Genomic DNA, 44,092 nt, shown 5'->3' with positions numbered 1-44,092 from the left:
CGCCCCCTGCGAGGGTAGGACGTTGCCATGCACATCGAAGAATCTTCCGTTGGAAGGTTCTTTTTTTGTGTCTAAAAAATTAAGCTACATGGCATATTTTGGTTTTACAGTGTAAATAAATATGATATACTATCTTAGTTGATAAATGCCACTATAGCTCAGCTAGGTAGAGCACTTCCATGGTAAGGAAGGGGTCGTCGGTTCAAGTCCGACTAGTGGCTTAAAAATAAATTTTTAATACGTAGAGGATGACCACGATTATTATCATGGTCATCCTCTTTTTTGTTTTGAAAGTTAAATTTGAACCAATTCATCTTTGATTGTGTACAGTGAATCTAGTATAATTTTTTAAAATGTGTAAAAAATACTAGGAGGAACTGTGCGAATGAATACAAAGTACCAAGTAGAAAGTATTGATAAGAAACATCGACATATGACATATTGGGATATGTTTGCAACCTGGGTTGGTGCTAATGCTAACAATGGAACCTGGTTCATCGGTGGAATTATTGCTGCTTGTGGATTCTGGGGCGGAATTAAAGCCTTAATTTTAGCTTCGAGTATTTCATACATATTCTTAATGTTAGTTGGTTATATGGGCACCAAAACTGGAGTTACAACAATGGCGTTGTCACGTGCTTCTTTTGGAATTAGAGGCAGCATTATTCCTTCGATTGTTAATTTGACACAATTTGTTGGTTGGACAGCGGTTAATACTTTTATTGCTGCGACTTCTGTATCATATATTTTGCACAGCTTCTTGGGATGGCCTGTATATGGTCAACCGGGTGGAAATCTGGGATTGATTATGGGAATTGCAGTGATGAGTATCCTACATTTAATTAGTATTGTTTCAGGACAGAAATCCATTCAAATTATTGAACGAATTGGGATTATCTTAGTTATTATCTTTGTGATTTGGGAATCAATAGTAGTTTTTAAAGATGTATCCTTTAACCAAATCGCTGCTTGGAAAGTTCCAAGCCATCTTAAAATGGGGTTTGGGACGGCCATGGACACGTTAGCCGCCTTTAATTTAGCGTGGGTGACTGCTGGCGCGGATTTTACTAGATTTACTAAGAAATCTGTTACAGCGACCACCGCACCTTTTCTAGGAGCAAACTTAGGTGTTTTCGGATTTGCATTTATTGGATTAAGTGCCACAATAAGTATTGCAATTAGTTCAGGCGTGTACGATCCTAATAATTCTGATCCAAGTACAATTGCTAATAGATTAGGGTTAGGGCTCATTGCAATGATTGTAATTATGCTGACTAGCATGACGGCCAATGCCGTCAATATTCAGGCAGCGGGTTCAGCATTAAACAATATGTTCACTAAGCTAACTTTAAAACAGTCACTACTCATTACCACGGTTATTGCAACCTTAGTAACTTTTATACCGGTTTTCTATGGTAGTTTTTTAGAAACCTTCACCGCTTTCTTGGACTATGTAGGTATGGTTCTAGGACCGATTATTAGTATTATGGTGGTTGATTATTTCCTTATTTCAAAACAGAAATATGATCCTATGGAATTGGGAAATCCAAACGGAAGATACTGGTATAAAAATGGTATCCACTGGACGGCTTTTATTTTATGGTTAGTAGGCGTAATTTTTTACAGCTTATTACAGAAATTGGACTTTGTTCAAACCTATACTGGGGCAACGTTCATTGTAATGATTATTATTGGAATTTTATATTGGCTAATTATGCAGTTTGAAAAGAGGAACAGCAATGTTAATTAAAAACGTTCATATCGAAAATGATCCTGAAGTAAAAGATGTTAGAATCGAAAATGGAATTTTTAAAGCAATTGGTAAAAATCTTGAAGCATCTGATGACGAGGTGATTGATGCCAATGGAAAATTACTTTTACCACCCTTTATTGATTCACATGTGCATTTAGATGCGACCTTAACAGCGGGAGATCCCGAATGGAATGAAACTGGAACTTTATTTGATGGAATTCGTATTTGGTCAGAACGCAAACAAACCTTAACTAAAAAAGAGACTAAAGAACGCGCTATTCAAACGTTGAAAAATCAAGCTAGCCATGGAATTCAATTCGTCCGCAGCCATGTTGATACTACCGATCCTAGTTTTACAGCTCTAGAGGCTTTATTAGAAGTAAAAGATGAAGTAAAAGATTTTATGGAATTGCAATTGGTAGCCTTTCCGCAGGAAGGTATTTTATCGTTTAAAAATGGTAAAAACCTGATTAAACAAGCGGTTGAAATGGGCGTCGATGTTATTGGAGCAATTCCGCATTTTGAATTTAATCGTGACTACGGCGTGGATTCCTTAAAGTATATTGTTGAGCTTGCTGAAAAATATGACAAACTTATCGATGTACATTGTGATGAAATTGATGATCCTAATTCACGTCACCTAGAAGTCTTAGCTACTTTAGCTTATGAAAGTGGTTTAAAAAATAAAGTCACTGCTAGCCATACTACGGCAATGGGCTCATATAACGATGCGTATGTTTATAAGTTAATGCGTCTTTTAGAGATGTCCAATATTAATATGGTATGCAACCCATTAATTAACATGCACCTGGGTGGCCGGTTTGATACGTATCCAAAACGACGCGGGTTAACCCGCGTTAAGGAACTTTTGGAAAATAACGTTAATGTTTCCTTCGGCGAAGATGATATAAAAGACCCTTGGTATCCAATGGGAGACGGAAACATGTTAGATTCGATCCATATGGGAATTCATGCAACTCAATTGATGGGATATTCGCAAATTATGAATTCTTATAATTTAACTACTAATAACGGTGCCAAAACTTTAAATGTTACAGATCATTATGGAATTGAAGTTGGAAAACCAGCTAATTGTTTAATTTTTAACACTGATAATTTTTATAATGAACTTAACGAACGGAAAGAATTATTGTATTCGATTCACAATGGAAAGGTCATCGTTAAAACTGAACCAGCTGAAATAAAAACCAACTTTTAATTAAGTGGTGCCCGCTAACCAGGCTTTTTGTTAGGGACACCATTTTTTTTATGAGATAATTTAAATATTAAATAAGCGTAAAGAAGTTGAGAAGATGAGAGCATTAATACAAACTTTTGCTGAACAAAAAGGTGAGTTAGGACAGGCGCTACTTCAGCATATTGGAATTTCAGTTCTATCATTATTAATTGCGATTTTAATTGCGATGCCATTAGCAATTTGGGCTACCCATCATCGCAAAGTTGCAGAATTATTATTACAAGTCACGGGAGTTTTACAAACAATCCCTTCTTTAGCACTGCTGGGGCTATTGATTCCTTTAGTGGGGATTGGCAGTGTACCCGCCGTAATTGCATTGGTAATTTACGCTTTGTTACCAATTTTTCAAAGCACATATGTGGGAATTACAGAAATTGATCCTTCCTTAGAGGAAGCTGCGGACGCTTTTGGAATGCGTCGTTCACAAAAACTTTTCCGAGTTGAATTACCAACAGCGATGCCAGTCATTATTTCTGGAATTCGAACCGGACTAGTATTGATTATTGGAACGGCAACGCTAGCAGCTTTAATTGGAGCAGGGGGCTTGGGAAATTTCATTCTGCTCGGGATCAACCGGAATGACCCACAACTAATTTTAGTTGGGGCAATTAGTTCAGCCCTTTTAGCGATTATATTAAGTGCACTCATCAGCGTCGTTCAGCGTTTATCAATTAAGAAGATGCTTATCACCTTAGCAGTATTAGTGATCGGGGCAGCTGGGATTTCTATCACGCGATTGGTAATGCCTAAAACTGAAACCATTACGATTGCCGGAAAATTAGGAGCAGAACCGGATATTCTTATTAATATGTATAAGGATTTAATTGAGCAAGAAAGTCCACGAACTAAAGTGGTATTGAAACAAAATTTTGGTGAAACCACCTTTTTATTCAACGCTTTAAAATCAAATAAAATTGATATTTATCCTGAATTTACAGGAACGGTTTTAGAAACATTGGTGAAGAAAGCCCCTACTCAAAAAACGAGTGCGCATCAAACTTACTTAGATGCCCAACGATTATTGAAACAACAGTTCCAAATGGATTACCTGCAACCGATGAAATATCAAAATACGAATGCCCTTGTGGTTAAAAAGGATTTTGCCAAGAAAAATGATTTAAAAACAATCTCAGATTTAAAAAATATTGAAAATCAGTTAAAAGGTGGCATGACCTTAGAGTTTATTCATCGTAAAGATGGTTGGGTAGGAATTAAAAAGGCTTACGAATTAGATTTTCCAGTTCGTTCAATGCAGGCTTCCTTACGCTATTCCGCCATTAAAAACGGACAGATTAATGTTGCTGATGCTTATTCTACCGATAGTCAAATAAAGCAATTGAATTTAACGACTTTAAAAGATGATCAACATGTTTTCCCTCCATATCAAGGGGCGCCCTTAATGAAAACGAGCTTTGCCAATAAACATCCGCAAGTTGTCAAAGCACTTAATCGGTTAGCCGGTAAAATTTCAGAATCGGAAATGCAAGAAATGAATTATGAAGTTAATGTACAAAAGAAATCAGCTGATGTAGTGGCTCATCAATACTTAGTTAAAAAAGGTTTGTTGAAAGGAGACGGAAAATAGTGGCTAAAACAATGATCGAATTTCAACATGTGAAAAAGGATTTTGGAAATCATAGCGTAATTAAAGATATTAGTTTCGAAGTTCAAGAAGGTGAAATTTTTGTCCTAGTGGGAACTTCCGGTAGCGGAAAAACTACGACACTCAAGATGATTAATCAACTTTTCGTTCAAACAGAAGGCGATATCTTGTTCAATGGTAAGAAGATTAAAGATTACAATCTCCGAGAGCTGCGTCTGAATGTAGGATATGTTCTACAACAAATTGCATTGTTTCCCACGATGACCGTTGAACAAAATATTGCGTTAATTCCTGAAATGAAACACTTTAAAAAAGAGGATATAAAAAGACGGGTAGATCAACTCCTTGGTGATGTTGATCTTGATCCTGAAAAGTATCGAAATCGCCACCCCAGTGATCTTTCGGGTGGTGAACAGCAACGCATTGGGATTTTACGGGCGATTGCTTCAGAACCACCAGTCGTCCTGTTTGATGAACCTTTTAGTGCGTTAGATCCATTAGTGCGAAATCAATTACAAGATTTGGTTTTGAAGTTACATCAAAAGTTGAAGAATACGATTATATTTGTTACCCATGATATGGATGAAGCTTTAAAACTAGGAGATCGAATTGGGGTTATGAACGATGGTAAATTATTGCAAGTCGCCACCCCAAAGGAAATTGCACAGAATCCGGAAAATGCTTTTGTGGAGAATTTCTTCTCTGCTACGGTGGGTAAAAATCTATATAAGACACCTATTGAAAAAATTATTCGAACGGGCTTTGAAATTCCAGAACCGCATGAGGCAGAACCAATATCTGAAATTAATGCTAAAGATACTTTAGAAAAAGCTTTTGCAGCAATGGCTGAAGTAGAAATATTAAAAGTAGTAGATGAAGATAAATCAACGGTTAATTGGGTTGACCGAGCATCATTATTTAGGTATTTAAGTGAAACCAAACATTAAGGGAGGTAAATTAAATGAAAAAGTATGACGTTGTGATTATTGGAGCAGGACCTGGTGGATTAGGATTAGCTTATCCTTTAAAAGAAGCGGGGTTGGAAGTGGCAGTTGTTGAAGAAAATCTTTGGGGCGGAACGTGTCCTAATCGAGGATGTGACCCTAAAAAGGTTCTATTAGCAGCGATTGAAGCTAAAAAACAAAATCAATATTTGCTTGGTAATGGAATTAAAAATGAGACTCAAATTGATTGGCCTGCTTTAATGCAATTTGAAAAAACATTTACAGATCCAGTTTCTAGAAGCAGCCGTTCAGGTTTAACGGACGCTCAAATCGATGTTTATGATGGACATGCTGAATTTATTGACCACCACACCTTGAAGATCGATCAAACAACCATCACCAGTGAAAAATTTGTGATTGCAACGGGACAACGCCCTAGTCGATTAACAAATATTGAAAATCAAGAGATGATGCAGACTAGTACAGATTTCTTAAAGATGGATCATCTACCAAATGAACTGGCCTTGGTCGGTGGAGGATATATAGCATTTGAATTGGCGATGATTGCTAGTGGCGCAGGGGCTAAGGTACACATTATTCATCATAATCAACGCCCATTAAAAGCTTTTCCTAAAGCATATGTCGATGACTTAGTCGATCAACTTAAAACTCAAGGAGTTGAAGTTCACTTAGGAATTGATTTAAAGCGGGTAGAACCTAAGGATGAACGGTTTGAGTTGAGTGATGGACAAGGTTTCAAGCAAATCGTTGATCAGGTTTTTGTTACAGCTGGGAGAAAACCCAATGATGATAGTTTAAATCTAGAAAAGATTGGTGTACAAACTGATCGTGGTGGAATCGTAGTTAATGAATATTTGGAAACATCGGTTGATAATATCTATGCGATGGGGGACGTTGTTTCCAAGGCGCTTCCTAAACTGACTCCAGTATCTGGATTTGAAGCCCGTTATTTGGCTAAAAAGCTAACGAATGCAACCCAAGCAGCGATTGATTATCCAGCAATCCCTACCGTAGTATACGGAATGCCTAAATTGGCTAAGGTAGGAGTTGAATTGGATGAGGCGCAGCAACATCCAGAACAATATGAAATAAAGACAGCGGAGATGACAGAGTGGTTTACTTATCGGCGTTTACAAGATCCGTTCGCTAAAATTAGTGTTATTCATGAAAAGTCCAGTGGAAAAATTGTTGGTGCAATTACAATGAGTAGTGAAGCAGAACATCTAATTAATGATTTAACGATGATTATTAATCAAGGGGGATTAGTAGATCAAATCAACAATCAAATCTTAGCTTATCCTACGGAAGCCAGTGATTTAGGCTATATGTAGTATACTTAATTAGTGATTGTTATAATTTAGCTTTATTTTGAAAGGAACGTGGTTTAATGGAGTTCGTGGGCGTACTTGTACTAATTTTAGTACTGACCCTTTTAGCTGGTCATTTTGCTCAACGAATGGGATTTCCTGCAGTTGTAGGACAATTATTGGTCGGAATTATTTTAGGGCCTGGAATTTTAGGGATTATTCATTCAGACGAATTGATATCAGTGTTTTCAGAAATCGGGGTAATTATCCTGATGTTTCTAGCAGGACTAGAAAGTGATCTGAAAATGTTGAAAAAATACATCAAGCCGGCGCTGGTAGTTGCGATATTAGGGGTAGTTTTACCCATTGTATTAGTCGGTGGCGCGAGCCTTCTTTTTGGAGTCCATCCGATGGAAGCACTATTCATCGGGGTCATCTTTTCAGCTACTTCAGTTAGTATTTCTGTGGAAGTCTTAAAGGAATATCACACCCTAAATACTAAAGAGGGGGCCACCATTTTGGGGGCGGCTGTAGCCGATGATATTATTGGAGTTTTATTACTAGGTGTTATGATTGCGTTGACTAGTTCTAAATCGGGATCCAATTCAAACGTGGGGATGGCCATCTTTTATCAAGTGTTATTCTTCATTGGAGTATATGTGATCGGAAAATGGGTGGTTCCGATGCTTATGCGCCTTTCAGACCAACTGTTTATTACGGCTTCGCGCCCAGTGATGTCGATTATTATTTGTTTAGGTTTAGCGTGGCTGGCTGATGTAGCCGGTTTGAGCGGAGCGATCGGCGCATTTTTTGCGGGAGTAGCCGTTTCGTTAACCGATGAAGATGATGAAATCAATGAGAGCATTGAACCAATTGGTTATGCTATCTTTATTCCAGTTTTCTTCGTTAGTGTTGGTTTATCAATGAATTTTGATGGACTTCAAACTGTACTGGGACTAATTGTGGTATTAACTATTTTAGCCACTATTACCAAATTATTTGGTTGTGGATTAGGAGCTCGAATGTCGGGATTTGATTTAACTAGTAGTGGGGTAATTGGAGCTGGAATGATTTCCCGTGGCGAGATGGCGCTAATTACTTTACAAATTGGTTATGGTGAACATTTAATGAGTGAAACTTATTATTCAGCAATTGTATTAGTGATTGTTTTGGTTACCCTCATTGCACCGTTTATTTTGAAGGATGCTATTAAGAAAAATAAAGCAGCTACTCATGCTTAAAAACTAAACTTAGAATTTTCATCAAATTCTAAGTTTAGTTTTTTTATTTAGCAAATTACACAACAAGACCCGTTTAATTTGATACAATGAACATTAAATATTGATTAAATCACGAACAATTTAATTAGGGAGGTCCACTATGCACCGTATTTTAATTGCCAACCGAGGCGAAATTGCGACCCGAATTATTCGGGCAACGCATGAACTCGGAAAAACAGCTGTAGCAATTTATGCTAAAGCGGATGAATTTTCTATGCATCGTTTTAAAGCAGATGAAGCTTACCAAGTTGGTGAAGATAGTGATCCAATTGGAGCATATTTAAATATTGATGACATTATTCGTATTGCAAAAGAAAATAATATTGATGCAATTCACCCCGGCTATGGATTTTTGTCGGAAAATGCTGTATTTGCGCGAGCAGTTGAAGCAGCTGGGATTAAGTTCATTGGACCTCGACCCGAATTACTAGAAATGTTTGGTGATAAATTACAAGCTAAAAATGCAGCCATTAAGGCCGGTGTACCAACTATTCCGGGAACGGAAAAACCAGTTAAAGATGTCGATGACGCGCTAAATTTTGCAGAGCAATTTGGCTATCCTATATTTGTTAAGTCAGCGGCAGGTGGCGGTGGAAAAGGGATGCGGATTGTACATCATCAACAAGAAATGCGCGAAGCATTTAAGATGGCTCAGTCAGAAGCTTCTTCGTCTTTTGGTGACGATGAGATTTACCTAGAACGTTACTTAGTTGATCCGATCCATATTGAGGTTCAAGTAGTCGCGGATGAACACGGTGAGATGGTTCATTTGTATGAACGAAATTCATCGATTCAGCGACGCCATCAAAAAATCATTGAATTTGCTCCAGCGGTGGGAATTTCTGCCACCGTCCGTGATCAAATAAGAAAAGCTGCTTTAAAATTATTGAAGTCGGTCGATTATAGTAACGCTGCAACCATTGAGTTTTTGGTAGAAGGTAATCAATTTTACTTTATGGAAGTGAACCCACGAATTCAGGTTGAACATACAGTTACCGAAGAAGTCACGGGAATTGATATTGTGCAAACCCAAATTAAGGTTGCAGAAGGCCAAAGATTGCACGAAGAAATCGGTGTTCCTCAACAAGCCCAAATTGAAGCTGTGGGAGTGGCAATTCAAGCTCGAATTACCACTGAAGATCCAATGAATAACTTTATTCCAGATGTCGGTAGAATCCAGACGTATCGTTCACCTGGTGGAACAGGTGTGAGATTGGATGCTGGAAATGCCTTTGCTGGCGCCATTGTAACTCCGCATTATGATTCACTTCTGACCAAGGCGATTGTCCATGCGCCAACCTTTGACGAAGCCTTGGTAAAGATGGATCGGGTGCTCAATGAATTTGTAATTGCTGGGGTTAAAACTAATATCCCATTTTTAAAGAAATTAATTCATCATCCTATTTTTAGATCGGAATTAGCTCCGACAAACTTTGTGGATGAGACACCAGAACTCTTTGATTTAAAAGCTGAAACCCCGGTAGTTACTCAACTTTTGAGTTACATTGCTAATACTACCATCAATGGTTATCCAGGCTTAGAAAAGCAGAATCCAGTAGTGTTAACTCGGCCAGTCCGTCCACATTTTGAAGCACAAGTACCGCATGAAAATGCGAAACAGATCTTGGATAGTAAGGGACCTGATGCCATGATCAATTGGCTGTTAAAACAAAAGCAGGTCTTGCTAACCGATACGACCATGCGGGATGCCCACCAATCATTATTTGCTACGCGAATGCGGACCAAAGACATGGTAGAAATTGCCGATCAAGTCCAGAAAGGTCTGCCTAACCTATTTTCAGCTGAAGTTTGGGGCGGTGCGACCTTTGATGTTGCTTATCGGTTCCTAGGTGAGGATCCATGGGTAAGACTCCAACAATTGCGGGCTAAAATGCCAAATACGATGCTCCAAATGCTTTTACGTGGGTCAAATGCAGTAGGGTATCAAAATTATCCAGACAACGCCATTGACGAATTTATTCGATTGGCTGCCAAAAATGGAATTGATGTTTTCCGAATCTTTGATTCCCTTAATTGGGTTCCACAGCTTGAAGAATCTATCCAACGGGTGCGTGATAATGGAAAAGTGGCTGAAGCAGCCATGGCATATACTGGCGATATTTTAGATACTAATCGTACTAAATATAATTTGAAATATTATGTGGATTTGGCTCAAGAACTCCAAGCAGCAGGTGCTCATATTATTGGAATCAAAGATATGTCAGGAATTTTAAAACCACAAGCTGCTTATGCATTAATTTCAGAGTTAAAAAATCATCTGGATGTGCCAATTCATTTGCATACGCACGATACTACAGGCAACGGCATTTTCTTATATTCTGAAGCAATACGAGCTGGAGTTGATGTGGTCGACGTTGCCACTTCTGCGCTAGCGGGAACGACTTCTCAGCCTTCAATGCAGTCTCTTTACTATGCGTTGTCTAATAACCAGCGTCAACCAGATTTAGACATTCAAAAAGCGGAAAAACTAGATGAATATTGGGCTGGAATTCGACCATATTACGAAGGATTTGGCACCCAATTAAATGGACCACAAACTGAAATTTATCGAATTGAAATGCCTGGTGGACAGTATACCAACCTGCGCCAGCAAGCTAATGCAGTTCATTTGGGTAAGCGTTGGGATGAGATTAAGGAAATGTACGCGACCGTCAATCAAATGTTTGGCGATATTCCAAAGGTTACGCCTTCTTCTAAAGTAGTTGGCGATATGGCACTATTCATGGTCCAAAATGATTTGACGCCTGAAATGGTAATGAACGATAAGGGACAATTAAGTTTTCCCGAATCAGTGGTAAACTTTTTCCGTGGTGATTTAGGACAACCGGCGGGTGGTTTTCCAAAACAGCTCCAAAAGATGATTCTAAAAGAGCAAGCCCCATTGACAGTACGACCAGGAGCTTTAGCCGATCCAGTTGATTTTGATCAAGTTCGTAAACAGGCAACTAAGGTTTTAGGTCACCAAGCAAGTGATGAAGAAGTTATGTCGTTTATTATGTATCCAGATGTGATGACCGAATACGTTCAACGTCAAAATGAATATGGTCCAGTACCATTATTAGATACTCCAATCTTTTTCCAAGGCATGCATATTGGTCAACGCATTGATTTACAATTGGGACGCGGAAAATCGGTCATTATTGTCCTTCGAGAAATTAGTGAAGCAGATGAGGCGGGCCAAAGGTCACTTTTCTTTGATATAAATGGACAAAGTGAAGAAGTGATTGTTTATGATGTTAATGCGCAGGTAACGAAAGCAAAGAAGATTAAAGCTGATCCTACTAAAGCCGAACAGATTGGAGCTACTATGGCGGGTTCGGTCATTGAAGTTCAAGTAGAAGCGGGCCAAAAGGTCCAGCAAGGTGATAACTTAATTGTCACTGAGGCGATGAAAATGGAGACCGCGTTAAGAGCACCTTTCGACGCGACCATTAAGAAGATTTATGCTACCCCTGAAATGCAAATCGAGACGGGAGATTTATTGATTGAACTAGAAAAGGAGTAATCTGATGGAATTTTCGAAGCGGGCTAATCAAGTTAGTCCATCAGCAACATTAGCAGTTTCAACTGAGGCAAAAAAAATGCAGGCGGCCGGCATCGACGTTGTTAATTTGAGTACGGGAGAACCGGATTTTGCTACTCCTAAGGCGATTATTAAAGCGGCGATGGAAAGCATGGAATCTGGTAAAGCAAGTTATTACACACCAGTCGGAGGGCTCCCAGAACTTCGCCAAGCAGTTGCTACGCACATTAAAACCGATACAGGTTATGATGCCAAAATGGAACAAGTGGCAGTAACGGTAGGGGCTAAAATGGGGCTGTTCGAAACTTTCCAAGCTTTATTGAATGAAGGCGATGAAGTCATGATCGTTGCCCCATTCTGGGTTAGTTATGAGGAACAGGTGAAATTAGCCGGGGGTTCGGTGATTGCCATCCATCCTCAAGCTAGTGACTTGAAAACTACTCCTTCAGAATTAAGTCGTTTTAAAACAGCCAGCACAAAATTGTTAATTTTAAATACGCCTCAAAATCCCTCGGGATTGGTATATTCAGAAGAAGAAACACGGGCGATTGCACAATGGGCGGTCGATAACAACGTAATATTAGTTGCAGATGAGATTTACGGTAAATTAGTTTACAATGGGGCAAAATTCAGTTCAGTTATGAGTATGGGGAATGAAATTGTTAATAATACCATTTTAATCGATGGGGTTTCAAAAGCGTATGCAATGACTGGATGGCGAATTGGATATGTTGTAGCTGCTCCGCAAATTATTCGAAAAATATTGGCTTTACAAGGTCATATGACATCAAATCCGACAGCGGTAGCGCAGTATGCCGCTCTGGAAGCTTTGCGTGGAGACCAATATCCAGTGGAAGAAATGCGATTGGCATTTGAAAAAAGGTTGAACCAAACTTTTGATTTAATGCAAGTAATCCCTGGTTTTAGTTTTGATTATAAGCCGGAAGGGGCTTTCTATTTATTTCCGGATGTTACTGAAGCTATGAAAATTAAAGGATATGCCACATCTACGGACTTGGCGATGGCTTTACTAAAGGAAGCGCATGTAGCCGTTGTCGCCGGTGAAGCGTTTGGAATGCCGGGACATATTCGACTTTCGTATGCGACGAGCCAAACATTATTGAGTGAAGCAGTTCGTCGGATCCAAAATTTTATGAATTAATTAGAGCTATATAAAAAGCAGATACCTAACCGGTACCTGCTTTTTATATGGTTTTATAACATAGGTAAGATAACGGTCATCCATAGCCACGAAATGGGCATAATGATGACCATTGCTGGAATCATGTCAGCAGTTGGGAACATCTTCAACTGTACCATTCTAAAACCAGTTGCTAGCATTAAAACTCCGCCCGCAGCTTTGAAGTCAAAAATCATAGCTGGATTAGTTAATGGATAAATCGAATGAGCCATAAGAAATAAGATGATAAAAATTATAAATTGTGGAATTGCAATTAGGGAAACAACGTATCCAAGGTTAGCTGCAAAAATTGCTGCCGTGAAAAAATCAAGGATTGATTTCGAGATTAAAATGGTTGCATCTCCATTCATACCTTCAGTTAAGGCGCCATAAATCCCTGTACCACTGGCACAGAACAAAACAATTACTGTAACAAGCGTGGCATCAAAAGTTTTTTGATCTAGACCAGTGGGGCTAGATACAAAGCGGGAAATCAATTGTTGCATTTTTGCAGCTCCGCGATTAATTAAATCTCCTAAATGAATTAAGAGACCAATTCCGGTACCAATGATAACAGCAAATATGACTGCTGCCATGTTTTTCATGGGAGCAATTGCATATATTCCCATGGTCATTGAACAGATTCCAAATGCCATGTTTAATCCATCTTTAAAGTTGTTTGACATTTTTCGACCGCCAATTGCTCCGAAAATTCCTCCTAATAAAACTGAAAGAGCATTAATTATAATTCCAACTGGCATAATAAAAGCCTCCTGTGCTTAATTCATTTATATAGTTTGTTAAACTCACAAGAAAGTAGTTTACAGTTTTGAAAAGCACGGAACAATTCAAGTTTTATGGTAAAATATTCCAAACTAGAATAAGTTAGAAGGAACAAAGATGGATACAAAGAAACTAGTTACATTTGTAGATTTAGCTCAAACGAAAAACTACAGTAAAACTGCGGAACGCATTTTTACAACCCAGGCAACAGTTTCAAAACATATTATGGCTCTTGAAAAAGAGTGGAATGTCGAATTGTTTTCTAGGGCTCATCGAGAAATAAATTTAACGGATGTAGGAAAGCTTTTGTTACCTCAAGTGAAGGAATTATTGAGAGTAGAACAAAAGATACATCAAACGATTAATTTGCAACAAACCCAGAAGGAACAGTCACTGGTAATCAAAGGAGTTCCTTCAATTTCTCAGTATCAAGCCTTTGATATAATTACCAATTTTGCAAAACAAAATCCGGAAATAAAATTGAAGTTTAGTGAATCAGAAACAGAACTTTTAATTGATAGTTTGGAACAAGACGAAGCGGATATTATTTTTACTAGAACTTTCGACAAAGCTAATTCTAAATATGAAACTATCGTTAGTGAACATGATTATTTTGTACTACTAGTTCCCAAAGAGAATCCACTAGCAAAAATCCAGCAAGTTGAAATTAAAATGCTTCAAAATGAGTCTTTATTATTATTAGGTGATTCGACAAAGTTGTATACTCCAGTCATTTCAATGTTAAAAGAAGAAGGTATCAAACCCCATATTCTTTACGAAGGTAGGAGAATTAATCTAATTCTAGAAATGCTAAATCAAGGAATGGGAGTATCAATTATGATGAATAAATCTTTTGATTTAACTGATTATCCAGAAGTTGTTGCAATCCCAATTATTCCTAAAAAGACTAGCGAGTTAATCTTTTTGAAAAAGAAAAGTAATATGACCAATGCAGTAAATTCTTTTTGGAAGTTTGCGATAGCAGAAACTCGATTAGAATAAACTAAAACCCCATATATTCCATAATGGAATGTATGGGGTTTTAGTTTGAATTGTTTCGTCGTCAAATTTAAATGATAATGACCTTGTAAAATAATTTAAGGAGGTTCGTAAGATGACCGAACAACCATATGATTTAAGAAAAGTACTCGAAGAAATGAAAAAATTACCTGGACAATATCACGAAACCGATGTTGAAATTGATCCAGATGCCGATTTAGCTGGTGTATATCGTTATATTGGAGCAGGCGGTACAGTAAAACGTCCAACAGCTGAAGGACCAACGATGATGTTTAATAACGTCAAAGGATTTCCAGATAGCCGGGTTTTGATTGGACTTCAGGCTTCGAGAAAACGAGTGGGAAAAATTCTACACCATGATTATAAAACTTTAGGGCAGATGTTAAATGATGCAGTTTCGAATCCAATTGCTCCGACGGAAGTTACAAGAGCAGAAGCTCCTGCGCAAGAAGTTGTTCATTTGGCATCCGATCCCGACTTCGATATTCGCAAGTTATTAGCAGCGCCAACTAATACACAAGATGATGCAGGTCCATATATTACAATGGGTGTTGTTTACGGTCATAGTATGGATAAAAAACAAAGCGATGTTACCATCCATCGAATGGTTTTAGAAGACAAGGATACCATTGGTATGTACATTATGCCTGGTGGACGCCATATTGGGGCCTTTTTGAAAGAATACGAAGAACAAAATAAACCTATGCCTATCACTATTAATATTGGATTGGATCCGGCTATTACAATTGGAGCTACCTTTGAGCCACCTACAACTCCATTAGGTTATAACGAACTTCAAGTAGCAGGAGCCCTAAGAAATGAACCAGTTCAAGTAGTGCCAGGTGTAGAAGTCGATGCTTTAGGAATCGCTCGTTCAGAATGGATTATCGAAGCTGAAATTATGCCAAATCAATCAATGCAAGAAGACATTAACACAAATTCAGGGTATGCCATGCCTGAATTTCCTGGTTATAATGGGACTGCTAATCCGGCTGTTAATGTTATAAAAATTAAAGCAGTAACTCATCGTAAGGACAAACCTATCGTTCAAACAACTATTGGACCTTCAGAAGAGCACGTTTCAATGGCAGGTATTCCAACAGAAGCCTCTATTTTAAGTTTAGTTGGTCGTGCTATTCCAGGAAAAGTTTTGAATGTGTATAATGCGCCTGCTGGTGGTGGAAAATTAATGACGATTATGCAAATTCATAAAGAAAACGAAGCGGATGAAGGTATCCAACGCCAAGCAGCTTTACTAGCGTTTTCTGCCTTTAAAGAATTAAAGACGGTTATTTTAGTGGACGATGATGTCGATATTTTTGATTGGAACGATGTTATGTGGACCATTAATACTCGTTTCCAGGCTGATCGAGATATCATGGTACTGGAAGGAATGCGTAACCATCCGTTAGATCCATCAGAACTACCGGATTATGATCCAGCCCGAATTCGAGTTCGAGGAATGAGTTCTAAATTAGTGCTTGATGGTACAGTACCTTATGATATGCGAGATAAATTTAAACGTGCGGCTTTTAAAGAAATTGCAGATTGGAAAAAATATTTAGATTAATGTGGTAAGTGGAGGGAATAAATGAAGAAGATTGTTGTTGGAATTTCAGGAGCAAGCGGAACTATTTACGGAATTCGATTATTAGAAGTGTTGCATCGTATGCCAGATGTAGAAACCCATCTTGTTATGAGTCGCTGGGCAAAAGAAAATTTAGCCATTGAAGATACAGGTTATACGGAATCTCAACTTAAAGATTTAGCAGATTTTGTATATTCTGAGAAAAATATGGGTGCCACAGTTGCCAGTGGGAGTTTTATCCATGATGGAATGGTAATTATTCCAGCCAGCATGAAAACAATTGCTTCGGTTGCAACAGGGCTAGGTGAAAATTTAATTGCTAGAGCTGCTGATGTGACCCTGAAAGAACAGCGACAGCTGATTGTCGTTCCTCGGGAATCACCATTCAATCAGATTCATTTAGAAAATATGTTAAAGCTTTCTAAAATGGGGGTAGGAGTTATTCCGCCCATTCCTGCGTTTTATAATAATCCTAAAACGATTGATGATATCGTTAACCATACGGTTATGAAAATCCTAGATCATTTGCATATTCAAAATGATGTTAGTTCGAGATGGGAGGGATTAGCTAATGCCCGAAAAAATAATCAAAAAAAGTAGTCAGAATAAGAATTCGTTCGAAGTTAACGTAACTCAGGCTGATTATACTATGACGGCTATGCTTGAACGCCAAAGTTTAGACTTATTGATTCAAATCATTGGCGGAGACGTTGCACATTATGGTGTTGTAATGACAATTGATAAAACCGGACACGAAGAAACCATTGCACTACCAAGCCGCCCGGGACATGTTCATCAAGAAAATGTTTTGATTGACCAAGTTGCTAAAGCAATCAAACCATTGTTGCAAGGTAATGCTTTTTTTGTATCAGGAATGCATGTGAACGATATAACTCCAGAACAAATGCATGCTGCTATTCCTATGGCCCAAACTTTAGGGGAAGAATTAGCTAAGTGGCTTGAAAAACATCCTGGTAGTAAGCCAATTGTGAGCTATGCTAAGAGCAATAAATAATTAAAATAGAATCCTCAGCATTGTTTGTTTTGCAATGTTGAGGATTTTTTATAAGATTTGGCAATAAATGAGACTTAAATGTAGAACTTACTTTTTATAAGTGATATGCTTAAAAAATATATATTGAATTTATCTAAGTCTAGGGGGAACAAAAATGAAAGCAATTGCGATTAGCGCATATGGTGATGTTGACCAACTTCATGAAGAGGAGTTAGATATTCCTCAAATTGCAAACGATGAGGTCTTGGTAAAAATTAAAGCAACTAGTATCAATCCGATTGACTGGAAGGCTCGAATGGGATTTTTGAAGCAAATGTACGATTGGCAATTCCCAGTTGTTTTAGGATGGGATCTTTCCGGAATAATTACCCAAGTCGGTAAAGATGTTAAGCATTTTAAAGTTGGAGATGAAGTCTTTGCTAGACCCGATATTTATGAAGATGGGACGAAAGGGACATATGCAGAATACGCGGCAGTTAAGGAAGATAAATTAGCATTAAAGCCTAGCAATGTTTCGTTTGAAGCAGCAGCTGCAATTCCATTAGCTGGACTGACTGCATGGCAGGTGATTGTAGATCGGTTAAAGATTAAAAAGGGTGATAAAGTTTTAATTCAAGCAGGAGCTGGCGGAGTCGGGATTTTCGCCATTCAAATTGCTAAACATTTAGGAGCCTATGTAGCCACAACGGCTAGCGCCAAAAATGCAGAATTTTTAACTAATTTAGGGGCAGATGAAGTCATTGACTACCACGAACACCAAATTGGGGAAGTCCTTAATCAGTATGATGCTGTTTTTGATACAGTTGATGATTTAGAAGCGGGACTAGCAATTTTGAAACCAACCGGGAAATTGGTCACCATCGCGGGACGCCCAACCCAAGCCCAACAGGACGCTCAACCTTCAGCAACTTCTTGGTGGCTCCAACCAAATGGCAAACAACTGGCTGAACTAGGTGATTTAGTGGCTGAGGGCGAGGTCAAAGTAATTATTGATAGTACATTTCCACTTACTGAAGATGGGTTACGAGCGGCTCACGAACGCAGTCAAACTAACCATGCTAGAGGAAAAATTGTTATCAATGTGGAATAGAAAATGAAAATGTAAAAAGTCATGACATTGTTGCTTGTGTCATGATTTTTTTAGTTTAAAATAAAGTTATAGTAACGATGGAAACGCTTTAACCGAAACTAGGATAGCGTTGAAAGGAAGCACATAATGGGACTATTGATGTTAGGATTGGTTGCGGGTGCGGTAGTACCCTTTCAAACGGCGGTTAATTCACGATTAAGAACGTATGTTATTTCACCATTCGTATCGTCTTTGATTTCTTTTATGGTGGGAACCATCTTTTTGATAGTAATCATTGTTTTAAGCGGTGGACAGCTCTTATTAACTAATGCGCAATTACATGCCATTCCATGGTGGATGTATCTCGGTGGTGTTTTGGGGATGATTGGATTAACAACTAATATTCTTTTATTCCCCATTTTAGGTAGTGTTCAAACGGTGATCATGCCCGTTTTAGGTCAAATTATGATGAGTATGATAATTGATAACTATGGCATGTTTGGCACCACACGCCATCCACTTTCGTTAATGCGAATGGTCGGAGTTCTACTATTGATTGTGGGGGTATTAATTGTGGTCGCCTTACCAGAATATTTAGCACGGAATTCTATGAAAAGACCCCCTGAACAACGAGTTAAGTGGAAATGGTTATGGCAAATTTTCGGCGTGCTTGTGGGCGGAATGCTCGCAATTCAAGCAGCATTAAATGGACGATTAGGTGGGTTATTACAGGCCCCTATTCACGCTGCTTTAATATCATTTTTTATTGGAACAATAATGTTATTCCTGGTAGCTGTATTCCAAGGAACTTTAAAAAATATCCGGCTAGTTGTTCAACAGAAAACACCTTGGTGGGTTTGGATTGGCGGTTTTTTTGGAGCAGCTTATATCTTTTTAAATGCATATTTGGTACCACAGATTGGAACTGGAACGGTAGTAGTGCTAGTTTTACTGGGACAAATTATCAGTAGTTTAAATATTGATCAGTTTGGCTTATTAGGATCGATGAAATCGAGCATCTCAGTTGCTAAGATTGCGGGCTTAATCATTATGATTGCTGGAGTAGGATTAATTGAAGTAATGTAAACAAAAAACTCGACGGTTATTCGTCGAGTTTTTGTGATTTATGAGGAGTGATGTTAAATGATTTTTGAAAACTAAATTGATCAGGCTTAATTTGGGTAATTAAATTGGATACTTTACCAATACTAATTAAGTGTAGTTGATGCATGGCTCTGGAAGCTATCGTATATAAAGTTCCTCGCCACAAACGACCAGGAAAATTAGCTTCGGAAACATTATAGGCAATTACGGAATCAAACTCTAATCCTTTAGCTAAATAAATGGGTAAAACGACAATACCTTTGGGTAAGGAACGGTCGCCATCGTTTAATAAGCTCGGTTTTAATTCGTGAAGCAAGGTTGCTACGTGCTCACTTTCAGCCATGTTCTTAGTTAAAATAGCGATGGTACCATACTGCTGTAATTCATCCCGGCAAAGATTGGTCATATCGACTACGGCTTGTTGTTCATTATCAGCAATGATTACTTTAGGTAAATCTCCTTCACGACTAAAAGCTTGAATTTTATGACCATCAGGTAGAAGTGCCGCGGCAAAATTAGTGATTTGGGCGGTCGAGCGATAACTACGATTTAAGGTAATTAAATTAGCTCGCTTAACATGAAAAGCCTGCTTTAGTTTTGCTAATAGAATTTGTGGTTCGGTAACATCTTTGAACAGGGTCTGCTCACTATCACCTAGTAAGGTGAATTTAGCGCGAGGAAAAGCATGTTTTAGGTACATTAATTGTGCAACTGAGTAGTCCTGCATTTCATCAACGAATACATATTGGAATTTACGATTAGTACCACTTCCAGTAATCAAATCACGGAGAAGCATCATGGGTGCCGCATCTTCCAAATGAATCTGATGAAGTTCAATTGCATCAGTGAAAGCTTTAGCAACTTTTTGCCAATCGAAGTCACCTAAGTCGATTTGACTCAAAAAGTCCGCGTATTGAGAATAGGAATCGATGAAATAATTATTAAAGATAGCGTCATCGATAATTTGGAATTCTTTATCAACTATTTGGCGACCGATAAAATGATTTTCCTCATCATATGATTTAAAGTGACGCGTCCCCACTAATCCATGATATTTTTCGTCGCTAATTTGGTCGATTTGATTTTGAACCCAATCCTGTTTAATTTCCTGATTAACTCGTTTTTGAAGAAGTTTGATTAGCGCATTTTTAGTTTTTAAAAGACGTTCTTTATTGCTCATACTAAGAGGAAAGGTTTCAAAGATAGCTTGAATTTGTTCTTTAGAAAAGAAAATTTCGCCGCGGTAATTAATATTGGTAAATTTAATTTCTTTAGTAGAAAGTTGTTTTTCATAAGCTTGAATTAATTCAATAAAATCCTGACTTTCTTTAAAGTCAATGAGGTTTTGCTCGTATTCAGTGAGTTGGTGTTGATTTTCAAAACGGTCAAATAACGTTTGGACCTGCATGCCCTCCAAACGGCGGCTGAAAAATTCGGCTAAGGTTAGTTGACGCATGTTTCGTTCCCCTAAACTAGGTAAAACGTCCGAAATATAACGGCTATACAACTTATTAGGAGAAAAAAGTACAATTTCATCAGCATTTAATGAAGTTCGGCTATGATATAAAAGAAAGGCGATACGTTGTAGGATAGCAGAGGTTTTACCACTACCAGCCACGCCCTGAACGACTAGAAGATCACTATAAACATCGCGGATTATGTCGTTTTGTTCCTTTTGGATAGTAGCGACGATATTACGCATGTATTCGTCATTTTGTTCGCCTAAAGCTCGTTGAAGAAGCTCGTCGCCAACCGTTTCGTTAGTGTCGAACATATGTTGAATTTCACCATGATTGATAGTGAATTGACGTTTTTTAATGAGTTCAGTTTCCATCATGCCCGCTGGGGTATCATATTTAACTTTTCCCAGAGTACCATTGTAGTAAATGCTTGAAATAGGAGCACGCCAATCGTAAATTAGGAAATTACCATCCCGATCAGCAAAAGACGAAATTCCAATGTAAAGCGATTCAATATCAGGTTCATCAGCATCTTTAATATCAATTCGTCCAAAGTAGGGTGATTTTTGAAGATCGCTTAATTCATCAATTTGGCGTTTTAAAATTGCTTCATTCTCGACAGCTCGAGCTACCAGCCCTTTTTGCTGTTGGATTTCAGCATGGGTTTCGATGCGGTCATCGGCCTCAATCAAGTTAACCTTTGCATTTTGTGAGTAATTTCTTTCAACCTGGCTAGTTTCTTGATGGGCTTTATGATATAAATCTTCTGTATGTTGTTTTTGTTCGTCGATTTTTTCAATGACTTCCGTAACTCGTTGCTGTTCTTGTTGTTGTTCGTCCAAATCAGCCACCTCCTTGATTTTAATGCTTGAATAATTCTAGGTGGAGGAAGAATGAAAGTCAACCGAAAGACCAGCTTGTGAGATAAAGTTAAACTTATTTTGACAAGGCTAACGTTTCTAATTTAAAATGAAAGTAGTAGTTAACCACTAACAGAGAGAGACAGTTGTTGAGAAGTCTCATGGAAGGCGAAATGGATTGATGTTTAACAGGGCGAAATCCCTTATCTTTCACTAGAGCGGTGGCTTTATAATGGAGTCACAAGTTAGGTGGTACCGCGATTTTTCGTCCTATTATTCATTTTTGAATAGTAGGATTTTTTATATCTGGAGGAAATTATGACATCTAAAAAAATTATTTTAACTGGTGACCGTCCCACAGGAAAACTTCATATCGGACACTATGTTGGTTCACTTAAAAACCGCGTTCAACTTCAAAATACAGGTGATTATGAAACTTTCATCATGATTGCTGATATGCAGGCTTTAACTGATAATGCCCGTGATCCTGAAAAAATCCGTAATAGTCTAATCCAAGTTGCTTTAGACTATTTAGCAGTGGGCATTGATCCAGCTAAATCGACGATCTTTGTGCAGTCACAGATTCCAGCACTAAGTGAATTGACTCAACATTATATGAATTTGGTTAGCGTAGCTCGTTTGGAACGGAATCCAACCGTTAAAACTGAAATTAAACAAAAGGCATTTGGGCAAAGTATTCCAGCTGGTTTCTTTACTTATCCGGTTAGTCAAGCTGCCGATATTACAGCCTTTAAAGCAGATACTGTACCAGTAGGGGATGACCAAGAACCCATGCTAGAACAGACGCGTGAAATTGTACGTTCTTTCAACAATATCTACCAAAAAGAAGTGCTAGTTGAACCAGAAGGATATTTCCCACCTAAAGGAATGGGACGAATTCCTGGATTAGACGGAAATGCAAAGATGTCTAAATCATTGGGTAATGCTATTTATTTGGCAGATGACGAAGAAACTATCCAAAAGAAAGTTATGTCAATGTATACTGATCCTCAACATATTCGGGTAGAAGATCCTGGCCATATTGAAGGTAATACCGTATTTACTTACCTAGACATCTTTGATCCTGATAAGCAAAAAGTCCAAGAACTTAAAGATCAGTATCAAGCTGGTGGATTAGGAGACGTTAAAATTAAACGTTACTTAAATGAAGTTCTCCAAAACGAATTACGCCCAATTCGCGAGCGTCGGGAAAGGTATGAAGCAGATATTGACGCTGTATACCAAATTCTAAAAGACGGTAGTGACAAGGCTAACGCGGTCGCAGAACAGACTTTAAAGGAAGTTCGAGATGCCATTGGAATTAACTATTTTGATCACCGACTTTAATCGTAAAAGCCATGCTTCTAAAAGAAGTGTGGTTTTTTATTAAGGATTAATGTAAACGTTTGTTTTTATTTTAGTTGATAGGCGAGATGAGCTCCTTTTCTAATTTAGGTAATGGTAAAATAAAAAAGGAATATTTCAATTTAAATGAGGACACCAGGATGAAAAATTTGGTAATAGTAGATTTAGGATCAAACTCCGCTCGAATGGCAATTAATTCGATTGCTGATGATGGAACCTTTCGAGAAATTAAGCGAGTTAAAGAAGATTCACGAATTTCAGAAGGAATGGGGCGCGAGCGTCTTTTACGTCCCCAAGCAATGAATCGTACCATTGCAGCCCTACGTCGATTTAAAGAAATTTATGAAGAATATCCTAATACAGAAGTTAGAGGGATTACAACAGCAGCTGTTAGAATGGCGCGAAATCAGAACGATTTTTTAAATCGCGTTAAGCAAGAAACTGGAATTAAATTACACGTCTTGTCTGGCGACGATGAGGCCTATTACGATTATTTAGGTGTAATCAATTCCTTGGAAGTTAAGGATTGTTTGATACTTGATACTGGTGGTGCCAGCTGTGAGCTAATTGACGTCCATAATGGAAAAGCGCGAAATATGATCAGTATTCCGATTGGCGCTGTGTCTTTATCGGAACGGTTCCGCTTAACGGACGTAGTTAGAGCAGATAATTTATTTGCCGCTGAAATTTTTGTGAATAAGCAACTACGAGACGTTTGGTGGATTATGGATGCTTTCAATAAACCCATTGTTCTCTTAGGCGGAGCTAATCGGACACTGGCCCGAATGAATCGTCGTCACCAAAAAATTTCTAGAATTAATAATATCCACGGCTATCGGCTCAAAACTGAATCGGTTAACCGAACCTTCAAATCGTTAATTACGCGGAATTTAGAAGCTCGTAAAAAAATGTCTGGGCTTGAAACTACGCGTGCAGATATTATCGTTGGTGGAATGTTACCATTGGTGATGTTATTACAAATGATTGACGCTGATCGAGTAATTTTTTCTGAAAGTGGCGTTCGGGAAGGAATCATTTCGGAGTACATCAATTTTAGAAAAGAGGAATAGTTTTAATGATAGAAGGCTACCACAAATTAACGCGTCAACAGCAACTCGAGCAATTAGCGCAGGAAACTGACGTTGATTTGTCTGAACTAACTGAATTAGCTATGGACTCAATTCATCAACAACAAATTGAAAATTATCTGACTGATTTTAATTTACCAGAAGGAATCGCAGTTAATTTAGTAGTTAACGGTCAAGCTTATGTAGTTCCCATGGTAACCGAAGAACCGTCAGTAATAGCGGCGGCTAGTTATGGAGCTAAAATGGTCCAGCGAGCCGGAGGATTTTCGGCGAATAGTAGACGGATAATGTTGGGCCAGTTATTAATTAGCAGTGCGCAACCAGCCCCCATAATCGATTATGTAAAAAAACAAAAATCACATTTATTGAAGGTCGCTAATGCAGCCCACCCTTCGATGCAAGCTCGTGGAGGTGGCGCAAAAAATCTACGCATTCGGCAGTTAACCGCCACGAAACTGTCAGTTGATTTAATGGTTGATACGCGCGAAGCCATGGGAGCGAATACGATTAATTCCATGGTAGAGGCTGTTAAGAAAGATTTAGTAACACAACAAATCGATGTTGATATGGCAATATTATCTAATTTAGCTGACCAAGCTCTGACAGAAGTTACGTGTCAAATTCCAGTCAACCAACTGGGAGTAGAAGTGGCTAAAAAGATTAGTTTAGCTAGTGATTATGCACAAATTGACCCATATCGGGCAGCAACGCACAATAAAGGGATTATGAATGGAATTGATGCGGTTGTAATGGCATCTGGTAACGATTGGCGAGCCATTGAGAGCGGAGCCCACGCTTATGCTGCTCAAAATGGTCAATATCAAGGACTTAGTACGTGGGATGTAGTTGGTGATCAACTAGTTGGCAGAATGGAATTACCATTACCAGTGGCAACCGTTGGTGGTTCGATTGGGATTAATACTCAAGCTCAGCTGAACTTAAAATTAATGCAAATTAAGAACGCTAAACAATTGGCGGAAGTAATTGCTGCGATTGGTTTAGCTCAGAATCTGGCCGCTTTGAGAGCTATTGTGTCAGAGGGAATTCAATCAGGACATATGCGACTACAGGCTAAATCACTTTTAATAGAACACGGAGCGACTCAAGCAGAGCTAGGAGATGCGGTTAACCGATTAGTCCAAGCTGAAAGAATTGATGCCAAAAATGCCCAACAAATTATTAAACAGCTAAGAAAGAAGGATAATGATGAGCAAAGTTGAAGTAAATGATACAGTAAAATCGCTTCTTGAAGAAGTTAATGCAAGTTTTCCAGGAGAAGTACGGATTGGTTTTGGTGAAGAACAGGCCGGTTTTGTGCGTCACGACCAAGCCCAGCAATTTGTTGAAGAAGGTAAGATGTTAATCAAGGTCAATGATATTACGGCACCTAATTACACTGCTTCCCATGAGTTAATTCACATGTTAATGATTTTGAAAGGTTTTCCACAACTTTATTTCCAATTATCAACAGGGGAAAAAGATACGGATAATCAATTGATGTTTTTGATTACTGAGCTTTACGATGTAATCGCCCACGAAGTTGTCGTCAAAGAACAACGTCGGCATTATTTAATCGATGATGAGGTGGAAGAAGCTTTCTTTAAAGGGATTGAAGATGCCGTAGAGGCTGAGGATGCTGGTAAAGTTGACGGATTTAGTACTATTCGTCTAATAATGATGATGGATGCCATTACGTTCTATGGAAATGGTTTAGCGAACTTTGAAACGCGGTTGATGGATGCTTTTCCAACAACCTACCAAGCTGCTAAAAAAATTATGCAAGAACTTGACCAACGGACCATCAGTAATCCGTTTGATTTCCGTCGAAAAGTAGTCAAAGCTTTCGAATTAATTGATACTCAATTAAAAGAATGGGATTTACCAGAAATTCATGCGATGGAATTTGCGACATTGGGAAGTGTATTTAGTGAACGTCAACTTCGTTTATCAGTTAAACAATTATTCCAAATCTTCCATTCAGATTTACATGAAAAAGCTCAAGATACACGTGGATTTGTTGGTTTAGGAATTAGCGACCAACAAAACGCCTTTGTGGTACCAACACCTAAAGATATGCCAAGTGACGAATACTTCCGTGAATTATATGCAAAGAATGTTAAAGACTTCTTTGAAGAAATGAAGATGCCTTATACTATTAGATAAAATAAAAATCCTGGACTAAAGTAATTTTAGTTACAGGATTTTTTGTTAGTTATGAAATTGCGATTAATCTTTCTAAACTAGACAGGTTTTCATGAAAGGCATGTTTAGCAATAGGGGCCAAGAGAGTCAACGGTAGTTTTGTTAAAGTCTCGTCCACTAATAAAGTTTGTTCGACCAAGGTTCTGTCGTCTTTGTTAGTTAAATCAAAGTGTAATTCATATTCTAAACGTCCACCAGTGCTAGTGTAAATGATAGAGTTATCCTGACTAGTAACCGAAATTTTTTCAAAATTATTTAATGCAGATGAGGAACGTGAGATTAAAAAATAATCGTCCTTAGGTGATACAGAGTTAATGTCAGGTACCCATTTGGAAAGATTTTGTGGACTTTTTAAAATTGTGGATAATCTTTCTAGATTAGATTGGATGAAGATAGTATTAGTAAATAATTTTTTCAAAGTAAAAACCTCCTTTATTTGGTAACTTAAGCATAGAAGGTTGGATAATTTTTGAAAAATAAGAGTTCTTATATTTTGAAATCCTGATAGGGACGTTCATTAAATAATTCTGTAAAAATTTTAGAACGTTGGGTGGCTTCATTTTGGAGATTAAGGTTGTTGGTTTTAGAAGCTACTTTAGCAAGTAAATAATACAAATTTGCTAACATGTAATGTGAATCATGATTTGTAATAAAACTGAGCCCATTTTCGATTGTATGTGTGCATTCTAAAAAATTCTGTTGATGATAGGCATTAAAAGCTTGTAAATAAAATAAAATATTTAGATTTGGATGGTAAATATTATCTTGAAGATTTTTGAGAGACTGCTGTAAATATACATCACCTGATGAAGAAGTATGTAAATTTAAAATTAAACCCAACGTACCTAAACATAAACGCCTAAGGACGCTTTGTTTAGAAGACTCTGAAGCAAGTGCCAATTTTAAATGTTGAACTGCATGTGTTACATCAAGTTTAAGTTGAAATTCTGAAATTGCTAAATAATAGTAATATGATTGAATTTGTGAAGGAGTGGTTAATGAATTTAAAGTTGAATCTTGGTGGAGTAGTTCAAATAATAGTTGATATTGGTGTTGGTTACATAAAAAATTTAATTTTTGGTTCAGTTTTTTATCATTACTGATTGCATAATTTTCAGCAAGGTTTAGCTGTTCTAAACTGATCGAAAGACGTTGGCAAAGAGCAATTATCAGTTGAGCATTTGGAATGTATTTATTATGCTCTAGAGATGAAAGCATAGCTTGAGAGCAAATACCATCAGCAACCGCTTTTTGAGTTAGTCCTTGTGATTGACGTGTTTGTTTTAAAATATTACCAATTGTGATTTTCATCTTAATAACCCCAATCAAAATAAAAACCAGATGCCAGTTCAATGCATCCAGTTAAAAGTAAGAATTACCTTTCAGGCATTACCATCATGGCTACAATGTAGAGGATTAACCCTGGGAAAAAACCGGTAAAGAGGGTTACGGCAGTGTAAATAATTCGTAAGAGCGTTGTATCAAAATCGTACGCTTCAGCGAATCCACCAATCACACCTGAAAGAACTTTATCGTTTCTGGATTTATACAATTTGTTTCTCATAATTCCCACCCCTTTTCATTTGTTCTCATTATATAACAGTTCGTGGATTAAAGGGAATTATGACGAATCAATCTAGATAGGAGAGCTATTAAATGGTAGAATTGAAATTACTTATGTACTTATACTATGGAGATTTTAAATACTATGAATGAAAAAGGATGGAATCGAACAGCTAATATTGCTGGAATTCTCTCATTAGTTTCAATTGGGTTATTCTTATTTAAATTATTAACAGGTAGCATTAATTTTTGGACAATTTTATTTTTCTCGTTAATTGTGGCAGGAGCGGTTTCCTACGCACTAATCCATATGCTATTAAATGTTCGTAAATTAACGCCTGCTGAAGAATCGGTAGTCAATCAAGTTTCTGATACAAAAGAATTTGTGGGCTTCTTTTTTAGTACTTTGATAATGCTAGCATCAGGTATTGGATTTGAATTTTTTAGTGGAAAACCTTCTGGAAAGGTAGCAGGGACTTTCTTGTTCGTCTATACGGTTACTGCCGCCTTAGTTAAGGTTTATGATATCTATCGTTTGACCATTGCAAAGCAAAAGCATGTCCAATTGGTTAATACTTTTGCATATCGGCGTCTATCCCAGGCTGAAAAAATTGGATTGGTGATATTTTTAATTGGATTACTTGGAATGTTACTAGTACCACCCATGATCTTATTATGTTACTTAGGCTTGATGGTTTTCTTAATCCGTTTAGTATCTAATCGAGTGGAAGGCCGCATCATTGATTTGTTTTTAATGCGTGTTAACATTGCTATGATTATTATTTCAGCAATATTAGTGTTTTTTAAATAAAAATAAATTAGACTGGAATCAAATCAGATGATTTGAATTTCAGTTTTTTTAATTAATGGGGGGATTTTATGATTCAGATTGGACTAAGTACTTGGGCCGATCATCCAGCTTTATCGGTTGAAGGTAAACCTAAATCAACGCTAGAAGAATATGTAGGCCACTTTCCGATTGTGGAAGTGGACAGTTCTTTTTATGCTATTCCATCGTTGTCCAATGTCGTCAATTGGCAACATCAAGTCCCAGATAATTTTAAATTCATCTTTAAAGCTTCTCGGGTTATGACCCTCCACGACGGCGTTGATGGGGATGAATATTTAACACCAGAACGACGAATAGAATTTACTAACTTTAAAAAGGTAATGCAGCCTTTAATCCAAAATGGACAGTTGGAATCTGTATTATTCCAATTTCCACCTTCGTTTCGATGTGATTTGACTAATATCCGCTACTTATTTGAAATTCGCCAAATGATGGATCGAATTCCGATTAGTGTTGAGTTCAGAAATCCCAGTTGGTTCATAGAGGCAGTCGAATCGGACACTTTATCATATTTGGAGCGCCTTAAAATGATAAATGTAATTGTCGATGAGCCGTTTGACGGCAACCAAGGGATGCCTTTGGTACTTCAAGTGACTAGTGCTAAAAAAGCCATGTTTCGTTTGCACGGACGTAATGCTCAGGGATGGTTTACGAGTGGCAAAGAATGGCGGAAAGAACGCACTAATTATCGTTATTCTACGGATGAATTAACGGAGTTAGCACAGTGGGTTAAGGCAGTATCTGAACGAGTTGAAGAAGTAACCATTATTTTCAATAATAATGGAAACCATGATGCTGTCGATAATGCGAAAGAGTTGCAAAAAATCTTAGGAATTCGCTTTGAGGGTCTAGGTCCAGTTCAGATGGATTTGTTTTGATTAATAAATCGTTATTTTCGTTAAAGAGACGGGTTTTTGACGCTATAAAATATGATACAATTACAATTAATTAACTTGACTAGAATAGAGGAACCATAATGGCAGAAAATAACACATACTATATTACTACGCCGATTTATTACCCATCGGGAAAACTTCATATCGGTAATTCTTATACAACAATTGCTTGTGATGCTGAAGCTCGCTTTCAACGTTTAGAAGGAAAGGACGTTTTCTTCTTAACTGGAACAGACGAACACGGTTTAAAAATCGAACAAAAAGCTGAAGCTTTAAACACTACTCCTAAAGCATATGTTGACGGCATGGCAGAGGATATCAAAAAACTTTGGGATTTACTTGAAATTACTAATGATAAGTTCATCCGTACCACAGATGATTATCATGAAAAAGCTGTTCAAAAGATTTTTCAAAAATTATTAGATCAAGGCGATATCTACCTTGGTGAATACGAAGGTTGGTATTCAGTTTCTGATGAAGAATACTTTACTGAATCTCAATTAGCTGAAGTTTACCGTGATGCTGACGGCAACGTAACTGGTGGAAAGGCTCCTTCTGGAAACGAAGTCGAATTAGTTAAGGAAGAATCTTACTTCTTTAAGATGAGCAAATATGCCGATTGGTTATTAGATTACTACCAAACTCATCCTAATTTTATTCAACCGGCAAGCCGAATGAATGAAATGATTAATAACTTTATCAAACCTGGTCTAGAAGATCTTGCGGTTACACGAACTGGTTTTAAGTGGGGAGTTCCAATTAAAAATGACCCTAAACATGTCATTTACGTGTGGATTGATGCGTTGTCTAACTATATTACCGCATTGGGTTATAGCAGTGACGAAGATGGTAACTTTAAGAAATTCTGGCCTGCCAATGTTCATATGGTTGGAAAAGAAATTGTCCGTTTTCATACAATTTACTGGCCAATTATGTTGCACGCCTTAGGCCTCGAACAACCCGACCAAATTTATGGTCACGGTTGGTTATTGATGAAGGACAGTAAAATGTCTAAGTCAAAGGGTAATGTTATTTACCCTGAAACGATTGTTAAAAACTATGGTTTGGATGCTTTACGCTACTACTTATTGAAAGCTATGCCTTACGGAAATGATGGTAACTTTACTCCGGAAGATTTTATTTCAAAAATTAACTTTGATTTAGCCAATGATTTAGGTAATCTTTTGAATCGTACGGTAGCGATGATTAACAAGTATGAAGGCGGCGTTATTCCAACTTTCCAAAGTGGCGTTAATGACGTTGATGTAGATTTGGAAACCACAGCTGCTACGACAATTAAGAACTATGAAGACTTAATGAACAACCTTCATTTTGCAGATGCTTTAGCTGAAATTTGGAAATTAGTTGCGCGTACAAACAAGTATATTGATGAAACTACGCCTTGGATTCTTGCACGAAATGATGACGACGAATCTAAACAAAAATTAGCAAGTGTCATGAATCATTTGGCTGAAAGTTTGCGTGTAATTGCAATCTTGATCCAACCGATGATGACTCAGTCACCAGCTAAAATCTTTGCACAATTGGGCTTGGATGTTAACCAACTTGAACTTCAAGGTTTGAAGTTTGGTGAAATTCCTGCTGATACAAAGGTCGTGGAAAAGGGAACTCCAATTTTCCCTCGTTTGGATGTTGAAAAAGAAGTTGAGTTCCTTAAAAACCAAATGACTCAATCAGACAAGAAAAAAGGGCGAGCTGCAATGGCTGAAGCTAACCAGAAAAAGGCTGAAGCTGTGGCAACAGACCAGAAAAAAGAAATTCGGATCGAAGCTTTTGATAAGGTAGAACTTCGAGTAGCTGAAGTTCTTGAAGCAGGTCCAGTAAAGGGTGCTGACAAGTTATTGAAGTTTAAGTTAGATGCTGGTGATGAAGAACCACGCCAAATTCTTTCGGGAATTGCTCAATCATATCCTGATCCAAGCGTTTTAGTAGGTAAAAAAGTTGTGATTGTTGCTAACTTGAAACCACGTAAGATGCGTGGGGAAATGAGTCAAGGAATGATTTTATCAACTGAACATGACGACCAAGTAAAAGTCGTGATGGTCGACGACCAACACCAAAACGGCGATGTTTTAGGTTAAAAAGATTTAACACAATGGGACTGGTGATGAAACAGGTGTTTTGTCCCAGCCCTTTTTATATTCAAGGAGGCAAAAATGCATATTTTTGATTCACACACGCATTTAAATGATGATGCTTTTTGGGGCAACGAACAAAAGTATATTGAGCATGCCCAAAAACTAGGTGTCATAGCGACTGCTCAAGTTGGTTCCAATACGGTTCTAAATGAACGAGCTATTCAGTTAGCCGAAAAATATCCTCATACCTATGCCATTGTGGGGTGGCATCCAGAGGACGCTAAAGATTTTCACGAAGCTGAACGAATAAAACTATTAGAACAGCTCCAAAACCCGAAAGTGGTAGCCTTGGGTGAAATTGGATTGGATTACCATTGGGATATTTCGCCTCAAAAGGTTCAGCGTCAAGTTTTTGAAGAACAACTTCAAATAGCTATCGAGCAAAATTTACCAATTTCAATTCACAATCGGGATGCTACAGAAGATACTTATGCGATTTTAAAAAATGCTGGTGTGGATAAAATCAAGGGAGTTATGCATAGTTTTAATGGCGATGTGGAATGGATGGAAAAGTTCTTGGATATCGGGCTTAACATTTCATTTAGTGGAGTGGCAAGTTTCAAAAAAACTAAAATAGTCCATGAGGCAGTTCGCCAAGTGCCTTTAGATCGTATTATGGTTGAAACTGACGCTCCATATCTAGCGCCAGAACCACTCCGTGGAAAACAAAATGAACCGGCTTTTTCACTATATGTTCTGGAGGCCTTAGCTCGGCATCGCGATATGGCACCTGATCAATTAGCCGAAATAACTTTTGATAATACTTGTAAATTATATGGGATTAAAAATGAAGAAAATTAAAGAAGTCATTGTAGTAGAAGGAAAAGATGATACTAAAAGAATCAACCTAGCTGTCAACGCTGATACCTTGGAAACTAGGGGATCAGCGTTATCTGATGAAACCATCGAACAAATTCGCCAATTGCAAGAGAGTCGCGGAGTAATTGTGTTTACAGATCCAGATTTCTCTGGCGAAAAGATTCGTAAAACTATTTCAGCCGAAGTTCCTAACGTTAAGCATGCTTTTTTGAAACGAAAAGATGCTGTTCCGGATCATAAGGGAAGCTTAGGAGTCGAACATGCCACTCCGGAGGTAATCCGCCAATCACTTGAGCATCTTTACACGGAAGATGAAGATGCTGCACCGCAAATTACTCAGAGTGATTTGATTGATGCTGGATTAATTGCGGGTTCAGCGGCAAAACAACGGCGAATTCGTTTGGGAGATTTACTAGGGATTGGATACGTAAATGCCAAACAACTACCTAAAAGGTTACAACTGTTCCAAGTTGAAAAATCAGATTTTAATCATGCTGTAGAACAAATTAATGGAGGAATTAATGAATAATCAAATGGATATTGGTAATCCAACTCGAACTCGAGCTATCTTAGAAAAATATGGATTATCAGCTAAGAAAAGTCTAGGACAAAACTTTCTGACTGACCCTAACGTACTTTTAAATATTGTGGATGCTGCGGAAGTATCTCCTGAGGATGACGTGATTGAAGTTGGACCCGGAATTGGTAGTTTAACTGAACAAATTGCCAAACGTGCTCATCATGTCTTAGCATTTGAAATTGATCGTAATCTAATGAACGTCCTAGATGAAACCCTTAGCCCTTACGATAATATCACGGTGGTTAATCAAGACGTTTTAAAAGCAAATGTAAACGAAGAAGTCGAAAATCATTTAGACGGAAAACGTCGTTTGAAATTGGTAGCTAACTTACCATATTACATTACAACCCCCATTTTAAAGACATTTATGGCTAGTACCCTGCCCATCGATAAAATGGTCGTTATGATGCAAAAAGAGGTCGCAGAACGCCTTACAGCCCAACCTGGCGACAAAGAATATGGTTCCTTATCAGTAGTGGTTCAATATCGAATGAATACGCAAATTGAATTTGATGTTTCTTCTAAGGTATTTGTGCCGCGTCCTAAGGTCGATTCAGCCATCGTGAGTCTTACGCCTCGTGCTGGCTGGGAAGTAATGCCAGAAGACGACAAAGACTTCTTTAAGACGGTTCACGGATGCTTTATGCACCGTCGTAAAAATATTTGGAACAATATGCAGGGACTTTATGGTAAAGAACCGGAAATCAAAGCTAAAATCCAAAATGTTTTGGATGATTTAGGTATTGATCCACAAGTGCGACCAGAGCGATTAACCGTGCTGGATTTCATTAAATTGCACAATCGGATTCAAATTGAAGGTCTTAAACGAAAATAATCCGTTTTCATGGGCTTGAAGCATAAAAAAATGAAATGTAAAGCGTTGATATTAAATTGTACGTGTGGTAAAATTGCAAACTTTGTGAAACTATGATAGAATGTTTCACATGGGAAGGTGAAGTTAATGCCAAACACACTAGCTACAATTAAGGATAAACTCGATGGTCGCATCGGGGAAGAATTACTGGTGGTTGCTCAAATCGGACGTAAAAAGATTACTAAGCGTCGTGGCCGCCTGCATATGACATATCCAGCCGTTTTCGTAGTAGATTTGGATCAAGACGAGAACTCCTTCGAACGTGTGTCATACAGTTACACGGATATTTTGACAAGAAACATCGAAGTTAACTTTGATGATGAAATCGACCAAGCTGAGCTGTCAATTGAGCTTGATGATGATGACGTTGAAGAATTTGATGAAGACTAATATCTAATTAAATTGGCGATAGTTGGGGCATTTAAGCTTTTATGACTATTAGCCTTTTTTATTTTTACCATTTTTTAGTATAATTTAGGTTAAAAGCAAACGAAACAGGTGAAGTAGATGGAAATCACCGAGAAAGCTCCAGCCAAGTTAAACCTATTTTTGGATACGCCGTTTAATCATCCTGATGGATTACCAGAATGGAACATGATTATGACCTCGGTCGATTTAGCGGATTATGTAAAAATCGAAAGTATTCCTGGTAAAATGGGAATTAAAGTTCGAACGAATACCGGTTTTTTACCTAACGATAGTCGTAATTTGGCGTATCAAGCTGCCCGGATTTTACAAGAAAAATATCACGTACGTGCCAAAGTAATTATAGAAATACGTAAACACATTCCGGTTGCAGCTGGATTAGGCGGAGGTTCGTCTGATGCTGCTGCCGTTTTACGAGGATTAAATAAACTATGGAATCTTGAGCTTAGCTTAGAAGTATTAGCTAAAATTGGTTTAGAAATTGATTCCGATGTACCATTTTGTGTATATAGTCGCACGGCACATGTTTTGGGAAAAGGTGAAAAAGTAATTCCTTTAAAAAAATTACCTCCTATGTGGGTGGTGATTGCCAAACCGAAACTTAGTGTGTCGACGCCGTATATCCTTAGTAAAATCGAACACAAAGAGCTCCAACATTCTAATATTGAATCAATTTTAGATGCAATTGAGCGTGAAGATTATACAGACATTTGTCGTTATATGGGCAATGTTTTAGAGCAAGTAACCGGAAAAGAACATCCGGAAGTTTTAAAAATTAAAAATCGAATTAAACAATACGGGGCAGATGCAGCTCAAATGAGTGGGACTGGACCAACGGTGTTTGGAGTTGCGTCAAAATCAAGCCGAGCCAAGCACATCGTAAATAGCTTGAAGGGCTTTTGTCATGAAGTATATTTAGTTCGAATTTTGTGAGGTATAATAATGGCTAATCATGAAGCAACAAAACAGAAGATCATCGATGCACTATTTGAGTTGTTAAAAGATAATGACTTAGCCAGTATATCGGTAAGTAATATTTGTCAAACGGCGTCGGTATCTAGAATGTCGTATTACCGAAGCTTTAAAACTAAAGATCAGATTATTGATTATAAAATAGATCAAATTTTTACTGACTTCTTTAACTATCTGATGGTACGTCCTAATCATGATATTGGGACCTTTTTAGAAGCGTTTTTCTCAATCTGTCGGCGGAATGCTTCGTATATTGAAGCCCTAATTCATGCTGATTTAAATGATCGCTTGTATGATAAACTAAACTTTTATTTAACAGATTTAATTGAACAAGGAATCTTTAAACTTCGGACGGATATCCCAGTGATGTGGGTTAATTTTGTGGCTGGAGGACTAAACCAAATGGTTGTACAATGGATAAAAGATGGACTTGTGCAGACTAACCAAGAAATGGTAATGGTGGCTCACCGCTTCTTAAGATAATTTTAAATGAAAAGAGCGGGGACTCGCTTTTTTCTAAGGCATTATTGGTAGCGCTATCTTAAAAAATTTATTATAATGATAACAGAAACGTATAGAGGAGTAATGGATATGCTTGAATATAAGAAGATTTTAGTGCCAGTTGAAGGCTCTCCTAAGGGCGAATTAGCTTTGAAAAAAGCGATTTTTGTGGCGAAGCGTAACCATGCTCACTTAGATATTTTAACTGTAATTCAATCTTCACGGTTTTTAGATGTGTACGGACATATGGGCAGTAACATGGATTATGTTGAAGTATCCCTTCGTAGAGCTAAAGAGTATGTTGAAGATTTGAAGGACCAAATCAAACGTAAATATGATTTTGAAGATGTTGAGGTATATGTGGAAGCTGGCGATCCTAAGGCCATTATCGCTACTGAGATGCCTGAAAAGCTGGGAACAGATTTGATTATGATGGGGGCAACGGGTTTGAACGCTTTCCAACGAGCAATGATTGGTTCGGTAGCGGACTATGTTACAAGAGTTGCATTGATGGATGTTTTATTAGTTCGAACCGAGCTTGATAATCTACCATATTCAAAATGATAATAGGGATTAGCATGGAGGGAAAATCATGAGTTCAAGAGAATTTAATCCGAAAAGATTTAGTAAGATTTTGGTGGGGGTAGACGACTCCCCTGATGCGCAGTTGGCATTCCGTTTTGCAATGAATCGTGCTAAACAGGATGATTCTGAGTTAGATTTGGTTACGGTAATTGAAGAAAATGACATTAATATTTACCAAGCTTTAGATAAAAATTTCATTACGCAAAAGCGAACTGAATTGGAAAAACATCTCCAAAACTATCGAAAAATTGCCTTGGAATTTGGTATTAAAAAAGTACAAACATACATAGCAGAAGGCGAAGCCGGGGAAACTATTGTAAAAAATGTGATTCCTAGTGTTGATCCGGACTTGTTAGTAATTGGTTCATCTTCTAAAACAGGGATGGCCAAATATTTTGGTTCTCAAGCTTCGTATATGGCTAAACATGCCCCAATTTCTGTCTTAGTTGTTAGATAACTTTCAACAGGCATTCTTATCAGAAAGAGACCGTTTACAGAACGGCCTCTTTTTATTTTTCTCAAAAAAATACTTACGAAAATTTTTTCTTTTTGCTATAGTGAACAAGCTATGTTTTTGAAGAAAGAGGTATTTTTTAATGAATAATGAAGAAAAAAGCAACGGCATGACGCAAGCGCGAGTACCAGTTGAACATCCAATGTTGGTAATGGCGAGCATGTTGATTGGGGCCTTTGTGGGAATGTTTAGTGAGACATCTTTAAACATCGCTTTACCACAATTAATGGACAATTTACATGTGACGACGGGTACTATCCAATGGTTAGTTACGGGATACATGCTTGTGATTGGTGTAGTATTGCCCTTTTCTAGTTTAATATCAAAATGGTTTACAACTAGACAGATTATTATTTTTGGTTTATTAGCGTTTATTGTAGGTTCTGTTATTTCAGCTCTATCATCAACCTTTGCATTATTACTGGTTGGTCGAATGATTCAAGGAATCGCTACTGGTTTAATTTTACCTATGATGTTTACCGTAGCCATGTTAGTATTTCCACCTTATAAATTAGGTGCTGCAATGGGCATGTGTGCTTTGGTAATTATGTTTGCTCCAGCCATTGGACCGACATTGACAGGTATTATTTTAGCTAAGTTATCATGGAACTGGATTTTTTGGATGTTCGTTCCTTTCTTAGCAATTGCTTTGTTACTAGCTATTTTTGGATTAAAAAATGTTGGTGAACTTACTAAACCTAAAGTTGATGTAATTTCATTGATTGAATCAATTATCGGCTTCGCTAGTATAGTAACTGGTGTCAGTTTTGCTAGTGAAAAAGGCTGGGGTTCGCCAATCGTACTAGGTATCTTAGCACTTGGAATTATCGTTTTGGCATTTTATGTCAAACGTCAACTTTCGCTTGCTGAACCTGTCCTAAATTTAAAGATTTTTGCCATTCCTGCATTTAGAACTGGTGCAATCTTAGTTATGCTTGATTTTGGTATTATTTTATCAGCAATGTACTTATTACCAATGTACATTCAAAAAGGTTTATTATTACCAGTTGCACTAACTGGAATTATCATGCTTCCTGGTGGTGTAATTAATGCCGCTGTTTCAGCGGTTGCAGGACGTTTATACGACAAGATCGGTGCCAAAGCACCAATTCGTATTGGACTAGTGATTGCATTAATTGGTGCAATTATGTTGGTATGTACTACGGTAAATACTTCAATTGCTTATTTAATTATTGCTCATGTTATTTTGATGATTGGTTGTCCTTTGGCAATGTCACCAGCTCAAACATATGCTTTAAATTCGCTTGAAGGTCCCCAATCTGGTGACGGTAGTACGATCATGAATACCATGCAACAAATCGTTGGTGCGATTGCAACTGCTTTAGCAACAAGTTTATTAGGAATCGGACAAGTAGCTTATCAGAATCATTTTGGTAAAGGTCATTTGAATGCTGCCTTCACTAATGGTACACACTATGGTTTCTACTTTACGATTGCATTAATTATCGTAGGATTAATTCTTTCCTTTAGTGTTAAAAGTAATAAAAAAGTTGCCAAATAAATAAAAAAGATGAACGAGAATTCTGAATCAGAAATCTCAGTTCATCTTTTTTTGTTGAGTAATTATTTTGCGTCGTAAGCTTGTTGGAAAAGTTCCACAATTTGTTGCTTAGTAGCTTTGCGTGGGTTGGAGAAGGCATTGCCATCCTTCAAAGCATTTTCAGCCATTAGTTCGAAATCTTTAGGATCAGCACCCAAATCTTTGATACTTCTTGGAATACCAACATCGTCGTTAAGTTGTTGCATGGCATCAATAGCTTTATCAGCGGCAGCTCTAATGGAAAGGCCGTCGATATTTTCACCCATGGCGACAGCTAAGTCTGCGAAACGATCAGGGCAAGCAACTAAGTTGAAGCGTTCTACAATTGGTAATAGGATAGCACAGCAAACGCCATGAGGAGCGTCGTATTGTCCACCTAATTGATGGGCCATAGCATGTACGTAACCAAGATCGGCATTATTGAAAGCCATCCCTCCCAACATTTCAGCTTCTACCATCTTAGTTCTAGCTTCTAGGTTTTCACCGTTAGATACAGCTTCACGAAGGCTTTCTTCCACTAACTTGATAGCTTGGAGACATTGACCATCAGTAATATCGTTGCGGTTAGTAGAAACGTAAGGTTCAATGGCTTGGACAAATGTGTCCATCCCAGTTGCAGCAGTTAGAGCAGGTGGAACCCCGAGCATTAATTTTGGATCATTAAATGATACGAGGGGAACATTACGCCACGAAACCACTACGAACTTAAGATGCGTTTCTTCGTTGGTAATAACGCAGTGACGAGTTAATTCTGAAGCAGTTCCTGCAGTAGTATTAACCGCGATCAATGGTGGAAGTGCATTTTCGAGCGTTTCGATTCCAGCAAGTTTGGTGATATCGTCGCCATTCGTCAAAATAATACCAGTACCTTTTCCAGCATCATGAGCTGAACCACCACCAATAGTGATAATTCCATCACAGTCATTATCCAAATAAACTTGTTTTGCTTCTTGGATATTTCTAACTTTAGGATTAGGCTCTACTCCGTTGTAAATAACGTAATCGACACCCGCTTGATCAAGTGAACGAAGGGTTTGTTCAACGGGTCCATTTTCCATTTTTTCCAAAAATTTATCAGTAACGATCAATACTTTAGACATATTGACCATCTTAGCGCGGTCACCAATCTTTGCAATAACTCCAGAGCCAAAGAAGTTGACACTAGGCATAAGGAAATCAAAATTTTCTTTCATTTTAAACGCCTTCTTCTTATGTATTTTCTTACTTACGAGCTAATATTAACACGTAATGTATCCGTTTACAATCGTTGATATAATCGCAAGTTAAACGTTTTTATAGGGTTGAAAATAACTCCTATAAAGCATATACAATATGAACAAAAAAGCAAACAAACTCCTATGGAATTTGTTTGCTTAGTTAATATTAATAAATCATTAATTCATCAATATTAGTATTAGCTTTTGTAACGGCATCTAAGTCTTGAGTAATTCGTCCGTCTTTCATTACTAGTAATCGATTGCCATAGGTTACAGCATCAGAAAGTTGATGAGTAATCATGAGGGCAGTTAATTCGTCTTCAGTAACTCGAGTTTGCGTTGCTTCCATTAACTCGGCACTAGTCTTGGGATCCAGGGCAGCAGTATGTTCATCTAATAGTAAAATAGCTGGTTTCTTAATGGTAGCCATCAAGAAACTTAAGGCTTGTCTTTGACCACCAGATAGGTTATCAGTAGGTGTTTTAAGACGTTCGCTTAAACGGTTGGGCATCGTTGCAGTAATCTGCTTAAACTCAGCGAGATGCTGCTTTAAACGGCGTAATTTAAGGTTTCGGCGGCTGCCTCGTTTAGTAGCAAGTAAAAGATTTTCGGCTACCGTCATGCGAGGGGCAGTGCCAAGTTTTGGATCTTGAAAAACGCGACTAATAAATTTAGTTCTTTTTTCTTCAGACATATTAGAAACATCGTGACCATTTACCAAAATCTGTCCTTCATCGATGGGTTGATTACCGGCAATGACATTGAATAAAGTAGACTTTCCAGCACCGTTGGAACCCAAAAGGGTGATGAAGTCGTTCTTATAGACTTTTAGATTAATGTTTTTCAAAATTTGAATTTCTTCAGTCGTGTGGCGATTAACATAGACTGAAACATTTTTAAGTTCTAAAATAACAGGTCGTTCCATTTTAATCACGCTCCTTAGTTGGCATGGCTACCCCATGTTTTAAAATTCGGTCAAAATGAAATTTTTTCCGTAACGTTGGTAGCATTAAGCAGAGCGCTAAGACCAACGATGAGATAAGGTTTAAATCGTTAGTATTGAATCCAGCCTTGAGTACCAGTAGGAGGACGAAACGATAAATAATACTTCCACATACTACGGCTACTAAACGTTGATTCATGGTTAATTCGCCAAAAACTACTTCTCCAATAATAATGGAAGCCAAGCCAATTACGATAATTCCAATCCCCATATTAACATCTGCGTATCCATCACTTTGAGCGATGAGTGCACCAGATACTGCAATCATACCGTTTGAAACCATAAGTCCCATATTTTTCATTTGATCGGTATTGATCCCTAAGGATTTCGCCATTTTTTCATTATCACCTGTGGCAATAAAAGCTTGCCCAAGATTAGTTTGTAAAAAGAGGGCCAGTATAGCTACAACAATGGTAATGATGATCAGTCCGAGGACTACGCTATCAAAAAATTTAGGTAGTGACGCAAAGAATTGTCCACTGAATAAGGTTTGTTTTCCTAGGAGTGAAACGTTAGAAGTTCCCATAATCCGCAAATTAATGGAGTAGCAAGCCGTCATGACTAAAATTCCGGCTAATAGGATTGGAATACGGCCTTTGGTGTAAAGGAGGCCAGTAATTAGCCCAGCAAGCATACCAGCTAGAAAAGCAAGTAATGTCGCGGTCAGTGGATTGAGTCCGTTAGTGATGGCAGTAACGCTAACGGCTGCGCCAAGTGGAAAAGTTCCTTCAACCGTCATATCAGGAAAATCTAAAATTCTAAAGGTGAGAAATAGTCCTACCCCTAGAAGGCCCCAGAGTAGCCCTTGTCCAATAGAAGATGTGATTAAGTTCATTTAATTAACTCCCCTTTCTTTTGTGCTTCTTGCATTAAATCTTTAGGAATCTTGATACCTAGTTTTTGAGCTTGTTTAAGGTTAATAGTTAAATCACCATGCTTGATAAATTCAATGGGTGTCTGACTAATTTTTTCGCCGTTTAAGACGCGAGCAGCCATTTTACCAGTAAGGACTCCGAGTTGATATTGATTAACACTGTAGGTGGCAATTCCACCATCTTTAACCATAGAATCAACGGTTGGAAAGATGGGGACGTTGGCAGCATTAGCATTCTTAACGAGGGTTGACATAGCACCAGCGATCGTATTATCAGTAGGAACGAAGACAGCATCAACATTTTGAACCATATTTTGCGAAACTTGGTTTAAGTCATTCGAGTTTGAAATCGAATAAGCTTTAAGTTTAATTCCAGTCTTAGGTACCAACTGTTTGAATTTTTTAAATTGAGTAATTGCAGAATTATCACTAGATGTGTAGATAATTCCTAATGTTTTTAAATTTGGCATTAATTTTTGGATTAATTCTAATTGTTCTTCTAGTGGTGCTTGATCGGAAACTCCCGTGATGTTTTTTTCAGGGTGCTTTAAATTTTGTACCAAGGAAGCACTTCGTGGATCGGTAACTCCACTCATTAAAATGGGGGTAGTCGAAGTTGTATTAGCCAAGGAAATTGAGGCGGGAGTGGTAATCCCGATTGATAAATCAACTCCTTCATTTTCGAATTTTTCACTCATCGTCTTCAAGTTGCTTTGATTACCTTGAGCATTTTGATAATCAACTTTGAGATTTTTTCCGACTGTATAACCGGACTCTTTTAGACCAGCATAAACTCCCTTTTGAATTTGTTTTAACGCTGGCTGATCCATATATTGTAATAAACCAATGCGTTTAGTCTCATTTTGATGGTTCGAGGTATGCTTTTGTTCAGCAACAAATGCATATCCTAAAAAAATAAAAATAATGGCGATAAAGCTAAGCATTCTCTTCATAACAAGTTCCACTCCTCTAAATTTATAATAAAAAAAGGCAAGCCCATGGGGTTTGCCTAAAAAAAAGCCCACATGGATGTGTATAAAATCCATGCGGGCTTGTTGTTATCGTTTGTTCATCACAAATGAGCCGGCACAGATACGATCTGTCATTCAGGTCGTATCTTGCCTAGACAAAATTACAACCTAATTACCGGCTTTGCCAACCATTATTTACATGTGTTGAATGTAAAAGACTCATTTGTATTACCAACTTTCGAATTAATCTTCCATGAGTATATCTAAAATACTTTTCATTTGTCAACTAAAAATTTAATTTAAAATAATCCGTTGGTTTAGCTTTGATTAGAAGCGTGGAAATAAAATCGAATTTTGCGGTCTAAATAATAAGTTTTAGAGAAATTAAACAACACATTATTTTTACGATAATGTGATTGATATAAAACAATATATTTATCGCCTTGTGGAAGCCCAGTAATGAAAGCAGCTTCCGAAGTGAAAGATTCAATTCCAACGTATTGGTCGCTAGTATCGACGGATACACCATACTCATTTCTAATGAATTCTAATAAGGAATCATGCGCAGCTTCGATTGGTAAAAAGGGGACCTCTTCGCGTTCGTAATAAGCATATTCAAGAGTATATGCTTGACGATTACGAAAACGATAACGAATTACTCGATACAAATCGTCGCCGACTAAGCACCCAAATTCAGCTGCGAGAGCCTCATCAGCTACCACCCGATCGAAAGTGATAACGCGTGAGGTTAGTTTGAGATGATTGAAGCCTTCTGAAACTCCCATGGTTAGGTTAATGGTTTGATCAGCTCGTGGTCCAAAATCGTTGATATAGTAGCCACTACCTTGAACACGGCGAACGAGTCCCTTTTGACTAAGAATATCGACTGCTTTACGGATGGTATTACGACTAACATCATATTCTTGCATCAATTCGTATTCAGTTGGTAATTTTTCTTCAAATAGGTGATGTTTAATTTTGTCAATGAGATCATTTGCGATATTCGTATACAACGATGAACGCCTTCTTTCCTTATCAGTAACGCTGATTGATAACTTTTTAACGAATTTGAATTATTGGTACTTGTAAAATTTGTACCTACGTTTTATAATTCAATTGTATCGTAAGCGGTTTCATAGTCAACCGCCAAATTAAATAAAATTACAGGAGTGACTCATTATGGCTGAAAAAACAATTATGTTAGTATGTGCTGCAGGTATGTCAACAAGTTTATTAGTTTCGAAAATGCAAAAAGCCGCTGAAGCTGAAGGTGTAGATGCAGA

Annotated in this window: 40 protein-coding genes, 1 tRNA gene and 1 pseudogene; 32 read left to right on the top strand and 10 right to left on the bottom strand. The window is 37.8% G+C overall.

The genetic code is table 11. From position 1 onward, the window contains the following. The first annotated feature begins 147 nt into the window (after positions 1-147). From HFC68_RS09245 to HFC68_RS09205, 9 genes are all read left to right on the top strand, one after another. Positions 148-221: transfer RNA gene (locus tag HFC68_RS09245), tRNA-Thr, on the top strand. Positions 222-385: 164 nt separating this feature from the next. After that, on the top strand, positions 386-1,750 hold the full coding sequence (locus HFC68_RS09240; RefSeq protein WP_011672948.1) for a cytosine permease: 1,365 nt from the start codon (positions 386-388) through the stop codon (positions 1,748-1,750). Then, positions 1,740-2,972, top strand: coding sequence for a cytosine deaminase (gene codA / locus HFC68_RS09235; RefSeq protein WP_160211239.1), 1,233 nt, complete (start codon positions 1,740-1,742; stop codon positions 2,970-2,972). The genes HFC68_RS09240 and codA overlap by 11 nt, the downstream gene beginning before the upstream one ends. A 94-nt stretch (positions 2,973-3,066) precedes the next feature. Continuing rightward, on the top strand, positions 3,067-4,596 hold the full coding sequence (locus tag HFC68_RS09230; protein ID WP_002832660.1) for an ABC transporter permease/substrate-binding protein: 1,530 nt from the start codon (positions 3,067-3,069) through the stop codon (positions 4,594-4,596). Positions 4,597-4,607: 11 nt separating this feature from the next. Beyond that, on the top strand, positions 4,608-5,561 hold the full coding sequence (locus HFC68_RS09225; protein ID WP_178084812.1) for an ABC transporter ATP-binding protein: 954 nt from the start codon (positions 4,608-4,610) through the stop codon (positions 5,559-5,561). A 14-nt stretch (positions 5,562-5,575) separates the two neighbouring features. Then, a complete protein-coding gene (locus HFC68_RS09220; RefSeq protein ID WP_011672951.1) occupies positions 5,576-6,910 on the top strand; it encodes an NAD(P)/FAD-dependent oxidoreductase in 1,335 nt (444 codons plus the stop codon). A gap of 56 nt (positions 6,911-6,966) precedes the next feature. Continuing rightward, positions 6,967-8,127: a cation:proton antiporter gene (locus HFC68_RS09215; RefSeq protein WP_011672952.1), complete on the top strand. Its 1,161-nt coding sequence runs from the start codon at positions 6,967-6,969 to the stop codon at positions 8,125-8,127. Between the two features lie 139 nt (positions 8,128-8,266). Beyond that, positions 8,267-11,692 (top strand): pyruvate carboxylase, encoded by a 3,426-nt coding sequence (locus HFC68_RS09210; RefSeq protein ID WP_011672953.1) that lies wholly within the window; start codon positions 8,267-8,269, stop codon positions 11,690-11,692. A 4-nt stretch (positions 11,693-11,696) separates the two neighbouring features. Beyond that, entirely contained in the window at positions 11,697-12,872 is a 1,176-nt protein-coding gene (locus HFC68_RS09205) for a pyridoxal phosphate-dependent aminotransferase (protein ID WP_011672954.1), read from the top strand. Positions 12,873-12,925: 53 nt separating this feature from the next. Here HFC68_RS09205 and HFC68_RS09200 read toward each other — a convergent pair whose 3' ends face one another. Further along, positions 12,926-13,651: a DUF554 domain-containing protein gene (locus HFC68_RS09200; protein WP_011672955.1), complete on the bottom strand. Its 726-nt coding sequence runs from the start codon at positions 13,649-13,651 to the stop codon at positions 12,926-12,928. Positions 13,652-13,790: 139 nt separating this feature from the next. Between HFC68_RS09200 and HFC68_RS09195 the strand changes: the two genes are divergently transcribed. From HFC68_RS09195 to HFC68_RS09170, 6 genes are all read left to right on the top strand, one after another. Continuing rightward, on the top strand, positions 13,791-14,675 hold the full coding sequence (locus tag HFC68_RS09195; protein WP_011672956.1) for a LysR family transcriptional regulator: 885 nt from the start codon (positions 13,791-13,793) through the stop codon (positions 14,673-14,675). Positions 14,676-14,787: 112 nt separating this feature from the next. Beyond that, positions 14,788-16,263: a UbiD family decarboxylase gene (locus HFC68_RS09190; RefSeq protein ID WP_011672957.1), complete on the top strand. Its 1,476-nt coding sequence runs from the start codon at positions 14,788-14,790 to the stop codon at positions 16,261-16,263. Between the two features lie 21 nt (positions 16,264-16,284). Further along, positions 16,285-16,881 carry a UbiX family flavin prenyltransferase gene (locus tag HFC68_RS09185; protein ID WP_011672958.1) on the top strand — a complete coding sequence of 199 codons (597 nt, stop codon included), beginning with the start codon at positions 16,285-16,287 and terminating at the stop codon, positions 16,879-16,881. After that, entirely contained in the window at positions 16,853-17,296 is a 444-nt protein-coding gene (locus HFC68_RS09180) for a hypothetical protein (RefSeq protein WP_011672959.1), read from the top strand. The genes HFC68_RS09185 and HFC68_RS09180 overlap by 29 nt, the downstream gene beginning before the upstream one ends. A 154-nt stretch (positions 17,297-17,450) precedes the next feature. Next, entirely contained in the window at positions 17,451-18,386 is a 936-nt protein-coding gene (locus HFC68_RS09175; protein WP_011672960.1) for an NADP-dependent oxidoreductase, read from the top strand. A gap of 126 nt (positions 18,387-18,512) precedes the next feature. After that, the gene (locus HFC68_RS09170; RefSeq protein WP_011672961.1) at positions 18,513-19,451 is read left to right on the top strand and encodes a DMT family transporter; all 939 of its coding nucleotides are present in this window, start codon (positions 18,513-18,515) and stop codon (positions 19,449-19,451) included. A gap of 16 nt (positions 19,452-19,467) precedes the next feature. On the opposite strand, the gene helD is transcribed toward HFC68_RS09170, so the two are convergent. Continuing rightward, the gene (gene helD / locus HFC68_RS09165; RefSeq protein WP_011672962.1) at positions 19,468-21,771 is read right to left on the bottom strand and encodes an RNA polymerase recycling motor HelD; all 2,304 of its coding nucleotides are present in this window, start codon (positions 21,769-21,771) and stop codon (positions 19,468-19,470) included. 336 nt (positions 21,772-22,107) lie between these two features. Between helD and trpS the strand changes: the two genes are divergently transcribed. From trpS to HFC68_RS09145, 4 genes are all read left to right on the top strand, one after another. Continuing rightward, a complete protein-coding gene (gene trpS, locus HFC68_RS09160; protein WP_011672963.1) occupies positions 22,108-23,136 on the top strand; it encodes a tryptophan--tRNA ligase in 1,029 nt (342 codons plus the stop codon). 158 nt (positions 23,137-23,294) lie between these two features. Continuing rightward, positions 23,295-24,224, top strand: coding sequence for a Ppx/GppA family phosphatase (locus HFC68_RS09155; protein ID WP_002832672.1), 930 nt, complete (start codon positions 23,295-23,297; stop codon positions 24,222-24,224). A 5-nt stretch (positions 24,225-24,229) separates the two neighbouring features. Then, positions 24,230-25,462 (top strand): hydroxymethylglutaryl-CoA reductase, degradative, encoded by a 1,233-nt coding sequence (locus tag HFC68_RS09150; protein ID WP_011672964.1) that lies wholly within the window; start codon positions 24,230-24,232, stop codon positions 25,460-25,462. After that, positions 25,449-26,405: a hypothetical protein gene (locus HFC68_RS09145; RefSeq protein WP_002832674.1), complete on the top strand. Its 957-nt coding sequence runs from the start codon at positions 25,449-25,451 to the stop codon at positions 26,403-26,405. Before HFC68_RS09150 ends, HFC68_RS09145 begins: the two co-directional genes overlap by 14 nt. Before the next feature lie 49 nt (positions 26,406-26,454). Here HFC68_RS09145 and HFC68_RS09140 read toward each other — a convergent pair whose 3' ends face one another. The 3 genes from HFC68_RS09140 to HFC68_RS09130 form a co-directional block, all read right to left on the bottom strand. Then, a complete protein-coding gene (locus HFC68_RS09140) occupies positions 26,455-26,862 on the bottom strand; it encodes a hypothetical protein (protein WP_011672965.1) in 408 nt (135 codons plus the stop codon). A gap of 68 nt (positions 26,863-26,930) precedes the next feature. Further along, positions 26,931-27,755 (bottom strand): helix-turn-helix transcriptional regulator, encoded by an 825-nt coding sequence (locus HFC68_RS09135; RefSeq protein ID WP_002832676.1) that lies wholly within the window; start codon positions 27,753-27,755, stop codon positions 26,931-26,933. Positions 27,756-27,819: 64 nt separating this feature from the next. After that, positions 27,820-28,008, bottom strand: coding sequence for a PspC domain-containing protein (locus HFC68_RS09130; RefSeq protein WP_002832677.1), 189 nt, complete (start codon positions 28,006-28,008; stop codon positions 27,820-27,822). Between the two features lie 144 nt (positions 28,009-28,152). On the opposite strand from HFC68_RS09130, the gene HFC68_RS09125 reads away from it, so the two are divergent. The 12 genes from HFC68_RS09125 (at position 28,153) to HFC68_RS09070 (ending at position 38,705) form a co-directional block, all read left to right on the top strand. After that, on the top strand, positions 28,153-28,818 hold the full coding sequence (locus HFC68_RS09125; RefSeq protein ID WP_011672967.1) for a hypothetical protein: 666 nt from the start codon (positions 28,153-28,155) through the stop codon (positions 28,816-28,818). A 68-nt stretch (positions 28,819-28,886) separates the two neighbouring features. After that, positions 28,887-29,735 (top strand): DUF72 domain-containing protein, encoded by an 849-nt coding sequence (locus HFC68_RS09120; protein ID WP_011672968.1) that lies wholly within the window; start codon positions 28,887-28,889, stop codon positions 29,733-29,735. 98 nt (positions 29,736-29,833) lie between these two features. Continuing rightward, positions 29,834-31,855 carry a methionine--tRNA ligase gene (gene metG, locus HFC68_RS09115; protein ID WP_011672969.1) on the top strand — a complete coding sequence of 674 codons (2,022 nt, stop codon included), beginning with the start codon at positions 29,834-29,836 and terminating at the stop codon, positions 31,853-31,855. A gap of 75 nt (positions 31,856-31,930) precedes the next feature. Further along, positions 31,931-32,713, top strand: a complete 783-nt coding sequence (locus tag HFC68_RS09110; RefSeq protein WP_011672970.1) for a TatD family hydrolase — start codon at positions 31,931-31,933, stop codon at positions 32,711-32,713. Then, positions 32,700-33,260, top strand: a complete 561-nt coding sequence (rnmV, locus tag HFC68_RS09105) for a ribonuclease M5 (protein WP_002832682.1) — start codon at positions 32,700-32,702, stop codon at positions 33,258-33,260. The genes HFC68_RS09110 and rnmV overlap by 14 nt, the downstream gene beginning before the upstream one ends. Then, entirely contained in the window at positions 33,253-34,146 is an 894-nt protein-coding gene (gene rsmA, locus HFC68_RS09100) for a 16S rRNA (adenine(1518)-N(6)/adenine(1519)-N(6))-dimethyltransferase RsmA (RefSeq protein WP_011672971.1), read from the top strand. Before rnmV ends, rsmA begins: the two co-directional genes overlap by 8 nt. Before the next feature lie 126 nt (positions 34,147-34,272). After that, on the top strand, positions 34,273-34,575 hold the full coding sequence (locus HFC68_RS09095) for a Veg family protein (protein ID WP_002832686.1): 303 nt from the start codon (positions 34,273-34,275) through the stop codon (positions 34,573-34,575). Between the two features lie 117 nt (positions 34,576-34,692). Beyond that, on the top strand, positions 34,693-35,544 hold the full coding sequence (gene ispE / locus HFC68_RS09090) for a 4-(cytidine 5'-diphospho)-2-C-methyl-D-erythritol kinase (RefSeq protein WP_002832687.1): 852 nt from the start codon (positions 34,693-34,695) through the stop codon (positions 35,542-35,544). A 9-nt stretch (positions 35,545-35,553) separates the two neighbouring features. Next, positions 35,554-36,066: a TetR/AcrR family transcriptional regulator gene (locus HFC68_RS09085; protein WP_002832688.1), complete on the top strand. Its 513-nt coding sequence runs from the start codon at positions 35,554-35,556 to the stop codon at positions 36,064-36,066. Positions 36,067-36,174: 108 nt separating this feature from the next. Next, positions 36,175-36,648 carry a universal stress protein gene (locus HFC68_RS09080; RefSeq protein WP_002832689.1) on the top strand — a complete coding sequence of 158 codons (474 nt, stop codon included), beginning with the start codon at positions 36,175-36,177 and terminating at the stop codon, positions 36,646-36,648. 28 nt (positions 36,649-36,676) lie between these two features. Then, positions 36,677-37,126: a universal stress protein gene (locus HFC68_RS09075; protein ID WP_002832690.1), complete on the top strand. Its 450-nt coding sequence runs from the start codon at positions 36,677-36,679 to the stop codon at positions 37,124-37,126. 139 nt (positions 37,127-37,265) lie between these two features. Next, positions 37,266-38,705, top strand: coding sequence for a DHA2 family efflux MFS transporter permease subunit (locus HFC68_RS09070; RefSeq protein WP_011672972.1), 1,440 nt, complete (start codon positions 37,266-37,268; stop codon positions 38,703-38,705). Positions 38,706-38,767: 62 nt separating this feature from the next. Here HFC68_RS09070 and HFC68_RS09065 read toward each other — a convergent pair whose 3' ends face one another. The 5 genes from HFC68_RS09065 to HFC68_RS09045 form a co-directional block, all read right to left on the bottom strand. Continuing rightward, positions 38,768-39,937: an iron-containing alcohol dehydrogenase gene (locus tag HFC68_RS09065; RefSeq protein ID WP_011672973.1), complete on the bottom strand. Its 1,170-nt coding sequence runs from the start codon at positions 39,935-39,937 to the stop codon at positions 38,768-38,770. A 190-nt stretch (positions 39,938-40,127) separates the two neighbouring features. Next, entirely contained in the window at positions 40,128-40,886 is a 759-nt protein-coding gene (locus HFC68_RS09060) for an ABC transporter ATP-binding protein (protein ID WP_011672974.1), read from the bottom strand. A gap of 1 nt (position 40,887) precedes the next feature. Further along, positions 40,888-41,799, bottom strand: a complete 912-nt coding sequence (locus tag HFC68_RS09055; protein WP_011672975.1) for an ABC transporter permease — start codon at positions 41,797-41,799, stop codon at positions 40,888-40,890. Next, positions 41,796-42,791, bottom strand: coding sequence for a tryptophan ABC transporter substrate-binding protein (gene trpX / locus HFC68_RS09050; RefSeq protein WP_011672976.1), 996 nt, complete (start codon positions 42,789-42,791; stop codon positions 41,796-41,798). The genes HFC68_RS09055 and trpX overlap by 4 nt, the downstream gene beginning before the upstream one ends. A 335-nt stretch (positions 42,792-43,126) precedes the next feature. After that, positions 43,127-43,822 carry a GntR family transcriptional regulator gene (locus HFC68_RS09045; RefSeq protein WP_002832705.1) on the bottom strand — a complete coding sequence of 232 codons (696 nt, stop codon included), beginning with the start codon at positions 43,820-43,822 and terminating at the stop codon, positions 43,127-43,129. A gap of 166 nt (positions 43,823-43,988) precedes the next feature. On the opposite strand from HFC68_RS09045, the pseudogene HFC68_RS09040 reads away from it, so the two are divergent. Next, a pseudogene (locus HFC68_RS09040) lies at positions 43,989-44,092 on the top strand (PTS sugar transporter subunit IIB); the annotation flags it as partial.

It is taken from the genome of Pediococcus sp. EKM201D, assembly GCF_011800215.1.
GTDB lineage: Bacteria > Bacillota > Bacilli > Lactobacillales > Lactobacillaceae > Pediococcus > Pediococcus pentosaceus.
Note: the sequence above shows the minus strand (reverse complement) of the source record. Positions and strands in the feature narration are given on the sequence as shown.

Coding starts and splice junctions, on each gene's coding strand:
- HFC68_RS09085 (WP_002832688.1), top strand. CDS start 35,554: ATGGCTAATCATGAAGCAACAAAACAGAAGATCATCGATGCACTATTT.
- HFC68_RS09175 (WP_011672960.1), top strand. CDS start 17,451: ATGAAAGCAATTGCGATTAGCGCATATGGTGATGTTGACCAACTTCAT.
- HFC68_RS09080 (WP_002832689.1), top strand. CDS start 36,175: ATGCTTGAATATAAGAAGATTTTAGTGCCAGTTGAAGGCTCTCCTAAG.
- HFC68_RS09200 (WP_011672955.1), bottom strand. CDS start 13,651: ATGCCAGTTGGAATTATAATTAATGCTCTTTCAGTTTTATTAGGAGGA.
- codA (WP_160211239.1), top strand. CDS start 1,740: ATGTTAATTAAAAACGTTCATATCGAAAATGATCCTGAAGTAAAAGAT.
- HFC68_RS09195 (WP_011672956.1), top strand. CDS start 13,791: ATGGATACAAAGAAACTAGTTACATTTGTAGATTTAGCTCAAACGAAA.
- HFC68_RS09060 (WP_011672974.1), bottom strand. CDS start 40,886: ATGGAACGACCTGTTATTTTAGAACTTAAAAATGTTTCAGTCTATGTT.
- metG (WP_011672969.1), top strand. CDS start 29,834: ATGGCAGAAAATAACACATACTATATTACTACGCCGATTTATTACCCA.
- HFC68_RS09225 (WP_178084812.1), top strand. CDS start 4,608: ATGATCGAATTTCAACATGTGAAAAAGGATTTTGGAAATCATAGCGTA.
- trpX (WP_011672976.1), bottom strand. CDS start 42,791: ATGAAGAGAATGCTTAGCTTTATCGCCATTATTTTTATTTTTTTAGGA.
- HFC68_RS09130 (WP_002832677.1), bottom strand. CDS start 28,008: ATGAGAAACAAATTGTATAAATCCAGAAACGATAAAGTTCTTTCAGGT.
- HFC68_RS09125 (WP_011672967.1), top strand. CDS start 28,153: ATGAATGAAAAAGGATGGAATCGAACAGCTAATATTGCTGGAATTCTC.
- HFC68_RS09065 (WP_011672973.1), bottom strand. CDS start 39,937: ATGAAAGAAAATTTTGATTTCCTTATGCCTAGTGTCAACTTCTTTGGC.
- HFC68_RS09220 (WP_011672951.1), top strand. CDS start 5,576: ATGAAAAAGTATGACGTTGTGATTATTGGAGCAGGACCTGGTGGATTA.
- HFC68_RS09145 (WP_002832674.1), top strand. CDS start 25,449: ATGAGCAAAGTTGAAGTAAATGATACAGTAAAATCGCTTCTTGAAGAA.
- HFC68_RS09055 (WP_011672975.1), bottom strand. CDS start 41,799: ATGAACTTAATCACATCTTCTATTGGACAAGGGCTACTCTGGGGCCTT.
- ispE (WP_002832687.1), top strand. CDS start 34,693: ATGGAAATCACCGAGAAAGCTCCAGCCAAGTTAAACCTATTTTTGGAT.
- HFC68_RS09230 (WP_002832660.1), top strand. CDS start 3,067: ATGAGAGCATTAATACAAACTTTTGCTGAACAAAAAGGTGAGTTAGGA.
- HFC68_RS09215 (WP_011672952.1), top strand. CDS start 6,967: ATGGAGTTCGTGGGCGTACTTGTACTAATTTTAGTACTGACCCTTTTA.
- HFC68_RS09180 (WP_011672959.1), top strand. CDS start 16,853: ATGCCCGAAAAAATAATCAAAAAAAGTAGTCAGAATAAGAATTCGTTC.
- HFC68_RS09070 (WP_011672972.1), top strand. CDS start 37,266: ATGAATAATGAAGAAAAAAGCAACGGCATGACGCAAGCGCGAGTACCA.
- trpS (WP_011672963.1), top strand. CDS start 22,108: ATGACATCTAAAAAAATTATTTTAACTGGTGACCGTCCCACAGGAAAA.
- rnmV (WP_002832682.1), top strand. CDS start 32,700: ATGAAGAAAATTAAAGAAGTCATTGTAGTAGAAGGAAAAGATGATACT.
- HFC68_RS09155 (WP_002832672.1), top strand. CDS start 23,295: ATGAAAAATTTGGTAATAGTAGATTTAGGATCAAACTCCGCTCGAATG.
- HFC68_RS09120 (WP_011672968.1), top strand. CDS start 28,887: ATGATTCAGATTGGACTAAGTACTTGGGCCGATCATCCAGCTTTATCG.
- HFC68_RS09095 (WP_002832686.1), top strand. CDS start 34,273: ATGCCAAACACACTAGCTACAATTAAGGATAAACTCGATGGTCGCATC.
- rsmA (WP_011672971.1), top strand. CDS start 33,253: ATGAATAATCAAATGGATATTGGTAATCCAACTCGAACTCGAGCTATC.
- HFC68_RS09185 (WP_011672958.1), top strand. CDS start 16,285: ATGAAGAAGATTGTTGTTGGAATTTCAGGAGCAAGCGGAACTATTTAC.
- HFC68_RS09210 (WP_011672953.1), top strand. CDS start 8,267: ATGCACCGTATTTTAATTGCCAACCGAGGCGAAATTGCGACCCGAATT.
- HFC68_RS09205 (WP_011672954.1), top strand. CDS start 11,697: ATGGAATTTTCGAAGCGGGCTAATCAAGTTAGTCCATCAGCAACATTA.
- HFC68_RS09240 (WP_011672948.1), top strand. CDS start 386: ATGAATACAAAGTACCAAGTAGAAAGTATTGATAAGAAACATCGACAT.
- HFC68_RS09075 (WP_002832690.1), top strand. CDS start 36,677: ATGAGTTCAAGAGAATTTAATCCGAAAAGATTTAGTAAGATTTTGGTG.
- HFC68_RS09135 (WP_002832676.1), bottom strand. CDS start 27,755: ATGAAAATCACAATTGGTAATATTTTAAAACAAACACGTCAATCACAA.
- HFC68_RS09110 (WP_011672970.1), top strand. CDS start 31,931: ATGCATATTTTTGATTCACACACGCATTTAAATGATGATGCTTTTTGG.
- HFC68_RS09170 (WP_011672961.1), top strand. CDS start 18,513: ATGGGACTATTGATGTTAGGATTGGTTGCGGGTGCGGTAGTACCCTTT.
- HFC68_RS09190 (WP_011672957.1), top strand. CDS start 14,788: ATGACCGAACAACCATATGATTTAAGAAAAGTACTCGAAGAAATGAAA.
- HFC68_RS09150 (WP_011672964.1), top strand. CDS start 24,230: ATGATAGAAGGCTACCACAAATTAACGCGTCAACAGCAACTCGAGCAA.